This is a genomic window from Methylobacter sp. BlB1 (genome assembly GCF_015476545.1).
Lineage (GTDB): Bacteria > Pseudomonadota > Gammaproteobacteria > Methylococcales > Methylomonadaceae > Methylobacter.
Window position 1 is genome coordinate 115,343 of the sequence record NZ_JADMKV010000002.1, and the last position, 53,921, is coordinate 169,263.

Sequence of the window (53,921 nt, forward strand, 5' to 3'; positions counted from 1 at the left end):
GTGGCCGAAGGCATTAACGTCGAAGAGCAAATGGCCGATTACGGCCATTATCTAAGCACAAAAATGCTATTGGCGAAGCAGGAACAGCAATGGATACCTGATGACAAGACGTTGCTCGATTATTTCCGGAAACATCCGAACATCGGCTACGTACCCGAGCGCAGGCAAATCGGCCAGCTTGTCGCGGCCTCAAAAGAACAGGCCGAAGCATTGCGCCAGCGCATCCTGGCCGGTGAAAGCCTGTTCAAACTGGCGGCCGAGTACAGTATTGATCCCTATGGCCGCGAGCATGCCGGCGATATGGGCTGGTTGCAGGAAGGCAGCGGTTTCGATGCGGTTGAACAGGCCTTGAAAAAACTGCCTGACAATCAGGTCAGCGACGTTATTCAGACGCCCAAAGGCTGGCATCTGGTCATGATCGTGGACCGCAAGCCTGCCGAGCATAAAGAATTTGCCGCCATAAAAGACCGGATCAAACAAGCGCTGATCGCCGAGAAAATGGCAGCTTATCTGGAACAGGTTATGACAAAATATCCGCTGGATTGGCAAATACAAGATCATATTTAAGGCTTGAGCACAGTGGGTTGCTCAAGTAATGGTTTTACGATCGTTTCGAACGCCTCATCATCGAATACGCCGATTTCCTTAAAAACCAATCGGCCTTCACGGTCAATGATAACGGTAAAAGGCAGGACGCCTGACGGGTCGCCCCATTGATTCAACAATGCATAGTGCCGCTCGGGGTCGGCGTGCAACATTGGATAATTGATACCCAGGGTACGGGCATAGTTGCGTAATTTTTGCGCCTCATCAAGGCCGATGCCGATGATCTGCAGCCCCTGCCCGGCATAGTTTTTCTGGTATTTCATGAAATACGGAATTTCAATCTGACACGGCCCGCACCAGGTTGCCCAGAAATTCATCATGATGACTTTGCCGCGCCAGTCATTCAGTTTATGCTCTTTTCCATCGAGGTCATTCAGGATTAAAGACGGCAAAGCCCAGGCTTTGTTCACGGGTTTGCCATTTTCGGCCTGGGCGGCTTTAGCCGGCATGGAAAAACTTATACTGCCTGACAGCACTGCGGCAATGCCCATGCACAATTTAACAGCCAATTTATCTTTTTTAGCGAATTCAATCATAATGTTATGCATTAACAGATGGGTAGTTTGGGACAATGGAAAGCAGAGTTAATAGACTATATTAACTTTTACTAATATACTAAAATGTATCTTAGGCTGATTTTCCAACTGGAAATAACAACAAAAAAACGGCACACACAATGTTTGATCTATCAAAATGCGCTACCGCCGCCGCTACGGCCTTATTATTGAATAGCGTTGGCTATTCCGTCACGGCAGTCGCCGAAAACAATACCTACTATACCCTCGAACAGGCTGTCAATTACGCACTGGACAATAATCCGAGCTTGCAGGTCATGCACGAGCGTATTGCGCAGGCTGAGGCCCAATTAGGCGAAGCACGGGCCAGTTTTTATCCGCAAGTGAAAGCGCGGCTGTCCTATGAGCATTCCGACAACCCTGCCCGCGCGTTCAGCATGATCATCTCGCAGCGGCGGCTGGATTTCGGCGGCACTGACTTCAACCATCCTGGCGGCGTCGACAACTATCATCCGGAAGTGATCGCCACCTATTCCCTTTTTAACGGCGGCCAGGATTATCAAAACAAAATAGCCGCCGAGCTGGGCGTGGATGCGGCAACGCTCGAGGAATCGGCGACTCGCAACCAGTTGATCCAGTCGGTCACTTCGGCGTTTTACGGTGTACTGGCCGCCAAGGAAGCGCATAAAGTCGCCCAGCGCTCCATTGACGCCGTCAAAAGTGAGCTGGAACAAAGCCGCACGCGCTTTGAGGCCGGAACGGTTCTTAAATCCGATGTGCTGTCGCTGGAAGTGCAACTGGCCGAAGCTCAGGATGCCGAAATCCGGGCTGCCAATGCCATAGAACTGGCCCAAAGCGGACTCAAAACCCTGATGGGCATCAATGCCGGAGATCCGTTTGCGATTGCCGAGGCTTCATCCTGGCAACTGCCGCAGCTCGACAAGCCCTTTGCAACGCTGCTAGCTCAGGCTATCGCGCAACGGCCGGAAGCCGAAGCGGCTCAAAAACAGGTTGAAATTGCCGAGCGTAAGCTCAGCGCCGCCAAAGGCGCTCACTTGCCCAAAGCTGATGCTTATCTCAGCTACGGCTCCGACAGCAAGAACCTCGATTATTCGACCAGTCGCGACAATGTCACGGCCGGCGTCCAGGTCGAAGTGGACGTCTTCTCGGGTTTTCGCACCAGCGAGAATGTGAAAAAAGCTGAAAGGCAACTTGCGGAAGCCCAAAAAATCGCCCGAAAAATACAGCTCGACATCGAAAATGACGTTAAAACCGCCTATCTGAAGCTTCAGGAGGCCTTGGACCGGGTCAAAGTCACAACCGTTTCGGTCGCGTCCGCGGAAGAAGCTTTCCGTCTCGTCAGCGAGCAGCGCCAGGCCGATGTCGTCACCATCACACGCTATATTGAAAGCGAAGTCGCGCGCGACGAAGCCAATTCCCGCGTCATCGCCGCCCGTTACGATGCCCTGCAGGCGGAAGCCGAACTCAATAAAGCATTAGGCAATTGGAAATAAAGGACTTTTTATGACAGATCACAATTCGGCCACGAAGCGCAAATGGCTTATCCCGGCCGCCGCCATCATAGGGCTTATCCTGGTCATTCTTTATGCGCTGGGCCTTATCGGCGCCGGTGATAAAGTAGAACCGGGCACGCAGGAGATTGCGGCCCGGCCGGTTCCGCCCAACGCCCGAACACTGACTGTCGGCCAGAGCAAGACCGATGATGTCCAGTTCTGGCCCGGCACGATCCGTTCGCGTACGGTCGCCAAGATAGCACCCAAATACACGGCCCGCATCATCGGCATTGAAGTCAATGCCGGCGACAGCGTCAAAAAAGGCCAGGTACTGGCCAGGCTGGACGAACGTGAAGCAACGGCAAGCCTGAACGAAGCCCAGGCGCGCCTGGCGGCGGCCAGAGCGCAAGCCGCTCAAGCGGTTGCCGACGAAAAGAGAACCCGAGTCCTTTATGAAAAACAGGCCGCCACGCGCGAGAATTACGACGCCGTCATTGCCCGTTCCAGAGCCGCGCAAGCCAATGTCAAACAGGCCGCCAACGCCGTTGAGCAGTTGCGCATCTCCCTAGGCGAAAACAATCTGCGCGCGCCTTTTGACGGCATCATTTCCCAACGGCTGAAAGAACCGGGCGACATGGGGTTGGCGGGCGAGCCTATCGTTATTCTGCAAAAACCCGAGGATTTGCGTCTGGAAGTCGCAATTCCGAATTTCTGCGCCGGCCGCATCCGTACCGGCATGGAAGTCGATGTACGCATCGATGCCCTGGATAAGATTTTAAAAGCAAAAATCGATGAGATCACTCCTCAGATCGATATAGAAACGCGAACCCAGCTGGTCAAAGCCGCGCTACCAAAGACTGAAGGACTGCAACCCGGCCTGCTGGGCTGGCTGCTGCTGAACTGCACCGAGGAACATCACGCCATCCTGATACCGGCATCCGCCGTGCTGCACTATGGCCAGCTCGAAGCGGTCACCATCGTTAAAGACAATCATACCTATACGCGCCATATCCGCACCGGCAAGCAATACGGCGATCAAATCGAAGTCCTGTCCGGCCTGCGCGACGGCGAAACCATACTGATCAATAACGGTTCACCAGAATGAGCGAGCATCAACCCAAGGCGGTCCAACCGGCCGAGCCTGAAAAAAAAGACAGCTTCACGGTCAGTATCGTCAGACTGTTCACGACCTCGCAACTGTCGCTGCTGTTTTTGATCATTTCCCTGCTGGCCGGTGCAGCGGCGCTGGTGCTAACGCCGCGCGAAGAAGACCCTCAGATCATCGTGCCGGTCATGGACGTATTCGTGCAATATCCGGGCGCCAGCAGCGAAGAAGTTGAAAAACTGGTCACAACGCCGGTGGAAGTTCTGCTGCGGCAAATCGACGGCGTGGAATACGTGTATTCGATGTCCAGACCCGGCGAGGCTGTGATCACGGTCCGTTACCTGGTCGGCGAAGACCGCGAAAACAGCCTGATCAAGACGCGTGATAAACTGTTGGCCAATCTGGACATCATACCGGCCGGCGTGACCAACTGGGTTGTAAAGCCTGTGGAAATCGACGACGTACCGATCGTATTGCTGACCCTGTCGCCGCAAAACCAGCTCTACGACGCCATGAGTCTGCGGCGCATTGCCGATGAAGTGATCGAACGGCTGCGTACAGTTGAAAACGTCGGCAAGAGCTGGGTGGTCGGCGCGCCACCGCGGCGCATTTCCGTCTATCCCGATCCGGGCAGACTGGCTTCGCGCAACACTACGCTACTGGAAATCAAACAAGCGCTGATGCAGGCCAACATCAACGTGCAGGCCGGCGTCTTCGAGCATAACAACCGCGAAATCCTGCTGGAAGCCGGCCCTTTCTATCGAACGCCTGAAGAAGTGGCCTCGACGGTCATTAAAAGCATCGATGGCCGCATCGTCTATCTACGCGATGTTGCGCGCATCGAAGACGGCCCGGCCGATGTGCAGCATTACACGCGCATCGGCTTCGGCCCGGCTGCCGAACACATGCGCACGGTCGGCAAGGCGGTAGGCGATCAGCCTCAGGCCGGCGAAGAAAGGCAGATGGTGACGATCGCCATCGCCAAGCGCAAGGGCAGCAATGCCGTCAGCGTCGCCGAGGACGTCATTAAAGCCAGCGAAGCATTGCGTGGCACCATAATTCCTGATGATCTGCTCGTGACTATCACCCGCAATTATGGAGAAACGGCCGACCATAAGGTCAACGAACTGGTCAAGCACTTAGGCATCGCGATCCTGACCATCATCGTGCTGCTGGCGTTAAGTCTGGGATTGAAAGAGTCGTTCATCGTCTCCATCGCCGTGCCGATGACTTTCGCCGTCACGCTGCTGCTGGATTTGATCTTCGGCTATACCATCAACCGCGTTACGCTGTTCGCGCTGATTCTATCGCTGGGCCTTCTGGTTGACGACCCGATCGTCGACGTCGAAAACATTCACCGCCATTACAAGCTGCGCAAGGAGCCGCCGTTGCGCGCACTGCTGACGGCCGTCGACGAAGTCCGGCCGCCGACTATTCTGGCGACTTTTGCCGTTATCCTGTCTTTCATCCCGATGTTTTTTATCACCGGCATGATGGGTCCTTACATGGCGCCGATGGCCTTCAACGTGCCTATCGCGATGCTGATGTCTTTGATCATCGCCTTCACCGTGACGCCGTGGGCCAGCTACCGTCTGCTGAAAGGCGACTACGGCAAGGATCACGGCGAACCGTTCGAGCTGAAAAAAAGCGCCGGTTACCGCATCTATAATAAAATCCTGACTCCACTGGTGGCTTCGCCACGGCGCGCCTGGCTGTTTATCGGCATCATTATTATCGCCTTTATCGCCTCCGCTCTGCTGGCCGTCACTCGTGCCGTGCCGCTCAAGCTGTTGCCGTTCGACAACAAAAATGAGCTGCAACTGGTCATCGACATGCCCAAGGGCTCGACGCTGGAGCAGACCGACGAGGTCGCCCGGGCTTTAGGCCGCTATCTGTCCACCGTTAATGAGGTGACCGATTATGAGTCCTATATCGGTCTTGCTTCGCCGATGGATTTCAACGGCATGGTCCGGCATTACTATCTGCGCCAGGGCAGCTACGTCGGCGAGGTGCGCATCAGCCTGATCGATAAGGAGCACCGCGAGCATCAATCGCATGATATCGCCCTGCGCATACGGCCTGAAATCGAGCGCATCGGCAAAGAGTACGGCGCCAAGCTCAAAATAGTCGAGCTCCCGCCCGGCCCGCCCGTGCTGTCGACCGTGGTCGCCGAAGTTTACGGCCCGCCTGAAGCGAGCTACAAGGACATCATCAATGTTTCCAATCGTATCAAGGGCGCATTGGCCCAAACCGAAGGGGTGGTTGATGTCGACGACATGGTCGATGCCGAGCATGAAAAAATACACTTCCGCCTGAACCGTGAAAAAGCGGCCCTGAACGGCATTACCGCAGCCCAGGTTGCCCAAACCCTGCAGCTGGCAGTGCAAGGTGCGGCGGCTGGATCTGTGCATGTCATGACCGAACGCAAGCAGTTGGAAATCTATCTGCAGCTGCCCCGGGCCATCCGTTCAACCATACCCGACCTGTTGTCGCTGCGCGTTAAATCGGACCAGGGCCATTTAGTACCGTTAGGCGAGATCGGCACGATGACCGTCGAGTCGGGCGACCCGACCATCCACCATAAAAATTTGCAAAGACTGTCTTATGTAACAGCTGAAATGGCCGGCCGCAGTCCGGTTGAGGCGATACTGGATATGTTCGACTACTTCGACGAGAATCCTTTGCCCGAAGGTTACTCGGCCGACATGGCCGGCGAAGGCGAGTGGAAAATCACCGTCGACGTCTTCCGCGACTTGGGGCTGGCCTTTGCCGCGGCCATGGTCATGATCTACGTGCTGCTGGTCGGCCAGACCGGCTCACTGGGCATTCCGTTGGTCATGATGATCGCGATCCCGCTGACCATCATCGGCATCATGCCCGGTTTCTGGCTGCTGAACCTGTTCACGGAACCGGTAGCGGGCTATGCCACGCCGATCTATTTCACGGCCACGGCCATGATCGGCATGATTGCGCTGGCCGGCATCGTGGTCAGAAACTCGATCATCCTGATCGACTTCATCGAGCGCACCTACAACCGCGACGCCGAAACGACGCTGCCGGAAGCCCTGATAGAAGCCGGCGCGATACGCCTGACGCCGATCTTCCTGACCGCCGCCGCGGCCGTATTCGGCTCCGCCATCATCGTGCTGGACCCGATCTTTTCCGGGCTGGCCTGGAGCTTCATCTTCGGCATCGTGGCTTCCACGCTGTTCTCGTTGGTCGTGATTCCGGTGGTTTATTTCCTGATCAAAAGGAATAAGCCTAAAGAGCTGAATATAGAGACGGAACTGTAGAATCAACTTCCGACGCTAGGCAATAGCTTCCAGAGGCACGCAGATCAAGTCAAAAACTTCGTGCCTCTGTAGTATTTTTGGCCTCATAATTGCGAGAATCATACCCATTAAACTGGCGCATAAAAGCAAGGAAATCTGACCAGCTTTAGCGGTGGCAGAAAATAGTTAAACTGATCGCCTCTGTCACTGTCCATAAAACATGGCTGAAATATCCGCAGAGCGATTACGAACGCATGTTTACAAACTTGCCGGTGAGATTGGGCAGCGCAATATATTTCATCCGCAGGCTCTGAGTGCTGCCGCGCAATACATTACCGAAGAATGGCACAAACAAGGCTATGAAGTCCGGCCACTTGTTTATATTGATCGAGGCGTTGAACGCGCCAATCTTGAAATTACCTGTGAAGGCAAAAGCCGGAGCGGCAAATACATTTTGGTAGGCGCTCATTATGATTCAGTCATCGGCAGTCCCGGCGCCAACGATAATGGCAGCGGCATCGCGGCCTTATTAGAGCTGTCGCGTCTGTTCCGAGAGATTCAGCCCGATACCAGCATTCGTTTTGTCGCCTTTGTTAATGAAGAGCCGCCTTTTTTCTACGGCCATGAGATGGGCAGCATGGTTTACGCCAAAGCCGCCAGGCAGCGCCGCGAACCGATACGCTTCATGATCGCGCTGGAAACCATCGCTTGCTACAGGAACAGTCCGGGCAGCCAGACCTACCCGCCTTTGCTCAAGCACTTCTATCCCGATACAGGCAATTTCATCGCCTTTGTTGCCAACCTGAAATCTCGAGGCGTCATGCTCGAAAGCGCCAGGGCCTTTTCCGCATCGACCGATTTTCCCCTGGAAACGATTGCGGCCCCGGAAATAGTGCCGGGCGTCTCCTGGAGCGATCACTCGTCGTTCTGGCGGCACGGTTATAAGGCGTTTATGGTGACTGATACGGCTCTCTATCGGTATCCTTATTACCATGCGCCTGAGGATACGCCTGATAAGCTCGATTATGAGCCATTTGCCAGAATGACTCGGGGGTTGTTTTTGATGTTGGCTTCGCTGACGGGTTAATAACAAGCTGTAGGGTCGAATTCATTTATGCCCTTTGGGTACTTGTGCCCTTTGGGTATTCGACCTGGAACGCTTCGTTGCTGCTAAATTCTGTAGGGTATGCACTGCATACCATTTTCAAAATTTGTTGACTCTGAAAAGGTACGCGATGCGTACCCTACTCATAATTTACAGCAATTACTTGTCTGTCTCTACAGCTTCGGCCTTTTCCCGATAAGCTTTGATCCGGTCGAAGTTCAGATAGCGGTAGGTATCGGCCGCCGTCTCGTCGATCTGACGCGCGAACTGCATGTACTCCTCAACCGTCGGAATTCTGCCCAGTATCGAGCATACGGCCGCCAGTTCCGCCGAGGCCAGATAGACGTTCGCGTTGTTGCCCAGACGGTTCGGGAAGTTGCGCGTGGAGGTCGAAACCACGGTCGCGCCGTCCGCGACCCTGGCCTGGTTGCCCATGCACAGCGAGCATCCCGGCATTTCCATGCGCGCGCCGGACTTGCCGAAAATGCCGTAATAGCCTTCTTCGGTCAATTGCGATTGGTCCATCTTGGTCGGCGGCGACACCCACAGCTGGGTCGGCAGCTGCCCGGCATGCTTGTCGAGCAATTTGCCGGCGGCGCGGAAATGGCCGATATTGGTCATGCACGACCCCAAAAAGACTTCGTCGATCTTGGTGCCGGCCACTTCCGACAACGGTCTGACGTCATCGGGATCGTTCGGGCAGGCCAGCAGCGGCTCCTTGATTTCATTCAGGTCGATTTCGATGACTTCAAAGTATTCGGCATCGGCATCGGGCTCCAGCAATACCGGATTAGCCAGCCATTCCTGCATGGCCTTGATGCGGCGCTCGATCGTGCGCGCATCGCCGTAGCCTTCGGTCAGCATCCATTTCAGCAAGGTAATGTTGGAATTGATGTACTCGCGGATCGGCGTTTCGTTCAGGCGAATCGTGCAGCCGCCGGCCGAACGCTCGGCCGAGGCATCGGACAACTCAAACGCCTGCTCGACTTTCAGATCAGGCAAACCTTCGATTTCCAGGATGCGGCCCGAGAACACGTTCTTCTTGCCTTTCTTCTCGACCGTCAGCAGGCCGCGCTGGATCGCCGCGTACGGAATGGCATTGACCAGATCGCGCAAGGTAATGCCGGGCTGCATTTCGCCTTTGAAGCGCACCAGCACGGACTCAGGCATATCCAGCGGCATAACGCCGGTGGCCGCCGCGAAAGCGACTAGGCCGGAACCGGCCGGGAACGAGATGCCGATCGGGAAGCGCGTGTGCGAATCACCGCCGGTGCCGACGGTGTCAGGCAGCAGCATGCGGTTCAGCCAGGAATGGATGATGCCGTCGCCGGGACGCAGGGACACGCCGCCGCGGTTCATTATGAAATCGGGCAAAGTGTGCTGCATTTCCACGTCAACCGGCTTCGGATAGGCGGCGGTATGGCAGAAAGACTGCATCACCAAATCGGCCGAGAAGCCGAGACAGGCCAGGTCTTTCAGTTCATCGCGGGTCATCGGGCCGGTCGTGTCCTGAGAGCCGACCGTGGTCATGTGCGGCTCGCAATAGGTGTTGGGCCGCACGCCGGCCATGCCGCAGGCTTTGCCGACGATTTTCTGCGCCAGGGTAAAGCCTTTGCCGGTGTCCGCAGGGCTGCCCGGACGGCGGAATACGGTCGATGCCGGCAAGCCCAGCACTTTGCGCGCTCTGTCGGTCAGGCCGCGGCCGATAATCAGCGGAATGCGGCCGCCGGCGCGAACTTCATCGAGCAATACATCGGTCTTGAGCGAAAACTCGGCGATGACTTCATCGCTGCCATGGCGTTTGACGACGCCCTGATACGGATAGATGTCGATCACATCGCCCATGTGCATGTTCGATACGTCGCACTCGAACGGCAGCGCGCCCGAGTCTTCCATCGTGTTGAAGAAGATTGGCGCAATCTTGCCGCCGATGCAGACGCCGCCTGCGCGTTTGTTCGGCACATAAAGAATGTCGTTGCCGGTAAACCATAACACGGAGTTGGTGGCCGATTTGCGCGATGAGCCGGTGCCGACTACATCGCCCACATAGGCAACCGGAAAGCCTTTCTTTTTCAGTTCTTCAATCTGCTGCTCGGCATTGGTGATGCCCTCTCTAGGCATTTTCAGCATAGCTTTGGCGTGCAGGGGAATATCGGGACGCGACCAGGCATCGGGCGCCGGCGACAGATCGTCGGTATTGGTTTCGCCGGTGACTTTGAATACGGTTACGGTCAGTTTTTCAGGTACGTCGGGCTTGCTGGTGAACCACTCGGCCTCGGCCCATGATTTGAGCACCTGTTGGGCGAATTCATTGCCTGCCTCGGCTTTTTCCTGCACGTCATGGAAGGCATCGAATATCAGCAGAGTATGCGAAAGCGCCTTGGCGGCGATAGGCGCTAGGACTTTGTTATCGAGCAATTCGATCAGCGGCGCGATGTTGTAGCCGCCCAGCATCGTGCCCAATAATTCAGTGGCCCTGGCAGCATCGAGTATCGGCGAAGCCACTTCGCCTTTGGCGACGGCAGCCAGAAAACCGGCCTTGACGTAAGCGGCTTCATCAACACCGGGCGGCACGCGATTGGCCAGCAAATCGAGCAGAAACGCCTCCTCGCCTGCCGGCGGCTGCTTGATCAGCTCGACCAAACCGGCAACCTGCTCTGCATTCAACGGTTTCGGAACTATTCCTTCAGCTGCGCGTTCTTCTACATGTTTGCGGTATTGATCTAGCATGATGCTCCTTGTAAATAAATCAAAAAATCGGTAGAAAAGAAGCTTATTTTAACAGATTCTTGAAAGCGAGGCGTCGTGAAGACACTTTATTACAGCCATGCCGATTTCCTGCTTCACGACACTGGCATAAGTCATCCGGAAAGCGCCGACCGGCTCAGAAGCATAGCCAGTGTCCTGGACGCTCCAGAGTTCTCGGGTTTAATCAAAGCATCGCCGCCGCTTGGTACAGAGCAGCAGATCAGACTGATCCATACGCAAGCGCATATCGATAACGTGTTGAATGCCGTGCCCCGGCATGGGCTGCACTATCTGGACTCCGACACGGTGCTTTCGCCCGGTTCGGGCAAAGCCGCCTTGCGGGCTGTGGGGGCCGTTTGCGATGCCGTCGACAAGATCCTGGCTGGCGAAGCCGACAACGCTTTTTGCGCGGTACGCCCTCCCGGCCATCATGCCGAAGCCGAGCGGGCCATGGGCTTCTGCCTATTCAACAATATCGCCATCGCCGCCGAATACACCCGCACGCACCATCAACTCAAGCGCATCGCCATCGTGGATTTTGACGTCCATCACGGCAACGGCACGCAGGCGGCTTTTTATGAGCAACCGGCTGTGCTTTATGCCTCCAGTCATGAAGTACCGCATTATCCCGGCACGGGCTATCCGAATGAAACCGGCGTCGGCAATATCATTAATGTACCGCTGGCAGCCGGTGAGTCAGGATCGGAGTTCAGGCAAAAATACAACCGAATTATTCTGCCGGCGCTGAGAGCCTTCAAACCTGAATTAATCCTTGTATCAGCCGGTTTTGACGCGCACAAGAACGATCCTTTGGCATCAATCAGGCTCGTTGAAGACGATTACCAATGGATTACTCAGGAACTGATGGAGATTGCCGGCATCTATTGCGGAGGCAGAATGATTTCAATACTGGAAGGCGGTTACAACCTGAAAGCCCTGGCCGCCAGTGTTGCCGTTCATATCAAAACATTGTTGGCGCCCGAGGTACAAACCGGCAAATAAACACTCATTTTCACTGTTTTTCAGGGGGCAGGCATGACGACTCGGTATATTTATTCTTTTCACGAAGGTGACGGTAAAAATAAAGTGTTGTTAGGCGGCAAAGGTGCCAATCTTTGCGAAATGACCCAGATCGGCCTGAATGTGCCGCCCGGCTTTGTCATTACCACGGAAGCCTGCCTGGACTACCTGAAAAATCAACAGCTGCCCATCGGCTTGATGGATGAAGTCAAGCTGCAGATGCGCATAGTCGAGCAGACGACAGGCAAAGTATTCGGCGCACCGGTCAGACCGTTGCTGGTCTCGGTACGTTCCGGCTCGGCGCTATCGATGCCGGGCATGATGGATACGATCCTGAATCTGGGCTTGAATCAAATCACGTTGGAAGCGCTAATAGAAGAAACGCAAGACCCGCGCTTCGGCTTTGACGCCTACCGCCGCTTCATTCAGTTGTTCGGCAAAGTCGCCCTGGGCATCGCCGATGAAAAGTTCGACGTGCATTTCGAAAACATCAAACATCAGGCCGGCGTCAAGGCAGACACCGATTTGGGCGCGGATGACCTGAAACAGACCTGCGAGCTGTTCTTACAGGTGGTGCGCAACGAAACCGGCCGGCCGTTTCCCGAAGACGTGTATGAACAGCTGGAACTGTCCATTAAAGCCGTGTTCAATTCCTGGATGGGCAAACGCGCCGTCGATTACCGGCGCGAATTCCGCATCACGCCAGCAATGGCTAACGGCACGGCCGTGAATGTTGTAGCGATGGTGTTCGGCAACATGGGCAATGATAGCGCGACCGGTGTCGGCTTTACGCGCAATCCGGGCACCGGCGCCAATGAAATGTACGGCGAATACCTCGTCAATGCCCAGGGTGAGGATGTCGTGGCCGGCATCCGAACGCCTAAGCCGGTTCAGGAAATGGCTGTGGAAATGCCGGATATGTACCAGCAACTGGTTGAGCTGCGCGATAAGCTCGAGCGCCATTATCAGGAAGTTCAGGATTACGAGTACACGATTGAACGCGGCGTACTCTACTGCCTGCAAACCCGCAATGGCAAAATGAACGCTACAGCCATGGTCAAAACCTCCGTTGACTTGACCAATGAAGGACTGATCGATAAGGAACGGGCGCTGCTGCGCATCGATCCGGAGTTACTGGAACAATTGCTGCACCCGCAACTGGACCCGAATAATAAAATACCGCCATTGACACAGGGGCTGCCGGCCTCGCCGGGCGCCGCCTGCGGCAAATGCGTGTTTGATGCCAATATCGCCGAAATGATGGGACGCGCCGGCGAAAAAGTCATCCTGCTGCGCGAGGAAACCAAGCCTGAGGACATCCACGGCTTTTTTGCCGCCCAGGGCATACTGACCAGCCGGGGCGGTAAAACTTCCCACGCCGCGGTGGTCGCGCGCGGCATGGGCAAGGCCTGTGTAGCCGGCGCCGAAGCTATCAGAATCGATGTCAAATCACGCCAAGCCATCGTCGGCCATGTTCACATACAGGAAGGCGACACCATCACCATCGATGGCGGCTCCGGTTTGATCTATCTGGGCGAAATTCCGACCGTCACGCCGTCTGTGTCCGGCGATCTCCAGACACTGTTGGCTTGGGCCGACCAGTATGCGGAATTGAAGGTGCGCGCCAATGTCGACACACCGGAGAGCGCCCGCCTGGCCATCGATTACGGTGCCGCCGGCATCGGCTTGTGCCGCACGGAGCGCATGTTCAATGCCAAGGACCGCTTGCCGCTGGTCATCGATATGATACTGGCCGACAACCAGAAAAGCCGCGAAGCCGCGTTAAAGAAACTGTTCCCGATACAGCGGGAGGATTTTATCCAGCTGTTTACGGTGATGTCGCCGCTCCCGGTCACGGTGCGTCTGCTGGATCCGCCCATGCATGAATTTCTGCCCGGCGAGCAGCAGTTAAAGGACGAAATACAGGCGCTCAAACAGTATGAAATTATTGCCAAAGGCCAGCGCGTCACGTTGGAAATGCTGGGCGAACATGAAGAACTGCCCGCGCCGTTCAATCTGCTGAACAAAGATGTCATTCGCAAAACCATCGCCAAGAAACAGCTGATGCTGAAAAAAGTCCGCGATCTGTACGAGGTCAATCCGATGCTCGGCCACCGCGGCGTGCGTTTGGGCATGTCGTATCCTGAAATTTACCGGATGCAGATCCGCTCCATCCTCGAGGCCGCTGCCGTCTGTATTCAGCAAGGGCTTGACATTGCGCCGGAAATCATGGTTCCGCAAGTTATTACTGCTCAGGAACTGAGACGGGTCAGAGAATATGTCATCGACATACAGCAGGAAATTGAGGCCTCTTATGGGCTCAAACTGAATTTCAAGTTTGGCACCATGATCGAGACGGTGCGCGCTTGTACGCGTGCCGGGCAGCTGGCGGAAATCGCCGAATTCTTTTCGTTCGGCACCAATGATTTGACGCAGGCGACCTTCTCTTTCTCGCGCGAGGATGCCGAAAACAAGTTCCTGCCGCTTTATAACGAAGTGGGACTGCTTGAAGACAACCCGTTTGAAGTGCTGGATGTCAAAGGCGTGGGTCAACTCATGAAGATGACCGTGGAACTGGGCCGCAAGACCCGGCCCGATATCAAAATCGGCATCTGCGGGGAACAGGCCGGGCATCCGCAATCCATCCGTTTTTGCCACCACATCAAGCTGGACTATGTCTCCTGCTCGGCGCCGCGCATACCGGTGGCAAGGCTCGCCGCCGCACATGCCAAATTATTAGAGAATGACTATAGGGAGAATGAAGAGCCCCATGATTGATCGGCAATTGCTATTTTGAAGTCTTTATTACTTAAATCTATTGGATAAAGGCGACTAAAGTCGCCCCACACTCACTGGAAAAAATGAAACTTTTGGTTCAGGGCGTAAACCAGAGCCAGAATAATTATTTCCACAAAAATGAGCCCCCAGAAATAAAGTCCGAAAAGCACCATTTTTACTTGTAACTGCGGCTGTTCGATGTGCCGTCTGACGAAAAGTACCCCGCCGATGACAGCAATAATCACCATGACCACACCAATAATTGCAATATTCATCGTCAATCCCTGACCGGAGGTGGCGCCAAAACCACTCTCGAGCCGTTGGACTCGGCCGGACTGACAACGCCCGCCGCTTCCATCTCTTCGATCATGGAGGCGGCACGGTTATAGCCGACCTTGAAGCGCCGCTGCACACTGGAGATTGAAGCCTTTCGTGATTCAGTGACAAACTGCACGGCCTCGTCATACAGCGGATCGCCTTCCCCGCCGCCACCGCCACCGCCGCCCATGCTGAAACCGTCGCCGGAATCGGATGATTCGCGCGTAATTTCATCAAGGTAATTTGCCGGGGCCGTTTTCTTCAGAAACTCGACAACCCGATGAACTTCATGGTCATCGACAAACGCGCCATGTGCGCGAACCGGAATGCTGGTGCCGGATGGCAAAAACAACATGTCGCCGTTGCCCAGCAACGCTTCAGCGCCACCCTGATCGAGAATCGTGCGCGAGTCGATCCTTGAAGAAACCTGGAATGAAATCCGCGTCGGCACGTTGGCCTTGATCAGGCCGGTCAGTACGTCGACCGACGGCCGCTGGGTCGCCAGAATCAAATGAATGCCGGCCGCCCTGGCTTTCTGGGCCAGACGTGCGATCAACTCTTCGACCTTCTTGCCGACGATCATCATCATATCGGCCAGCTCGTCGATGACGATGACAATGCTCGGCAATGTCGTCAGAATCGGAAATTCTTCACCTTCTTCAAGCTCCCTGACCAGCTGGAACATCGGGTCCCTGATAGTCTCGCCCCTGGCTTCGGCATCCGTAATCAACTGGTTGAAGCCGGCCAGGTTTCTGACGCCCATCTTGGACATCAGCTTGTAGCGGCGCTCCATTTCGGCGACTGCCCAGCGCAAAGCATTGCTGGCTTCTTTCATATCGGTCACGACCGGCGTCAGCAAATGGGGAATGCCCTCATAGACCGATAATTCCAGCATTTTAGGGTCGATCATGATCATGCGTACCTGCTCCGGCGTCGATTTATAGAGCAAGCTGAGGATCATGGTGTTGATGGCCACCGATTTTCCCGAACCCGTCGTACCGGCCACCAGGGCATGCGGCATTTTGCCCAGGTCGGCGACGACCGGCGCACCGGAAATATCCTTGCCCATAGCCAACGTCAGCTGCGATTTCGATTTCTCAAAATTCTTTGAGGCCAGCAGCTCGCGCAGGCTTACCATTTCGCGTTCGCGATTCGGAATCTCAAGGCCGATAACCGACTTGCCCGGAATCACTTCGACAATACGCACACTGGTCACCGATAAGGCCCGCGCCAGATCCTTGGACAAACCGCTGATGCGGCTAACTTTAACGCCGGCGGCCGGCTGCAGTTCAAAGCGCGTGATCACGGGGCCGGGCAACACACCTACGACTTCCACAACGACATTAAAATCCTCAAGAATGCTCTCGACCAGCCGGGACATTTCTTCCAAGTCACTTTCGGAATACCCTTTAACATGCGTATCACGTTCATCCAGCAGCGTTAAAGGCGGTAATACACCCTCGCCCGCAATTGAAAAATCGGTGTTCTGTTGTTTTTTGGCTTTGCTTATTTTTTCAACTTTTTCAAAGATGGCGATTTCTGCCTTTTCAAGAATAGGCACCGTCTTTCCGACTGCCTTTTCAATAACGGGTACCGCTTCGATTGCAGGCAGCATTTTCGGCTTGGGCTTTTTCTTGACTTCGGATTTCTCGGCGGAAAATTCAGGCGCCTGAACCCGGACAGAAGGCTTGACAGATATCTCAATCCGGTTGAGAGGGCTCATCTGCCAGAGAGTCATGATTTTAGCCCCTAAAAAACGGCAGAGGATGACTGTGGATTTACCGATCAAATCAAGCAACGTAATCCAGGATAGCCCTGTAAACAGCGTAACGCCGGCCAATAACACGACCAATAGAAACAAAGTCGTTCCTGAATTGCCGAATATTATCAACAAGGCGTCTCCGGTTTCCTGGCCTAAAATGCCTCCTGTGCTACCCGGCAATTCAATCCTGACCCTTAACAAATGCAAATAAAATAAGGCCGCTCCAGAGACAATGGTGGCGATGAGACCTGACCAGCGCAGGGCTGTAATAACTTTGCCGTCTGTTGGCCTGCCCTGCCTGTAGATCAGATAACCATACCAGGAGATCATGGCTGGAAACAAGTAGGCCGTTAAACCAAAAATGCTGAGAGTAAAATCAGAAAGCCAGGCCCCGACGACACCGCAGGCGTTGGTAACTGTCTGTGCCGCGCCGCTATGCGACCAGCCGGCATCTTCATTGCTGAAAGTGATCAGCGAAATGAGAAGGAATAATGCGCCAGCTGAAAAACTCAGTAGAGCGACCTCGCGCAAACCCCGAAAAGTTTTTTCTTCCATCACAGCAGCCATGTCATAACTCGTCAGATAATAATTCCAATAAAACATTATTATAGGCGAATGATCACATATTTTACATTAGAAGTATACTCAATAACCGCCCGCCTGCTTTCTCTCTGAATGCTAGAGAATAAAGTTTACGAAATAGTATTTCGCCTTCATAATTTCTTGAAGATTTATCTATATTTGTCCTTTGGAGGATTTTTGATGAGCGACGTCAAACACTGTCGTCTTTTGATTCTTGGCTCCGGCCCTGCCGGATATACGGCTGCCATCTATGCTGCGCGCGCCAACCTGAATCCGGTTATCATCACTGGCATGCAACAAGGCGGTCAGTTAACCACTACCACAGAAGTTGATAACTGGCCCGGCGATGTTGAAGGCCTGCAAGGCCCGGCTCTGATGGAGAGAATGCTTAAGCATGCAGAACGATTCAATACCGAGATTATTTTTGACCATATCCATACGGCCGACTTGTCAGCCCGCCCTTTCAAACTGGCCGGCGATGCCGGCAGATATACCTGCGATGCGCTGATAATCGCTACCGGCGCCTCAGCGCGTTATTTGGGGCTGGAATCGGAAGAAGCCTTTAAAGGCAAAGGCGTTTCGGCCTGCGCGACCTGTGACGGATTCTTCTACAGAAATAAACCGGTCGCGGTTATCGGCGGCGGCAATACTGCCGTTGAAGAGGCGTTGTATTTAGCGAATATCGCTTCGAAAGTCACCGTCATCCACCGCCGCGACAAGTTCCGTTCCGAAAAAATCCTGTCCAGCAAATTGCTTGAAAAAGCCGAAAACGGCAATGTAGCCATCGAGTGGAACCATACGCTGGATGAAGTTTTGGGCGACGATATGGGTGTTACCGGCGTCAGAATCAAAAATACCCACAACGGCTCAACCAAAGAACTGGATGTGCACGGCGTTTTCATCGCGATCGGCCATACGCCCAATACGAGCATTTTCGAGGGTCAACTTGACATGGAGAATGGCTACATTAAAGTGAAAAGCGGCATTCATGGCAATGCCACGGCCACAAGTGTCGAAGGCGTATTTGCGGCGGGTGACGTCATGGATTCCGTTTATAAACAGGCAATCACTTCAGCCGGAACGGGCTGCATGGCCGCTCTCGATGCAGAAAAATTCCTGGATGAACTAGCATAGGAGATATGCAAAAACGCGAAGGCACCAGGCGAAAATTCCCGCCTGGCGCCTTCTGTCCGCATTATGCAACTGACAATTCTAGATCCGAATAATCCGTATGAAGACTTCCCGTCATTGAGCCAGGCACTACGGGATCCCGACGGCTTGCTTGCAGTAGGCGGCTGCCTGTCAAAAACACGACTGCTCAAAGCTTATCGAAACGGAATCTTTCCCTGGTATAACCCTGAAGATCCTATACTCTGGTGGTCGCCAGACCCTCGACTGGTCTTATTCCCAGACAAGCTGATCGTTTCCCGCAGCTTGCGCAAGACTTTGCGGCAAAACAAGTTCTCGGTAACTTTCGACCTGGCTTTTGATAAAGTCATCAATGCCTGCGCGGCGCTCCGGAAAGACAGTTCGGGCACCTGGATAACGGATGAAATAACCGAGGCTTACAGCGAACTGCACCGGCTCGGCTTTGCTCACTCTGTAGAGGCCTGGTTTAATGGCTCGCTGGTTGGCGGATTATATGGCGTCGCCCTGGGCCAGGTTTTTTTTGGCGAATCCATGTTTCATACCATGACTGATGCCTCCAAGATAGCTTTTGTCAGTTTGGTCGAACAGCTTAAATTATGGGATTATCAACTAATAGACTGCCAGGTGCATACCCGCCACCTGGAAAGCCTGGGCGCCCAGGAAATTGACCGAGCTTATTTTGTAGAGTTGCTTAATCAATATTGCGATACTGCCGCCAATAAATCCGCCTGGAAACTTTGATGACAACAATTTCTATCCCGCTATTTCTGACTCAGGAATATGACTGCAGTTATCTGGATGGGGAGCAAGCGCAGTCCGCGTTCGTGCACCCGACATTTCAATTGACTACGCCTATCTATTCATTACTGATAGAGCAAGGCTTTCGCCGTAGCGGCGATCAGGTCTATGTTCCAAAATGCCTTCAATGCTCTGCCTGTATCCCGGCAAGGCTGGCGGTCAACCAATTCAAGGCCAACAGGGCCCAGAAGCGCTGCCTGAAAAAGAACAGCCAGACTCAAGTTACGGTTAAACCGCCTGTTTTTGAACAACAGCATTACGATATGTATATGCACTATCAGAAAATGAGGCACGATGATAGCTCCATGGCGCATTCCAGTCCCGATGAGTACCTCAGTTTTCTGAGCAGTTCGTGGTGCGATACTCGTTTCGTGGAATTTTCGATCAATAACCGGCTGGCTGGTATAGCGGTAGTTGATTACCTTGATAATGCCTTATCGGCTGTTTATACATTTTTTGATCCCGAACTTTCAAGTTACAGCCTCGGCGTTTACGCCGTGTTATGGCAGATCGAGCAGGCCAGACGCCAACAGCGGGAATATTTATACCTGGGCTTCTGGATAAAAGACTGTAAAAAAATGTCTTACAAGAGTGAATATCAGCCTTTACAGTTATTTAGTAAAAATTGTTGGACTGAATTATCCCTTTAGACAAATAAAGCCCCATTTCGATATACACGTTTGTTGTTAAAAACAAGCTTATGTTATCATTGGCGGCTTTATATTACCTGGACCAAAACAGATGGCAAAAGAAGATCAAATCGAAATGGAAGGCAAAGTGATTGACACCCTTCCGAATACCATGTTCCGCGTTGAACTCGAAAACGGTCACATTGTGACAGCGCATATTTCCGGAAAAATGCGCAAACATTACATCCGTATCCTCACCGGAGATAAAGTCAAGGTTGAAATGACGCCTTATGACTTAACCAAAGGCCGCATCACATTCCGCATGCGCTAATCCCATTGTTCATGGGACAGCGCATGCGTCCTGATTTATTAGCTGTTTTCCGGCACGCTTAGCTCTCTGCTTTCTATAGCAAAGGCAAGCTCATTGTTTTCCACGTAAATCCGCACATCGCCTCCGTGCGCCAACTTGCCGAATAGCAAATCATTAGCAAGAGGTTTCTTGATTTTTTCCTGAATCAAGCGCGCCATAGGTCTCGCTCCCATTTTGGGATCACAGCCGTTTTCAGCCAGCCACAACCGGGCATCGGGCTCCAGCGTCAGCGTTACATGCTTTTCTGCAAGCAAGGCTTCGAGTTCAAAGATGAACTTGTCGACCACATGCCCGACAACTGAGATATCCAGCGGTTTAAACTGGATGATGGCGTCCAGACGGTTGCGGAACTCAGGCGAGAAGCCTTTTTCGATCACTTTCAAGCTGTCGCTGGCATGATCCTGCTGGGTGAAGCCGATGGAGGCGCGACTGCCCTCTTCCGCTCCGGCATTCGTGGTCATCACCAGGATGATGTTGCGAAAATCGGCTTTGCGTCCGTTATTATCGGTTAATGAACCGTGATCCATGACTTGCAGCAGCAGATTGAACACGTCCGGATGGGCTTTTTCCAACTCATCAAGCAGCAATACGGCATGCGGATGCTTGGTCACCTGCTCGGTCAGCAAACCGCCCTGATCGAAGCCCACATAACCGGGAGGCGCACCGATCAATCTGGAAACCGTATGACGTTCCATGTACTCGGACATGTCGAAACGGATCAGCTCGACGCCCAACACTTTGGCCAGTTGCCGCGTCACTTCGGTTTTACCTACGCCCGTAGGCCCTGCAAACAGGAAGGCGCCAATGGTTTTTTGCGATTCACGCAAACCTGCGCGAGATAATTTTATCGCCGAAGCCAATGCCGAGATTGCCTCGTCCTGGCCGAAAACCAGCATTTTCAGGTTTTTCTCCAGATTTGCCAGCTTATCTATATCGCTGGAAGAAACGGATTTCGCAGGAACTCTGGCTATTTTTGAAACAATCTCTTCAATTTCAGCGACATCAATAACCTCTTTGCGATCAGTCTCGGTCATCATACGCTGTCTTGCACCCGCTTCATCAATGACATCGATGGCTTTATCGGGCAAATGCCGGTCCGTGATATAGCGATCCGATAATTCCGCAGCCAGACGCAAGGCCTCAGCGGAATATTTCACCTCGTGATGCTCCTCAAAGCGGGATTTAAGTCCCTTTAGAATGAGAATAGTGTCCTCGACGGAAGGCTCGGCAATATCGACTTTCTGAAATCTGCGCGCCAGTGCATGATCTTTTTCAAAAATGCCTCGGTATTCTTGATAAGTGGTAGACCCGATACAGCGCAACTGGCCGGAAGCCAGCACCGGCTTGATCAGATTGGAAGCATCCATGACGCCGCCCGAAGCAGATCCTGCCCCAATAATGGTATGAATCTCATCAATGAACAAAATCGAATCAGGCTCTTTCTTTAACTGACTGACCAAAGCTTTGAGGCGTTTTTCAAAATCGCCCCTGTATTTGGTGCCGGCAACCAGAGCCCCCAAATCCAGCGCGTAAATGGTACTGTTCAGCAGAACTTCAGGGACATTCTCCTCGACAATTCTTTTCGCGAGACCTTCCGCGATGGCCGTTTTACCAACACCCGCCTCGCCTACCAGTAAAGGATTATTTTTACGGCGGCGGCAAAGTATCTGAATGGTTCGTTCAACCTCAAGCTCTCGTCCGATCAGCGGATCTATCCGGCCTCTCAGAGCCTCTTCATTGAGATTGACGGCATATTTGTCCAGCGGACTGCCTGAAGCGTCAGGATCAGAACTGCCAACCTCCGATGTCCGCTCATCGGGAGAATCTTTCTCCTGATCCACTTTTGAAATGCCATGAGCCAGATAATTGACCACATCCAGGCGGGATATGTCCTGTTTGTTCAACAGATAAACCGCATGAGAATCCTGTTCGCTGAACAGGGCTACAAACAAATTGGCTCCGGAAACTTCTTTCTTATCCGATGCCTGCACATGAAAAACCGCGCGCTGCAGGACTCGTTGAAATCCCAAAGTAGGCTGAGTTTCCCGTTGGACGCCTTCCGGAATCAACGACATGGTCTCATCAATGAATTGAGTCAACTGCGCGCGCAGCAACTTGATATCACATCCACATGCTCTCAGAATAGGTTCTGCGGAAGCGTTATCGAGTAGCACCAGCAGCAAATGCTCAACCGTGATAAATTCATGTCGCTTTTCATGCGCAGTTTTAAAAGCATGATTCAATGTAATTTCAAGTTCTTTACTTAACATAATTTATCTCTCCAACCTATGCTTCTTCCATTGAACACAATAATGGATGATGATGTTCACGTGAATATTCGTTGACTATATACACCTTGGTTTCAGCAACATCTTTAGAATACGTGCCACACACACCTACACCCTGCGTATGCACTTGCAACATCACCTGCGTCGCTTTTTCTTCAGACATAGCAAAAAAATCCATTAGAATCTCAATTACAAAGTCCATCGGTGTAAAATCGTCATTTAACAGGATAACTTTGTATAAAGGTGGCCGTTTTAACTTGGGCTTGGCTTCCTGAACAACCAAACCGTCATCGTTATCTTTAGATGGATCAAAATCAGACATATCAACGAAAATAATAAAAGTATTTTAAGAGCTTAACCATAGTGCCAATATCAGTAAATTTCAACTCTAAACATAACAAAATACATCCGTTCTTTCCGACTAGCGAAAAGTTTATTCTCAAGCATTAACCGATATCTCCGGGAAACGCTTGCGACACCCGTTTGACTTATTTCATCAGTAGAGTTCAAAAATCTTTACAAACATAATATAGCCAAATCAAGTAAAATAGCATTTTTTACAGCTGGAATTCATCGATGGTTTGGAAACCACACGTCACAGTTGCTGCCGTGATTGAACAGAACAATCGTTTTTTAATTGTTGAAGAAGAAACCTCCAATGGCATTCAATTCAATCAGCCTGCGGGCCATCTTGAAAAGGGAGAGGATTTGATCACGGCCGTCAAACGTGAAGTTCATGAAGAAACTGCCTGGTTTTTTGAGCCCGAACACATCGTAGCGATTCAACTTTGGCGAAAGAACCCGGAATTTCCAAGTTTCATCAGAATCTGCTTTTCAGGACTATGCCATTCGCACAACCCAAGCCAGAAACTGGATGACGGCATTATTGGCACCCATTGGCTGACCCGCGACGAAATAGCCGCCAGAGAGCATCATTTGCGCAGCCCTTTGGTGCTTATCAGCGTGGATGAATACCTGAGCGGGCAGCGTCACTCCTTATCATTACTACAATCATTTCTCGATCTTGATCATGCGTAAAAACATAATCGTCGGCATGTCCGGCGGTGTCGATTCATCCGTAACAGCGTTACAACTTCTGGAACAAGGCCATCAGGTAACCGGTTTATTCATGAAAAACTGGGAAGAAGATGACGGCACCGAATACTGCACAGCCATGCAGGATCTCGCTGACGCGCAACAGGTCTGCGACAAGCTGGGCATTGAATTAAAAACCATCAATTTTGCCGCCGAATACTGGGATGAAGTGTTTGAAGTCTTTCTGTCCGAATTCCAGGCAGGCCGCACGCCCAACCCGGATATCCTCTGCAACAAACACGTCAAATTTAAAGCTTTCCTGAATTATGCGATCGAGGATCTGGGTGCCGAATACATTGCCACGGGACACTATGCCCGCGTCAGCGAAAAAAACGGCGAATACTTTCTTTTGAAAGGACTCGATCCCGGCAAAGAGCAAAGTTATTTTCTTTATACGCTGGGGCAAAAACAGCTGTCGCGCACCTTGTTTCCGATCGGTCATCTGCACAAAACCGAAATCCGGGCCATGGCCAAAAAGGCCGGTTTCGCCAATCACAAGAAAAAAGACAGCACCGGCATCTGCTTCATTGGCGAACGCAAATTCAAGGAGTTCCTGCAACGGTATCTGCCGACCCAGCCCGGTGAAATGCGCACGCCGGAAGGCCAATATATCGGCCGGCATCAAGGTTTGATGTATTACACCCTCGGGCAACGCCAGGGCCTTGGCATAGGCGGCGTTAAAGACGCGCCGGACGAGCCGTGGTATGTGCTCGAAAAAGACCTTGAAAACAATGTTCTTGTCGTTGGCCAGGGCCACGATCATCCGTTGATGCTGCACAATGTGCTGGAAGCCAGCCAATTGGACTGGTGCAGCAACAAGCCGTTGACCCAGCCGATGCGCTGCAGCGCCAAAACGCGCTACCGGCAGCCGGACCAGTCTTGCCGCCTGGAGCCTATCGGCAACGACCGCTGCAAAGCGGTTTTCGACCAGCCTCAGCGAGCCATTACACCAGGCCAGTCCGTCGTCTTTTATGACGGGGAAATCTGCCTCGGCGGCGGCATTATTGAATCCAAAGCCAATGAATAATATCTAAAGTTTATTCAGTGCGAAGCCATGCTGCCGCCAAGCATCGGCATGGCTTCGTCGTGACAAAATATCAAAAACATCCGGACTAACTCATGACTAATTTTGCTCTTACCGCTATTTCTCCCATTGACGGCCGCTATGCCGATAAAGTGAAAGAATTAAGGCCTATTTTCAGTGAATACGGCCTGATCCGTTTTCGCGTGCAAGTTGAAGTGCGCTGGCTGCAGGCACTGGCTGCTCACCCGCAGATTACTGAAGTCAGCCCGCTAAGCAATTCCGCCAACCAATTATTGAACAGCATCGTTGATAACTTTTCGGAAGCCGATGCGCAGCGCGTCAAAGACATCGAGAAAACCACCAATCATGATGTCAAAGCTGTTGAGTACTTACTGAAAGAAAAAATAGCCGGCCACGCCGAGCTGGAAAAAGTCAGCGAATTCATTCATTTTGCCTGTACTTCGGAAGACATCAACAACCTGTCTTACGCGCTAATGCTGAAAGAAGGCCGTGTAGTCATTGCCAAGCAAATCACCGACTGCATCAATGCGATCAAGACTATCGCCGTGGAAACGGCCGGCCAACCCATGCTGTCGCGCACGCACGGCCAATCCGCCAGCCCGACCACGACCGGCAAGGAATTCGCCAACGTGGCCGCGCGCATGCTGCGCCAGAAAGAGCAACTGGAAGCTGTTGCCTTATTAGGCAAAATCAACGGCGCCGTCGGCAATTACAATGCCCATGCCGTGGCTTACCCTGATGTGGATTGGGCTGAATTTTCCAAGAACTTCGTCGAATCCTTAGGGCTGCAATGGAATCCGTATACGATCCAGATCGAGCCGCACGATTATATTGCCGAATTTTTCCACGCGCTGTCGCGTTTCAATACGATTCTGCTCGACTTCGACCGTGATGTATGGGGTTATATTTCGTTGGGTTATTTCCGCCAAAGAACGATTGCCGGCGAAATCGGCTCCTCAACAATGCCCCACAAAGTCAACCCGATCGATTTTGAGAATTCGGAAGGCAATTTAGGCATTGCCAATGCCCTGTTCTCATTCCTGGCCGAAAAATTGCCGGTTTCCCGCTGGCAGCGCGATTTGACCGACTCAACCGTACTCAGAAATATCGGCGTCGGCATCGCTCACACCAGCATCGCCATACAGGCCAGCCTGAAAGGCATCTCCAAGCTGCAGATCAATGCCGAAGCCATTGAAGCCGATCTGAATGCCAACTGGGAGGTGCTGGCCGAGCCGATTCAAACCGTCATGCGCCGTTACGGCATTGAAAAACCTTATGAAAAATTAAAAGAGCTGACCCGCGGCCAGCGCATTACGCCAGAGCAGCTTCGGACCTTCATTGAAAGCCTGGACATACCGGCTGAAGCCAAGACAGCGTTGCTGGAATTAACGCCCCGCAATTACACCGGCTATGCCGAAAAACTGGCCAGAAACATTTAATGATCAATTTTGTGAGACGGCTCACAGCATGATTCAATAATTTTCGAGATAATCGAACGCGATTGTCATACAGGTTAACTTTCTCCCTTGTTAGGCTAACTCGACAATCAGACTTCCTGGCTGTGTCGCCGCTCCTGGCACAGCCCTCTTTTATTCCCGGCAAGACAACCACGGCTTTCCCGCATTAAAATAGCACGCAGTTATTACTCACACTGTCCTGCCGTGCTCAATATCATCTGGATTTTCTTTTTCGTCGCCGCGTTTTTCACTGCGCTGTTTAAACTGCTCTTCCTGGGAGACCAACAGGTTTTTGCGCAAATCATGACCGCGATGTTCAGCTTGTCGAAATCGGCATTTGAAATTTCAATAGGCCTTACCGGCGTCCTGGCCTTATGGCTGGGCATTATGCGCATCGGCGAACGCAGCGGATTCATCCAGTTAATGACGCAAGGACTGACGCCGCTATTCAGCCGTTTGATGCCCGACATCCCCAAAGACCATCCTGCGCTGGGCGCCATCGTCATGAATATCTCGGCCAATGCGCTGGGACTGGATAACGCCGCTACACCGATGGGCATCAAAGCCATGAAGGAACTGCAAACGCTGAATCCGCATCCCGACACGGCCAGCGATGCGCAAATACTGTTTCTGGTTATCAATACCGCGGGGGTCACGCTGTTTCCGGTCACGATTTTCACTTATCGCGCGCAATTGGGCGCCGTTAATCCGACCGATGTTTTCATCCCGATTTTATTAGCGACTTACATGTCGACGCTGGGCGGCCTACTTGCCGTGGCATTCGTGCAGAAAATCAATCTGCTCGATAAAGTCGTCATGGCTTACCTGGGCGGCTTTACCTTGCTTGTAGCCGGCATCATCAGTTATTTTTCAAGCCTGCCCCAGCAGCAGATGCTCGAGCAATCGGCCTTGATGAGCAATGTCATTCTGTACACGCTGGTTGTCGTATTTATTCTCGGCGCGATCCATAAAGGCATCAATGCTTACGAAGCTTTTATCGACGGCGCCAAAGAAGGCTTTCAGACTGCGATTACCATCATTCCTTACCTGGTTGCCATGCTGGTCGCCATCGGCGTATTCAGGGCCAGCGGCGCTTTGGATTTATTGGCAGACCTGGCGCGCTATCTGACTTCTTTATTCATGATCGACGACCGCTTTATCGATGCGCTGCCCACTGCGCTGATGAAGCCATTCAGCGGCAGCGGCGCCCGGGCCATGATGATCGATACGATGAAAACGATGGGCGCCGATTCGTTTGCCGGCCGTCTGTCATCGATCGTACAAGGCAGCACGGAAACGACCTTTTATGTGCTGGCCATTTATTTCGGCGCAGTCGGCATCAAAAATATCCGTCATGCCGCCGCTTGTGGGATAATAGCGGATTTTGCGGGCATTATGGCCGCCATTTTTATTGCCTATTGGTTCTTTGGCTGATTTTATGAATATCCACCTCAAAACGCTCGGTTGTCGTCTTAACGAAGCGGAACTGGAAACTTGGGCTCAGGCTTTTCAAAAAGCCGGCCATCAGATAACGCGGCAGGCGGAAGCCGCCAATCTGGTCGTCATCAACTCCTGTGCCGTGACGCAGGACGCCGCCAGAAAATCGCGCCAGCTGATTAAACGCATACACCGGGACAATCCAGCAGCCAAGCTGGTCGTCAGCGGCTGCTACGCCACTTTGAACGAAGATGAAGCAGCGCAGTTAATGGGCGTCGATCTGGTCGTCAGCAACAAGGATAAGGATCTGCTGGTCGAAAAAACTCTGACCACGCTCAACATGGACAGCATGCCGGCCATGTCGACCGAACCGGGAGAGATTTCCCTGTTCACACGCGGCCGGCAGCGAGCCTTTGTCAAGGTTCAGGACGGTTGCCGCTACCGCTGCACGTTCTGCATTGTGACTGTCGCACGCGGCGTCGAGCGCAGCCGGCCTGTCGCGGACGTGATCGATGAAATCAACGCGCTGCACAGCCAGAACATCGACGAAGTCATCCTGACTGGCGTGCATCTGGGCGGCTACGGCAGCGATCTGGGCAACAATCTGTCAGAGCTGATAAAAGCCATCCTGGCCGAAACGGCTATCCCTCGCTTGCGATTAGGCTCTCTGGAACCGTGGGAATTGTCGGATGATTTCTATGCGCTGTTCGATAATCCGCGTTTGATGCCGCACTTGCATCTGCCCTTGCAGAGCGGTTCGGATCCGGTGCTCAGACGCATGGCGCGGCGCTGCAAAACCGACGAGTTTTCCGCCATCGTGAACAGGTTGCGCGCGCGAATACCGCACTTCAACATCACGACCGATATCATCGTCGGCTTTCCCGGCGAAACCGAACAGGAATGGCAGGACAGCTTCGATTTCATCAAGCAGACCGGTTTCGGCCATATCCATATCTTCACGTATTCGCCGCGCGAAGGCACGAAAGCTGCTACACTGCCCGATCAACTGTCTAATGAAGTCAAAAAGCAGCGCAGCCAACAGCTTCATGAATTGGCCGACACCATGAAACGGCAGTTTTTCGAAGCCAATGTCGGCCATTCGTTTCCGGTGTTATGGGAAGGCTATAGTGAAGAACTCGACGCCGGCAAAAAACGGGTGTTTGGCTATACGCCCAATTATCTGCGCGTAGGCTGCGTGATCAATCAGGACGAATCGCTTGAGAATCAAATTATTAAAGCCAGATTGACAGCGGTTGCCGAAAATTATCTTGTTGCCCAACTTGCCGAATAATTGCTTGAACAAGCGTGAATACAGCTTGAGCCGCCTTAATCCGGGAGTTTAGCTTTAAGTTAAAATGAGATATCATTTATTTATAGCTCAACATGCAGCGGTATTAGATCCTGCTCTACTGATTTTAGCACCTTGGGGACATCAATGAAGGGAGGCTTTCAATTGCTTCTCAATCCTTTAGCAAAAAAGTTGTTGTGGCTGACTAACAAGACCAGTTTAGACATTAATTATTTAGTGATGGTGGAAAAAACCATCTTTGAGAGGTTTTAATGAGTGGATTGAGCCCAGAAAGTTTGGGATTGAAGAGCGTTGGTACCGTTTATCGTAATCTCAGCTACGCTGATTTGCATGCCCATGAAGTCGATAAAAACGAGGGCAAGGAATCAAGCAATGGGACTATGATGGTCGATACCGGCAAATTTACCGGACGCTCGCCAAAGGACAAGTATTTTGTCCAGCAACTTCCCTCCAGCGAGCATATCGCCTGGGGCAAAATCAATCAGCCTGTTTCGGCCGAGGTTTTTGATGAACTCTATGCGGACGTCATCGATTATCTTTCCGGCAAGGATATTTATGTAACCGACGGTTACAGCGGCGCCAATGAGCACTCGCGCAAATCCGTGCGTTTCATTACCGAATTCGCCTGGCAGTCGCATTTTGTCAAAAACATGTTTATCCGTCCCGACGAATCGGAACTCGAGCATTTCGCGCCCGATTTTTGCGTCTATAACGCCAGCAACATGACTAATGAAAAATGGCAGAAGCATGGCCTCAATTCTGAAGTCTTCTGCATTTTCAACATCGAAAAGAACATTGCCATCATCGGCGGCACCTGGTACGGCGGCGAGATGAAAAAAGGCATCTTCACCATGATGAACTATTGGCTGCCGCTGAACGGCATCCTGTCGATGCATTGCAGCGCCAATGTCGGCAAAAGCGGCGATGTGGCTTTATTCTTCGGTCTGTCGGGCACCGGCAAAACCACTTTATCGACCGATGCTGCACGCAAGCTGATCGGCGACGATGAACACGGCTGGAGCGATGAAGGCATTTTCAACTTCGAAGGCGGCTGCTACGCCAAATGCATCGGCCTGTCTCCGGAAAACGAACCGGAAATTTACGCCGCCATCAAGCCCAAAGCCCTGCTCGAAAACGTCGTGTATGACGAAGACGGCGTGGTTGATTTCTTCGACAGCTCCAAAACGGAAAACACGCGCGTCTCCTACCCTATCGAGCATATCGAAAACCATGAGCCGACGCTCAGGGCGGGCCTGCCGAAAAATATCATTTTCCTGAGCTGCGACGCGTTCGGCGTTCTGCCGCCCGTATCCCGCCTGACCAAAGACCAGGCCATGTACTATTTCCTGTCCGGCTATACGGCCAAGGTTGCAGGCACCGAGCGCGGCATTATCGAACCTCAGGCCACTTTTTCTGCCTGTTTTGGCGAGGCCTTTCTGCCGTTGCACCCGACCGTCTACGCCAAACTGCTCGGCGAAAAAATGGAAAAGCACGGCGTTAACGCCTATCTGGTCAATACCGGCTGGAGCGGCGGCGGTTACGGGATCGGCAAGCGCATGAGCATTAAAGCGACCCGTGCCTGTATCAATGCGATTCTGGACGGCAGCATCAACAATGCCGAGTTTAACAAAATCCCTTACTTCGGCCTGTTCATTCCCAAGGAATTGCCGGGCGTCGATGATGCCCGACTCAACCCACGCGATGCCTGGGCTGATAAAGAGGCTTTCGATGCGACTTCAGCAAAACTGGCTGGCATGTTCATCGAAAACTTCAAAAAATACATCAGCGCCGGTGATGATTTCGACTTCACCAAAGCCGGTCCGCACATCTGATATAGCTGCATTAAACTTTTAAAGCCGGGGCGATCTCATCGCCCCGGCTTTGACGCAAAAACAGCTTAATGGCCGAAATGATTTTTATAATCCTCCATGGCCTTTCTGATCACCTCTTGCGCTTCGTCCCGTCCATAAATATTGACTATCTCGCTGACGCTGTCTTCATCAGGAAGATTTTTGTACGTCAGAAAATAATGCTTCAGGCGATTAATATAAGATTCGGGGCAATCCGATACATCACGCCACTGCCTATAAAACTCATCATCTTCCATAACTGCGATGATCTTGTCGTCGGCTTCGCCTTTATCAAGCAAGCGAAATCCGCCGATAGGAATGGCCGGCACAAGAATGTCGCCATGCGTTATCGTACGCTCACTGAACACGCAAATATCCAATGGATCGCCATCGCCTTTAATGACCGTTTTACCGGATTTTAATCCTGCGAACTCGGCAATTTTTTCGGCACAGAAAGTCTGTGGAATAAAGCCGTATAGCGTCGGCACCGTATTGGAAAACTTCTGCGGCCGGTCGATTTTAAGATAACCGCTGGCCTTGTCGATTTCATACTTGACCATATCGGTCGGCACTATTTCGATAAATGCCGTCACAGTGGTCGGCGCATTATCGCCAGGACTAATGCCATGCCAGGGATGTGCTTTGTATTTGCTGTTCATGATCAACCTCGTGCTTTTAACCCTGTTTGACATCATGAAGATAAATAGTTGCACCAATGACGGCAGCCGGCGCCACGACAATGTTCAATAACGGCAACGTCAATCCTGCCATGGTCAATCCGCCGAAGCTCAAGGCACCCAAACGCATCTCTTTAGCCAGCTGTTTCTGCTCCGAAAACAGAACGCCTTCGTTTTCAAGCGGGTAAGCCATATATTCGAGCGCCATGGCCCAGGCGCCGAACAAGGCCCACAGAAAAGGCGCGATCACATTGATGCCGGGAATAATGGACAACAACAGTAACGGCAAAGCCCGCGCAACAAGATACCCGAATCGTTTAACTTCAGCAGCCATGACTTTGGTCAAAGGCTGTTCTGCGACAGTGCCGTTTTTCCCGGTGACGATAGCCAGCGTTTTTGCCGCCAGTCTGCCATAGAACGGCGCCGCTATCAGATTCGCCAGTATCGTGAAGGTAAAAAAGCCAACGATAAAAAAGCTGATAAAAAACAGCGGCCACAAGATCCAGCTCAGCCACTGCAGCCAACCGGGAATAAACTGCTCGATCAGACTGTCGACGTAAAAATAGCCCAACGTCAACATCACGCTGTACAGCACCAGGTTGATCAGAACCGGAATGATCAGAAAGGCGCGCAATTGAGGACTGGCCAATAATCCCAATCCTCTGAAAAAATAGCCGACCGCCAATGCCGGGTTATTGCCTTTTTTATTGATCTGCATGTTTTAGACTCCCTACCCCATGTTCAGACGGATCCAAAACTACGCCTTTCTCGGTCACAATCGCTGAAATCAATTCAGCCGGCGTCACGTCGAATACCGGATTCCAGGCGCTGACCAGAGAATCCTCCTTGATGTAGCAAGATGCCAGCAATTCATTGGGGTTGCGCTGTTCGATCTCTATGCTGCTGCCGTCTTTGATGCTCCAGTCTATCGTCGAAGTCGGCGCCGCCACCATGAGCTTGACGCCATGCTGCCTGGCCAGCACAGCCAATGAATAAGTGCCGATCTTGTTGGCCGCATCGCCGTTGGCGGCAATACGGTCGGCGCCCACGACTATCCAGTCGATCGAGCCGGATTTCATGAGCCAGGCCGCCGCCGAATCAGCGATTAGCGTTGCCGGTATGCCATCCTGCGCCAGTTCCCAGACGGTCAGGCGCGCGCCCTGCAGCCAGGGCCGGGTCTCGCCGGCATAGACATTGACCGGCTGACGTCGATAGACGCTGCGGATAACGCCCAGCGCTGTGCCATAGCCGCCTGTCGCCAGCGCGCCGGCATTGCAGTGCGTCATGATGCCTTTGGCGCCGGCCAGAATGTCAGCCCCCAATTCGCCCATGGCGTGATTGGCGGCGATATCGTCCGCATGAATTTTCTCGGCACAGGCCAGCGCAGCCGCCAAAGGATCACTTTGTACCTGACTCAATGCCGCCTTCATCTGATCCAGTGCCCAGAACAGATTGACGGCCGTCGGCCTAGAATGCGCCAGCCTGTCGATATCGGCCGCCACTTGTTGCCGCCACTGATCCGATCCAGCCGAATAATGCCGCATGACAGACAGCACGACCCCGTAAGCCGCCGCAATGCCGATCGCCGGCGCACCGCGCACACGCATGGAAGCAATGGCTTCCGTCACGCCGGCGGCATCGCTGTATTCGTCATAAACGATGGTTTCGGGGAGTTGTCGTTGATCCAATACTTTTAAAGCAGCGCCTGTCCATTGCAGGGCTTGTACAGCCAATTTACTCTGTCTTGTCATTATTTATCAAAAATTAAGTTAAAAAAGTTATAATTCCGCGTCTAAATAACAGGAATACCTATGATAGTCGATACAGTGATCCACGCGCGCTGGATTATACCCGTTGAACCGGAATCCGTAACTACGGCTCCCTCCGTATATGAATACCATGCCCTGGTTATCGATGGCGGCCGGATTATCGATCTGTTGCCGTCGGATATAGCCCGGCAAAAGTACCAAGGTACGACAACGGAAAACCTGGAAAGTCACGCTTTGCTGCCCGGTTTCGTCAACAGCCATACGCATGCGGCCATGACATTGCTGCGCGGCATCGCCGACGACCTGCATCTGATGGATTGGCTGCAAAATCATATTTGGCCTCTGGAACAGAAATGGATGAGCGAAGCGTTTGTGCGCGATGGCACCGATCTGGCCATTGCCGAAATGATTCTGGGCGGCACGACCTGCTTCAATGACATGTATTTCTTTCCTGAGATCACAGCACAGCAGGCCCTGCATCATGGCATACGCGCCAGCGTCGGCCTGATCGTGATCGATTTTCCGTCAATCTGGGCCGAAAACAGCGAAGCCTACATCGAAAAAGGCCTGGCCTTGCACGATCAACTCAGCCATCATCCGCTGATCTCGACGCCGTTCGCCCCGCATGCGCCGTATACGGTCTCGGATGAGCCATTGAGCAAAGTCAGAACGTTTGCCGATGAACTGGAACTGCCCGTGCATATGCATGTGCATGAGACCCTGCACGAAGTCGAACAGGCACAGCAGGCAACCGGGCAGCGACCGTTGCAGCGATTGCATGAACTGGGCCTGCTCAGTCCGTCATTCATAGCCGTCCACATGACCCAGCTGACCGATGACGAAATCGAACTGGTTGCCGAAACCGGCGCGCATATCGTGCATTGCCCCGAATCGAACCTGAAGCTGGCCAGCGGCTTCAGTCCGGTCGCCAAATGCCTGGCGGCGGGCATCAATGTTGCCCTGGGCACCGATGGCGCAGCCAGCAACAACGATCTCGACATGCTCGGGGAAATGCGTACCGCTGCGCTGCTCGGCAAGGCCATTGCCGGCGACGCCAGCGCTATCCCGGCCATGACAGCTCTGCGCATGGCCACCATCAACGGTGCCAAAGCGCTGGGCCTGGATCAGGAAATCGGCTCGCTCAGCATCGGCAAATCCGCCGATGTCATTGCTATCGATCTGTCGCAACTGGAAACCCAGCCCCTGTATTGTCCGGTTTCACAGATCGTCTATGCCGCCAGCCGCCAGCAGGTTACCGACGTCTGGGTAGCGGGCAAACGCCTGTTGAAACAGCGCAATCTGACCACGATCGATATAACGGATTTAAAGCAGAAGCTCGACGAATGGCGGCAGCGCCTATCGGCATGAGCAACCAGTAATGACGAATAACCTACTAATATAGTACACTAATAGCCATCCAACACACGGTTCATAAGATGACAGCATCAGACAACGTACATCTGCACGAAATCAACAAATTCGGCTCAATGGCCGAACGCTGGTGGGACCCGCAAGGCGAATTCAAAACCCTGCACGACATTAATCCGCTGCGCCTCCAGTTCATCCAGCAGTATGCGGAAATCGCCGGCAAGCGCATCGTTGACGTCGGCTGCGGCGGCGGCATTTTAACCGAAGGGCTCGCCAGACTTGGCGCCGATGCGCTGGGCATTGACCTCAGCGAAGAACTGATCGATATCGCCGATCTGCATGGGCTGGAATCCGGCGTCAACACGCACTATCAGAAAATCAGCGCCGAAGCGCTGGCGGAGCAGCAGCCTGAAAGCTTCGACCATGTCACCTGCATGGAGATGCTCGAACATGTGCCGGACCCCGGCTCTATCATCAGCGCCTGCGCCCGGCTCGTCAAGCCCGGCGGCATGGTATTCTTCTCGACTCTGAACCGGCAGCCGAAAGCTTATCTGCTGGCCATTGTCGCGGCTGAGCACGTGCTCAGAATGCTGCCTAAAGGCACGCATGATTTCAAAACCTTCATCAAGCCGTCGGAATTGAGCCAGTCCGCCCGCAGCGCAGGCCTTGAACTGCAAGGCATGGTGGGCATCGAATACAACCCGTTCACCAAGCGTTTCAGCCTGGGCAAGGACATCGATGTCAACTACCTCGCCGCATTCAGACGGTCCGAATAGACGCCCAATGTCGACCGACTTCAAATTAGCCTGCGTTTTATTCGACCTGGACGGCACACTGGTCGATACCGCGCCCGATCTGATCGCCAGCCTGAACAAGGCTTTGGCCGAGCATGGCTTTTCAACCGTCGCGCCCGAAGCTATCCGCCCTTTTATCTCCTATGGCGGCGGCGCCATGGTCAGAGAGAGTGTAGGCGCCGATACCGATCAGGAGACTCAGGCTGCTGTCTTGAAGACCATGCTTGATTGTTACCAGACCAATATTGCCGAACATACGGTGTTTTTCTCGGGCATGGTCGAAACACTGGGCATCATCGAAGCGCTGGGATTGAAATGGGGTGTCGTGACCAATAAACGCAAACGCTTTACCGAGCCGCTGATGGAAGCATTGCAATTGACCGCGAGGGCCGCCTGCATCGTCAGCGGCGATACTACGGCCAACAGCAAGCCGCACCCTGAACCGATGCTGGAAGCCTGCCGGCAGGCAGGCGTTCAGCCCCAGGAATGCGTTTTTATCGGCGATGCCGTTCATGATATTGCGGCCGGAAAAAATGCCCGGATGAAAACCCTGGCCGCACTGTACGGTTACCTGAAACCGGGCGACATGCCGGAAACCTGGGGCGCCGATGCGCTGATCGAGTCGCCCGAACAAATTCCAACCTGGATAGAGTCATTCACATGCCGCTAACTCATCACGTCATTCTTATCACCGGTGCAGGCGGCGGCCTGGGAAGCACGGCGGCGCTGGCCTTGGCCAAACAGGGTGCGCATATTATCCTGCTCGATAAAAGCATCCCCAAGCTGGAAAAAACTTACGACGCCATCGTAGCCGCCAACGCGCCGGAACCTATTATTTATCCTTTCGATCTGGCGGGCACCAGTGAAATGGACTATCAGGAACTGGCCGACAGAATCGACGAAAAATACGGTTCGCTGCAGGGCGTTCTGCATTCGGCCGTGGAATTTACCGCATTCTCGCCTATTTCAGTCACTAAAACCAAGGACTGGGGACATACGCTGAACGTCAATCTGAATGCGCCTTTTCTGCTGAGCCGCGTGTTGCTGCCGGTGCTGAATAAAAGCGCGCACGCCTCGATCGTCTTCACCTCCGACTCATCCGCCAGAAACGCGCCGGCTTATTCGAGCGCTTACGGCGTATCGAAAATAGCAATGGAAGGCTTGGCCAATATCCTGGCCGAAGAACTTGAAGCCTTCAACAAAATACGCGTCAATACCTTAGTGCCCGGCCCTGTTGACTCGCCGCTAAGAAAGCGCGCTTATCCGGCGGAAGACAAACACAAGCTGCCCGCCATGGAATCCCTGGCTCCCGTCTATGTCTATTTATTTGGCGCCGAAAGCATTGGCATCACCGGCCAAGTTATAGACGCCCGAACCTTTAATCTATAACTGAACTATTATGGCAGAAAGAGAAACCGTTGTTTTAACCCGCGATGTCAATGTTGTCACTATACCGGACGGCAATACCGGAACTTTGAGCAAAGGCCACCAGGTTACTATTCACCAATCTCTCGGCAACAACTACACCGTCGTAACCGAACACGGCCACATGGTTCGCATTGCAGGCGTCGATGCCGACGCGCTGGGCAAGGATGAGCATCAACTGCACACCCTGGTCAAGGATACCAGCCCGGAAGCGGTTGAAAAAAACTGCTGGGAAGTCATGAAAACGGTTTACGACCCGGAAATCCCGGTCAACATCGTCGACCTGGGCTTGGTTTACTCCTGCCAGGTCACGCCGACTGGCGAAGGACTGAACGACGTGCATGTCATGATGACTTTGACGGCGCCCGGCTGCGGCATGGGGCCTGTCATCCAGAGCGATGTGGAAAAATGCATCCGCGCGCTGCCCGGCGTCGCCAGTGTCAATGTCGAAATCGTGCTCGATCCGCCCTGGTCGCGCGAAATGATGTCGGAAGTCGCTCAGTTGCAGCTAGGCCTGTATTAAGCAAGCCCGAACAGGCTCGACACTAACGTACGCGAACTTGCACAACCAAGGTCTGGACCTGATATTTCCCGGCGGCTGCATGATGGATGCTATATTCCGGCTGCCGCCATCCCTCACCCTTCTTCAGGACTATTAACCGGGAAACGGTTTTCATCCCGGCTACATTGCCGCCGAGGCATTGCGCCCGGAATGTTGTTTTTCCAGCAACTCTCCCTATTCATCAATGTTGTCCTCTGACCCTATTCAATCAGATTATCAGCATTTACTGACATTATTATAATTTTTGCATGATTGTATAAAACTATCGGGTACTGTAAAAATTACTGTTACCATCCATTTATACACATGAACCATGACACTCTTCCCTTGGGACCCGAAATTCACTACCGGTATTGATAAGATTGATACACAGCATAAGCGGCTGTTCAATCTAATCAATCGGCTGAATGAGGTCATTGCCATGGGAGAAGCGCAGCAGGTCCTGATCAGAACATTAGATAAACTGGTCGCCTATATCTATTATCATTTCGATGCCGAAGAAAATTTCATGCGCCAAAATGACTATCCTGAACCGCTCTTTCTGGAGCATCGGGTAAAACATCAGGAATTTGTAAAAAAAATTGCCAAGGAACAGCTCCGGTGTGCGATCAACCCGAAAAGAATCTCGATAGAGCTGCTCAATTTTTTTATGGATTGGCTCACCGACCATATACTCAATGCCGATAAACAGATGGCGTTAACAATGCTTGAAGTCGAGCAAGCTGTCGGCGAAACCAGCGCATGCTACTTCATCAAGGACGCTTCCGGCAGTGCGCCACAGGACAGCGAAAGCCAATTCACAACGTTTGTCGATGATCTGCCCGTCTTTATCTGGCTCAAGGATGAATGCAACCGGCTTATTTACTGTAATAAACACTGGCAGCAAGTCACTGGTTTAACGGCCAGCGACTATTCAACCGACGCATGGCTGAATTACATTCACCCGGATGACCGCAATCGATTACTGGCCGAATATGCCCGAGCTTTTAAAGAACGCTCAATAGTGCAGATTGAATACCGGCTGATTACCCGTGATGAGACCTGCCTTCATGTTTTGGAAACCGCGGCTCCCAGAATGTTTGAAAATAACGAGTTTGCCGGCTTTATCGGCTGGGGCATGAATATTTCGAGACAAAAACAGATTGAAGCGGCACTGGCTTTATCTGTGGCTCAACTTGAAGAAACTTTAAGAAAACGAACACAGGAATTGCAGCAAATCCACGAAAAGTTTAATCGAAAAAAGGAAGCGCAACGGGTTTTACACCAAAAATTGAAAGAAACCCAAGGTCGCCTGATCCAGCCCGGAAAGATGCCGCGGCAGGACCGCTGACTGCAGGCATTATTCATATTATCCAGGATCATCAAAGGACACAAATCAGAGTCTATTTGCCGATTAATTTATTTTGTCCGCCAACTGCCCTCGTTTCGTAAATGCCTGATACCAACGCCTTGTCTCCAGAAAGTGTCTGAAGAAAAACCATTAGAAAACAGTCATTCTGATGGAGAAATTAAGGGTGCAGACAAAGCGCACTTCAGCCATAATCAATAAATTACCGCCAGCTTCGTTTCCGCGCAGATAAACGAAGGAATGACTGGACAAGCAAGTCAAAACTAAATAATTGCAGAGAAGTGGTGATCAATTATGACAACGAGAGAACAAGACCAAAAATTCATGGACATGGCTTTCGAGCAAGCGCAAAAAAGCTACGACGAAGGTGGTTTGCCTATCGGTACAGCAATGGTTGAAAACGGCAAGATTTTAGCCGTAGGCCACAACAAACGCGTTCAGGAAGGAGACCCGATCGCGCATGGCGAAATGGACTGTCTGCGCCAGGCCGGGCGGCGCAGCAGTTACAAGGCCGTTACCCTGTACACGACGCTCAGCCCCTGCATGATGTGCGCCGGCACCATTGTTCAGTTCGGCATTAAACGCGTTGTCGTTGGCGAAAACAAAAATTTTCCCGGCAACATTGAGTTTTTAAAAAGTCATGGCGTCGAAGTAACCTTGCTTGATGATAAACGGTGCATCGAACTGATGGCCCGTTTAATCCGGGAAAAGCCGCAACTTTGGAATGAAGATATTGCTGTGGAATAAGCCGCTGCTTTAAACGCTCAAAAGCTATTCCTGATGTCAAAATCAGCCCGAAAAATGCCGCTCCGCTGATCAGCTGCCAGACGATCCTGATAGCTGATCAGCGGATGTAATTGGCGTTAATGTCGTCTTGGCTTATAGACTTTCGTTGCGGGTTCGGCTGCCGCCGCTCTCTCCTCTTTAGCCATGCCGGCGAATTCAAACAACAGATCCAGTTCTTTATCGGTCAGTTCATAAAAAGCCTGCGTTTTCAAACGCTCCGGCAGCACCACAGGCCCGTAACGCAGACGAATCAGCCGGCTGACAGTGACCTCCTGCGATTCCCACAAACGCCTGACCAGCCTGTTGCGGCCCTCGGTCACAATGACGTGATACCATTTATTGGCCCCTTCGCCGCCGGCAAAATGGATCTCGTCAAACTTGGCCTTGCCGTCTTCCAGTTCCACGCCCTGCTTGAGCTTTTCCATCGTCGCGTCCGATACTTCGCCCAGAATGCGCACGGCATATTCGCGCTCCACGGATGTGGACGGGTGCATCAAGCGATTGGCCAGCTCGCCGTTATTGGTCACCAGCAATAATCCCGAGGTGTTGATATCGAGACGGCCTACCGCAATCCAGCGGCCCACCGCCAGTTCCGGCAACTGCGAGAATATGACGGGCCGGCCTTCCGGATCGCGGCGCGTAACGACTTCACCGGTCGGCTTGTGGTACAGCAGCACGCGCGTAGGCTGTTTGCCGAATTTTTCCCAGTGCACGATCCGGCCGTTGATCTGCAAAAAGTCCCCTGGCTTTAAACGGGTGCCTGGGGTGACGTCCACACCGTTCAGCTTGACCCGTCCTTCTTCTATCCAGCGCTCGATTTCCCTACGGGAACCGACGCCGCCGCGCGCCAGTACTTTTTGGATGCGTTCGCCTTCTGCCGGCTGATCCGCATCGGTCTTTTGGGGCGGCTTGGCCGGCTTGGTTTTGCTGAATGGTTTGTGTGCATCTGAACCGTCGCGCCGCGGCGCTTTTTTATAATGTTCGCCCGCCGCCGGTTTAGCGCGATCGGTCTTTTTCGATGCCTTGCTGTTATTCGGCTGTTTCTGCGAACTGTTCGCTGGTTTCTTGCTCTTCACTCTTTACCTGCATGGGTTGTTGCCCGTTGTCCATCGACAAATCAAGATTTTGAATCTCCTGTAAAGTCGGCAGTTCATCCAACGAGGCAATATTGAAATAATCCAGAAATTGTTTGGTCGTACCGTAAACCGCGGGCCGCCCCGGCGCTTCCTTATAAGCCACTATGCGTATCCACTCGCGTTCTAGGAGTGTCTGCATGATGCTGCTGCTGACACTGACGCCGCGAATGTCTTCGATATCGCCGCGCGTCACCGGTTGACGATAGGCGATAATAGCCAGCGTTTCCAGCAATGCGCGCGAGTATTTGGGCGGTTTTTCTTCAAAAAGCCGTGCCACCCAGCGCGACAGTTCCTGTTTGACCTGAAACCGATAGCCACTGGCCACTTTTTTCAGTTCGACAGGCCTGAACCGGTATTCTTCAACAATGGCGTCGATGGCCGACTGGATTTCCGGCAATTCCGGCTGTTCTATCTCGGGAAATACCTGTTGCACCTGTTTTGCGGTCATCGGTCTGCTGGCAGCGAATAAAATGGCTTCGACTATGCGTTTGATTTCCATGTTGAATTCCGGCTGCTCACTGACGGGTAGCGGTTCGGGTAATTGTATGGGTTGATATTGTCGGCGTCGATTCTTGTGGCTGACGTAGGCTCTAAGTCTGTCTAGATCGACAGGCGGCCCTTCAACAGGCTCGGGAATAATCGAGGTATCTGAATCAGTCGCAAGATTGGGTACCGGTTTGGCTTTTCTGGGCTTTCGCTCTCTCTTTGGCTCAAGCGGCGCTGCCGGCGCTTCTGACTCGAAGCCCGGCAATGGCGTCTGATTCGATGATGTCGATGAGTCGCTCTTTGCTGAGTTCGAGGATGGCCAGAAACGAGACAACGACCCCTTGTCGTCCTTCTTTTCGGATAAATAATTGCGAGAAAAGGAGACTATCTTCTCCTTTAAGTTTTTCCAAAATGGTTGCCATTCGTTCACGGACTGATAACGGTTCTTTGATAATTTGATGGTGACTAAGCTGTTCTACGCGTTTCAGTACATCCTTAAACGCCAGCAACAGTTCTCTTAACTGCACATCGGGCAGGATTTTCTCAACGTTGAGCGTGGAAACATCAACTGGCGTTTCAAACAGATCACGCTCAATCCTGGGCATCAGATCGATTTCCTCGGCCGCATTCTTGATCGCTTCATATTCCTGCAATCTACGGATCAGCGTGGCTCTTGGGTCTTCTTCTTCGTCTTCCGCTTCCGGCTGCCGGGGCAGCAGCATTCTGGACTTGATCTCCGCCAGCAGCGCGGCCATGACCAGATATTCGGCCGCCAGTTCCAGATTCAGCAGTTCCATCATCTGTATGTAAGCGACATACTGATGCGTAATCTGGGCGATGGGTATGTTGAGAATATCGAGATTCTGCCTTCTGATCAGGTACAACAACAAATCCAGCGGCCCCTCGAAGGCCTCCAGAAACACTTCCAGCGCATCGGGCGGAATGTAGAGGTCTTCCGGCAACTCATTAAACGGCGCACCATGAACTATAGCGATGGCTTGCGGCTCCTCCAGAACCTCGGCTGTATTTTGATTCATCTCAAAAAACTACAGTCCGGCAATCGAGAAAAACAGCTGCTGAACAATATACATCGGATAAGCCAGAATCGCGCCCAAAGCGCCTGTTGCCAACAACAGCAACAGGATATAAAAACCGTAAGGCTCCAGCTGGTTATATTTCCAGGCCAGTCGCGAAGGCAGAATGCCGGTCAGAATACGGCTGCCGTCCAGCGGCGGAATCGGCAGCAGGTTGATCAGCGCCAGCACCAGATTAATGGAAATGCCGGCAATGCCCGTATAAATCAGCGGCAATGATAAGACTTCCATGTTCAGCGCGACGCCTATGCGCGCGCATAAGGCCCAGCTGATCGCCATCAGCAGATTGGAAACAGGCCCCGCCAGCGCGACGATCGCCATATCGCGGCGCGGATTTTTGAAGTAGCGCGGATCGACCGGCACCGGCTTGGCCCAGCCGAAAATAAAGCCGGTCCCCGTGATCAATAATATGCCCGGCAAAATAATAGTGCCGACCAGATCAATATGCTTTATTGGATTCAAGGTCAGCCGGCCCAGCATGGAGGCCGTATTGTCGCCGTATTTTTTAGCGACCCAGCCGTGAGCGACTTCATGCACGGTAATCGCGAAAACCACCGGCAATATCCAAACCACTATACGCTGCAGCAGCGTCAATTCATTCATCATAATTTGCTTTCCTGTATCAATCGAGCATGGGGGCAAGTCCCTTGCCCTGTCTGACAATTTCGCAGCCATTGCCGGAACATTCGATCATGGTCGTTTGCTCGGAGGCAATGATGCCGGCGTCGACGACCAGATCCAGCTCATGTTCAAGCCTGTTTCTGATCTCGTAAGGATCGGTAAGCGCCTCGCTGTCGCCCGGCAATATCAGCGTGGAACTCAGCAAAGGCTCGCCCAGTTCCTGGACCAGCAATTGTGTGACAGGGTGATCGGGAATGCGTATGCCGATCGTTTTTTTCCTGGGATGCTGGAGCCTGCGCGGGACTTCGTGCGTAGCGCCGAGAATGAACGTAAACGGACCCGGCGTTAAAGCCCTGATCAACCGGAAGGCGTCATTGCCCATCTTGGTGAAATTCGATACCTGCGCCAGATCCTTGCAGACCAGCGTGAGATTATGCTTCTCGTCCAGCTGCCTGATGCGGCGCACCCTGTCCAACGCCTGTTTATCGTCGATATGGCAGGCAATCGCATAGGATGAATCCGTCGGGTAAGCGATGACGCCGCCTTTACGAATGATGTCCACAGCGCGGTGTATCAAACGCAGTTGCGGATTCTCGGGATGAATTTCGAAATATTGAGCCATTGCCTGACGCGGTAGGTTGCAAACGATGAGCTATTATAGCCTATTATCGCTCCGATTCTTTCTTTGCGACTTTGTCGCGCAGATAAACCGGCATGGCCTGTTCAACATCGACCGCCAGCCCCTGTTCGAAACCGTATGCGCCCAAACGCGCAACGGCGCCGGCACGCGGCAATAAACCGGTCTCGCAGCGTTCGACGAACCCTGCCAACCGAGCCATCAATAGGTTCTGATAGACGCCCCAGCCGGAACCGACGCCAACGCCGGCCAGCGCCGGAAATTCGACCTGTTCGGCCGGTGTCACGGCTTCCTGGCCCAGCAGTTCGGCATAGCCCCGCTCATCGCGCCGGTAAACGCCCCAGAAAATCTCGCCCATGCGCGCATCCATAGCCGTGAAGGAGATATTGTCATCGTGGTGGTCGAAAAAATCCTGCGCAATGGCCGCCAGCGTGGACACAGGCACGACCGGCAAATCGGCGCCGAAGGCGATGCCCTGGATGATGCCCGTGGCAATACGCACGCCGGTAAAACTGCCCGGTCCGCGGCTGAGCGCCAAGGCGTCGAGCTGCTGTGGCCTCAGGCCGGCTTCGGCCATCAAACCATCGATCATCGGCAATATCAGCCGGGTATGTTTTTGGGGCGATATTTCAAACCGCTCGGCCACGGCCCCGTCTATGAATAGCGCCGCCGAACAGGCTTCGGTGGATGTTTCTACCGCTAGTAATTTCATTGTTCAGTCTCTTGTTGAAAGAATGCCCGCACGTCCTCGATATCGCGCGTGCGTTTCATGGGCGGCACGCTGTCCAGAAAAATCTGGCCGTAGGACCGCTTCAACAGGCGCGGATCGCAAACCATCAGCACGCCCCTGTCCTTGACGTCGCGGATCAGGCGGCCTATGCCCTGTCTCAGCGCAATCACGGCGGCAGGCAGTTGGTGTTCGAAAAACGGATTGCGGCCCTGCCGTTCCATGGCGTTCAGTCGCGCTTTCAGCACCGGATCGCCAGGCGATGAGAACGGCAGCTTGTCGATGATCACGCAGGATAAGGCTTCGCCGCGCACATCGACGCCTTCCCAGAAGCTCGAGGTGCCCAGCAGAACAGCGTTGCCGGCCTCTTTGAACTGTTCCAGCAGCAGCCCTTTGGGACGGCTGCCCTGCACCAGCAACGGGTAATCCAGTTTGTCCTTTAGCAGCATTTCGGCCTGTTTCAGCGCGCGGTGACTGGTAAAGAGGAAAAATGCCCGCCCTTTGCTGGCCTGCAGGACCGGCAAGGCAAAATTCATGATGAGCGGGATAAACTCGGGATCATTCGGCTGCGGCAAGCCCTTGGGATGATAAAACAGCGACTGGTTGGCATAATCGAACGGGCTGCCCCAACTGGCGCTGGCCGCATTGGTCAAGCCCAGGTTATTCGAGAAATGATCGAACTTGTTCGCCACGCTCAGCGTCGCCGAGGTAAAGATCCAGACGGCCTGATGCCGCTGCATGAACGAGCGGAACTCGGCCGCGATATCGAGCGGCGTCCGGCTCAGGGTAAAGCTTTTTTTATGGATCTCGTACCAGCGTATCCATTTGCCGCTGTCGTCTTCGATAATGATCTTCAATTGCTGAAGCAGATCTTCGGCGCGCTTGAAGCATGATTCCAGCCCTTTGGTCTTGACCGAAGCCAGCTCAAGCTGATCGGTGAGGCGCTGCAATTGCTCTTTCACGGCGTTCAAGCCGGCGGTTATTTTGGGATTGTTTTCAATTTCGTACCATTCGCCGCGCTTCAGCTCGATCCCGAAAGCCAGGCGCAGATCCCTGACTTCATGATCCAGATCTTCACAAGCCGTGCGCAAGGCCGGTAGGTCGGTGGCATCCTTGAAATACTCGACCAATGCATCACTGGCCAGATCGCTGAGCTGCCTGCCCCCTATATTAATGCCAAGAAAGTTTGAAGCGGTATCAGCCAATTGATGCGCCTCATCGATGATCACGACATCGGCATCCGGCAGCAGCTCGCCGAAACCGCTGTCGCGTATCGACCAGTCGGCGCAGAGCAAGTGATGGTTAATGACCAGAAGTTCTGCTTCCTGCGCTTTCTTGCGGGCCTTGACCATAAAGCACTCGGCATAATCGGGACAATCCTGCCCCAGGCAATTTTCTACCGACGAAGTAGCCTGATACCAGATGGGATCGGCCTCGGCAACCTCCGACATTTCCGAGACATCGCCGATTTTGGTGCGCTGCGCCCAGGACTTGATCTTTGCCAGCGCCGCCGCGTCGTCCTTGCTGAAGCCCAGGGTCGACTCAAACGCGTTCTTCAGCCGATAGCTGCATAAGTAATTGCTGCGGCCTTTCAACAGCGCAGCCATGAAAGGCTTTTTGACGGCCTTGCGGATAACCGGCAAATCCTTGTTGAACAGTTGATCCTGGAGGTTCTTGGTGCCGGTTGAAATAATGACTTTCTTACCCGATAAAATAGCCGGCACCAGATAGGCAAAAGTCTTGCCCGTACCGGTCCCTGCTTCCGCTATCAAATTCCGGCTTTCTTCGACGGCACGCACGATCGCTTCGGCCATCTCAATCTGGGCCGTTCTGGGCTGATAACCTGAAATTATCTTCGATAATGCGCCATCATTGCCAAAGAATGATTCTAATTCTGTCACTTGAGAAATAATAATGCCCGCACGGGCGAACGCGGATGAACCTGTATAAAAGGGAAAATGTACGAAACAGCCTGATTCGCTTGCAGATTATACCGCGATAAATAAAACGCCGGTCGTCTGTTTAATCTAAATCCTGCAATTTTAGGGAATCTTATTGGCGCATGATTTATCAACTTCAAGCAATGCTTGTCTTATTTTTCCGGATTCAGGCGGCGATGCTCATTTAGATAATCCCGCCGGTGCATGGGGCCTATCAGTATCAAGCCAGCTAAAAAGCCGCCGGCATGCGCCCAGAATGCGATATTGGCAGGCCCTTCCGCACCAAATAGACTGCTGAGCAACTGAATGAAAAACCAGAGCCCAAGCATATACACAGCCGGGATTACCGCTGTTGTGAGAAAAAAGCCTATCGGGATCAAAGCGTAAATAGAAGCCCTGGGGTACAACCTGGCGTAGGCGCCCATCACGCCGCCGACGGCGCCGGATGCACCAACCATCGGCGTGATCGCTGCCGGATCGGCTGCGATTTGCGCCACAGCCGCCGCTATGGTGCAGGCCAAATAAAAGACTATAAAACGGACTCCTCCCATTGAATCCTCGACATTATCGCCGAAAATCCACAGGAACCAGAGATTGCTGATGATATGAAACCAACTGCCATGCAGAAAGGCATGCGTGATCAAGGTTGTGAGGCTGCCTTTACCGTCAAGGACGCAACCCACATCTTCAACCAGCGGAACAACAGTACCAGGCGGCACAGTACCAAGCAGATCGCCAGGAATCAGGCTGTAAAGGCAAAATGACTTGATCAGAGGCATAACGCTTCCGCCGCCCTGAATAAAAAGCCATACCGCAATATTAAGCCCTATAATGATGACGGTTGTTACTGGCGGACGTACCCTCGGATTTTCATCTCTGATTGGAAACATAACCTTTTCCTTAACGATTAGCTGTTTATAACCTAATTGTGCGGTAAATAGATAGGCGTGTCACTACCTAAAAATTTGGTAAAGCATTATCCACCGTAAATAACGGTTTCAACCCGCATCAGCACGAATGCACGTTTATATTCGCATACTGGATTCAAAGCTGCCCCGGCTTATAAGGCGAAATGATAGAGTCTTTTATTGGAGGTATCGATCTTATATAGCGCTTTTCTGGCTGCCAATAACAATTCATCGAGCGTCTTGCCGTTTTTGGGATAAATCGATATGCCGATACGGCTTGATAATGAAAGATTCCGGTATTCTATTTGTATAGCTTCTTCAATGCTTTTAAGCAGCCTTTCAGATAATAGGCAAAGCTCTTCCTCCGATTGAAAAAACGGCACGAACAAATACACTTCACTGCTATCCAGCTTTACTGCAAACTCGTCTTTTCTGCTCAAGCTTATGATTCTGTTACAGATATCATTCAACAGAGATTCGCACTCCTGACGCCCCAGCGCGTGATCCATGCTTATGCAATCACCCACGAACACATCAAGAAAGGCTATGCGCATACCATATCTATCGGCTTTCGTTTTAAAGAAAGAGAATATCCTTTCCAGCTCTGCCCTGTTGATTAATGCAGGCGGTGCCGACGGGTCATCCAGAGCCGTCTTTATGGCTTGCTGTTCATCTTTGGCATTGTCAATTTTTTGCTTTTCCACGGCATCAAGTTGAGCTTTTTCAACATCTGTTTCCCTATTTTTGCCGAATAACCAGCCCCAGGCCTTGCCGATGTCATCAAGCCCTCGATGTGATGTCTTTTTTTCCATAACTCTCCTTATTCTTCTAAAAAAACCGCTCTCGGTGCGACCGCATCAGCCTCTCTGCCAATACCGGCAGACAGAAGCCGCCTCAATCAAAAAAACGTCATTCAGACGCGCCTATTCCTGCTAACCATCCGTTATAGTAGAAACAAATCCGGCCATTATCTATCCGTATCATTATCTAAGTGATCCTACGAATACTTTTAATACATTCGATTCGCTATAAATAGCCATAATCCTGTTCAGGTTTTTGCTCACTCGCTAGCTCATGTTGAATAGACTTGATTATCAACGATGCGGATTGAGATAAGCCTGCGGCAATTTAAACCTGCCGGCGGTTAACCGCCGCCGGAAAGATATCAGCAAACATTAACATGCGCCTGCGGAACTTACCGATATGACAAAAATCATTGGCGAAAAACCCAAATCGTCTATTGGCTCCACCAATATAAGCGCCTTTCATCCTGATATTTAGTCATGCTATTGAAGCATCTCGATCATTATACTTAAGGCATAGAACAAATGGCTGATCGCATTAATAGACCACAAGTCGGAGCGCCTGATCCAGAATTAAACACCTCGCCGATCCTTGAAGAGTATCCGTTGGAAGCCCAGGATTTCAAACTTCAGCAACCCGGCGCCAAGAGCTGCCTGTTCAATAATAGGCGATATGATCATGACGCCTATGTCTGCAGTGGCGACAATTTATTGCATTGCGATTACGGTGTCTGGATAAAAGCCGGTTCCTGTGATCCCGACAACATTTAACAACCCAAACCATGCCGTTATTGATCAATGAATTTCAATACCGGGCATATCATCACCTCTAAAGGTTTCTAATCATGCATAAATTATCTGAATTCCAGGTCAACAATTTCAAAAGGCAGTTAAAAAGCCGCTATATGGAGCTGCGCAATGAAATACGCGAAGAACTGCTGTCTTATGACAATCAACAATACAGGGAGCTGGCCGGGGCGGTTCATGACTCAGGGGATGAATCGGTAGCGGACCTTCTTGTTGATATCAACCTCGCCAGCATAGACCGGCACGTGCATGAAATAAACGATATCGACGCCGCGCTGATGCGCATCGCCGAGGGCCACTACGGCATCTGTATCGAGTGCGATTCGCCCATAGCGTTCAAGCGTCTGCTGGTCTACCCTGCCGCAAAACGCTGCATCGTCTGCCAGACGCTTTATGAAAGAACCTATGCCGCCAGAATAACGCCTGACCTGGAAGTCAACCTGTAAAACACGCCTCTATAGCGCAGGGATTGTTTGAGTCCGATTTATGACTCATTGATCCGCAATCCTTGCCGCACCGGGCAGCCGGTTATCCTCGATTATCTTATCAATCAGGGCATCGGCTCCTTCGAGCTGGGCATCATAAACATCGGTCATATACGTTCCCGGCGGCGTCGTAGTCAAAGGCTCCAGCACTGAGCGCCCCGGCTTGCGGGTATCGATGCGCGCGATTGCCGAAAGTCCGGGACGCAACGGATGCGCGCGCAGTTCCTCCGGATTCAGGCTAATCCTCACGGGCACGCGCTCGCTGATATGGATATAGTTGCCGGTGGCGTTTTCCGGCGGCAGCAGACCGAATACGCTGCCGGTGCCTGCGCCCAAACCGAGCACCTCGCCGTGATAGACCACATTCGCCCCGTACAGATCGACGGTGATTTCGACCGGCTGTCCCGGCTGCACGAAAGTCAATTCACTTTCCAGAAAGTTGGCCTCTATCCATAAATAATCCAACGGCACGATAGCCAGCAGCGGCGTATCCGGCCGCACCTGTTCACCGGGCTGAATGCTGCGTTTGGCGACGAATCCCGACACCGGCGCCACGATGTCCTGCCTGACCCGGTCCAGATAGGCCCGTTTGAGGGCCGCGGCGGCCTGCTGGACCTTGGGATTGTCAGCCAGTCCGGCGCCATGCACCAGGGCCTCGGCCCCGCTCAGTTCGGCGCGAATCTGCCTGATGGCGGCTTCGAGTTCGAGAACGACGAACTGCGTATCCTCGATCTGCTGCGCCGAAACGGCGCCGTCTTCGGCCACGCTGCGGTAACGCGCGAGGTCGCGGCGGCTTCGATTGAGCGCGGCTTCCTTTTCGGCAAGCCGCTGGCGCAGCGTCTCAACCTTGCTGAACAGGATTTCAACCTGACGCACGGCTTCGGCCAGATCGGCCTGCGCCCGCTCCAGTGCAACCTGGGCATCCAGGCCATCGAGACGCATCAGTACGTCACCCTCGTGCACGTATTGCGTATTGTCGACGCGCACATCCACGATCGTGCCACTGGTCTGCGTCTTCAGCGAGGCCAGATTGCCGGTGACGTAGGCATCATTGGTAACCACGAAATGCCGGTTATGGAACTGCCAGTAGCTCAAATAAACAAGCCCGGCCAGGCCGGCTACCGAGGCGACCAGCGTCAACCGGCGCGCCCGCAGATCCCGCCACCGTCGCCGGCGTTTGCCCGCCACTCTCGGCGTCATTTTAAGCGGACTGATTTTGCTGTCTTGCGTTTTATTCATACTGTGTTGCCTTGCTTTCGTAACCGCCACCCAGAGCTTCGATCAGCCCGACCGCCGCCTGAAGATGTTCGGCTTGTAAATCGCTGAGCTTCAGTTGCTGTTCGATCATCTGCATATCAGCCTCGATCTCGCTGTCGCGCGTATTGAGGCCGGCCCGAAAACGTTTTTCGTCCAGCGCGGCTTCCGCTTCGGCGGCGTGCAGCGCTCGCTCCTGGGCCTCGTCATGTTCCCGGCTTTTACGCCAGTGCGCCAGCGCATCGGCCACTTGCTGCACTGCGCTCAGCAAGGCCTCGTTATAGCTTTCCACGGCAGCGTCGTAACCGGCCTGCTCGTTCTTCAGGGAAGCTTCCAGGCGTCCGCCTTCAAAGATCGGCAACGTCACGGTCGGCCCGATCGAATAAGCCACGCTGGCGCCGTTGGAAAGGAACAGATCCTTCAGATTCAAGCTGTGCAAGCCTGCGAATCCCACCAGGTTGACGTCGGGGTAAAATTCGGTTTCGGCGACTTTCACCAGCTTGGCGGCCGCCTTGACCCGCCAAAGCGCCGCGGCGACGTCCGGCCGATGAGTCAACAGGCCTATCGACAATGACTCGGGCAACGGGAACGGTCCGTGAAAGGCACTCTCTGGGGTTGTGATGGCCTTGCCCCAATCCGGCCCCTGCCCCGACAGCGCGGCCAGCCGGTTGCGCAGCACCCGGGCTTCTGCGCGCAAGCTGGCTTCTCGCTGATGCGCTGCCGCCAGCTTCTGCTCGGCGGCGTGGACGGGGTCCTGCTTGTCAATGCCCTTATCCCGGCGCAGCCTGGCAAGGCGCAGCATTTCTTCGGCATCGGCAATCAATGCCTGAGCCAGCTTGATCTCGTCCTCGGCAGAGCATAAGCGGAAATAGCTGCGTGCGATGGAGGTGCTTAAAATCAGTTTCGCCACGGCCAGTTCTGACGCCTGCGCCTGCTCCCGGCCCAGCGCCGCTTCCAGAGCCGCCCTGTCCTTGCCCCAAAGATCGAGGTGATAACGAAACACCAGCGGGTCAATGTAAGCTCCAAAAGTGGTTGTCCCGCCGGTGGGGCCATAGAAGTCGGTCTCGGAGAAATGGCGCAGATGAACGTCGGCGCTGGCTCCCACGCTGGGCAGCATCTCGGCGGCCTGATAATCGGCCACGGCCTGCGCCTGGCCCAGTCTGGCCCGGACAATCCGCAGCGCCGGGCTTCCGCTCAACGCCGTTTCCACCAGCCGCTCCAGTTCCGGATTGTGAAAGTCGCGCCACCATTGAGCTCTCGGCCATTCCCTGATGCGCTTTTCGACGGCCGGATCGGCATTCGCGGTTTGCTCCAGGCTCGGCATATCCAGCAATTTCGCCCTGTTGCCGGCCTCCGGCAGCAGGGCGCAGCCATTGCCCAGCAACATCAGGCCGGTCAGCAACCCTGTTATTGTTCGACGTTTACCAGTCTGTCTGCGCATCGGTTAGGGCTCCTCAACCAGCGCTTCCAGGGCCGTTTCGCGCAAGGCCCACTTGGGCGAGGGCCGGCGCGTAGGACCAGTCGGGTGAGCAAACCAGACCAGGGCCGCGAGCCCCAGAAATATCCAGGCCGCCAGGCGGAACGTGTCGTTGAGACCCAGAATAGCGGCATGCCCGCCTGCCAAGCCGGCCAGCTTGGCCGTGGCAATCTGGCCATGCATGCCGGCCGCATTCAGGCTGGCGATGGTCTCTCTGCCCAAGGTATCGTAAGACGTAAACGTTTCGATCAATCGGCTCTGATGAAATGCGGCGCGACGCTCCCAGATCACGCCGAGCAGCGGCGATGCGATGCTGCCGCCCAGCACGCGCAACATGCCGCCCAGCTCCACAGCCTGATTTTGACGCCGCGGCGTCAGACCGGACAGGAATAGCGTCGTGAGCGGCACAAACAGTCCGCCCAGACAAAAACCTTCCAATACCTGAGATCCGAGCGATTCGCTGAACAAACTGTTGCGCCGGAAAAAATCGTAATCGCTGGTCCAGAAACAAAACACGGCGAAACTCGCCAGATTCAAGCTGGCCAGCCAGCGTGCGTCGAAGTAATGGATGATCCGATGAAAAAAGGCAGCCATGGGCTTGGCCAGAAATATCAGAGGCAGCAGTACGGAACCGACCATGAATGAGGTATAACCGGCCACTGATTGCAGGCGCACCAGCAGAATCGACAGCAGGCCGTACATGAGCAGGAAGCTCACGCTCAGGATGAAAGATCCGATAACAAAATTGCGGCGCGCGAACAGACGCAAGTCCAATAGCGGATGGCGTTCGGCCAGTTCCCAAATGACGAAACAGGCCAATGCCAGCATGCCGATGAGCACCAGCGATACGATCAGGCCGGAATTGTACCAGTCTGCATCCTGTCCCTGATTCAGTACCGTCTGCAAACAGCCCAGCGCTACTGCCAACAACAGAAAGCCGATACGGTCAAAGGGCAGTTTCGCAGGTTGATTCATCCGGTCGAACAGCAAGGCCCAGACCAGTCCCGCCGAAACAAGCGGCAGCGGCACATTGAGATAGAACAGCCAGCGCCAGCCCAGCGTATCGGCGATCCAGCCGCCTGCCGCCGGCCCCAATGTGAACGGACTCAGCGCGGCCATGCTCCAGAGCGCAACGGCGAAACCTTTCCTGGATTCGGAATATTCATTCAGCAACAAGGTCTGCGACAAAGGTATCGTCAAGCCTCCGAAAAACCCTTGAAGAACCCGGCCCAGCAGAAACCAGATCAAGTCATCTGTGACAGAACAAAGCAGCGATCCCGAAGCCATCAGTATCATGGCCGCAATAAACAGGCGTACTCTGCCGAAGCGCACTGACATCCATGAACTGACAGGCAAGGCTATCGCCATGCTGATGAAATAATACGACTGCATCCAGCTTGCGTGGCTCGGGCTGACCCCCAGCCCGCCGGTGGCATGCAAACTGATGGATGCAAATGCGCCGGTATTGAAAAGCACCAGCATGTTTCCGAGCAGCAATGCGAAGTTGAGCAGGATAAAATGCGTCCCGTTCAAGCTGCCTTGGCTCGCCTTGACCGCTTGCAGGCTGTCGGGCTTCGTTGGTGGCAGGACATGCCGCGCTTTTTTGCTGACGATAGTCATGATGGAAACCTCTCATTAGAATATTATGATATCCAATAAGAGCAATTTCCCTGCCAAAGTAAAAAAATTAAAAAATATCCAATGAGATCAAAAAATTATTATCAACTTTCGGCAGAGGATCAGCGATAAGACGTTACGAATAATTACTTAATATCGTTAAATAACGAAATATCGTAATTATTGCTGCTTTCGGTGACGGATTGATTAATTCTGTACGAGTACCTGAGCAGGAGATAACTAGAAAACGGCTCCATGCGTTTCCACATTCGCCGTATTTTCCTGAGGCTTGACAATGCTGGAACAATAAAAAAACCGCCTTCGGCTACCCGAAAGGCGGTCCTTGTTGAGCAATCGTGAGTGGTATTTTATGCCGCTAACGACTGAGAACGTTTGCGATTGAAGCCCAACAATCCCAATACGCCGGAACCGAACAGCCAGACAGCGG

General features: G+C 53.0%; 47 protein-coding genes (1 of these 47 cut by a window edge). 26 read left to right on the plus strand and 21 right to left on the minus strand.

Annotation, left to right across the window (positions count from 1 at the left end):
• On the plus strand, positions 1 to 567 hold the 3' portion of the coding sequence (locus IT781_RS01745) for a peptidylprolyl isomerase (RefSeq protein ID WP_194968408.1). The gene continues 681 nt to the left of window position 1, outside the view; only the last 567 of its 1,248 coding nucleotides appear in the window; its start codon lies beyond the left edge, outside the window; the stop codon is at positions 565 to 567.
• Here the strand turns inward: IT781_RS01745 and IT781_RS01750 are convergent.
• A complete protein-coding gene (locus tag IT781_RS01750; protein ID WP_194968409.1) occupies positions 564 to 1,142 on the minus strand; it encodes a TlpA disulfide reductase family protein in 579 nt (192 codons plus the stop codon). The genes IT781_RS01745 and IT781_RS01750 overlap by 4 nt on opposite strands.
• Positions 1,143 to 1,282: 140 nt before the next feature.
• Here IT781_RS01750 and IT781_RS01755 point away from each other — a divergent pair, with 140 nt between their 5' ends.
• From IT781_RS01755 to IT781_RS01770, 4 genes are all read left to right on the plus strand, one after another.
• A complete protein-coding gene (locus tag IT781_RS01755; protein WP_194968410.1) occupies positions 1,283 to 2,635 on the plus strand; it encodes a TolC family protein in 1,353 nt (450 codons plus the stop codon).
• 10 nt (positions 2,636 to 2,645) lie between these two features.
• Positions 2,646 to 3,740 carry an efflux RND transporter periplasmic adaptor subunit gene (locus IT781_RS01760; RefSeq protein ID WP_194968411.1) on the plus strand — a complete coding sequence of 365 codons (1,095 nt, stop codon included), beginning with the start codon at positions 2,646 to 2,648 and terminating at the stop codon, positions 3,738 to 3,740.
• On the plus strand, positions 3,737 to 7,033 hold the full coding sequence (locus tag IT781_RS01765; protein ID WP_194968412.1) for an efflux RND transporter permease subunit: 3,297 nt from the start codon (positions 3,737 to 3,739) through the stop codon (positions 7,031 to 7,033). The genes IT781_RS01760 and IT781_RS01765 overlap by 4 nt, the downstream gene beginning before the upstream one ends.
• A gap of 199 nt (positions 7,034 to 7,232) precedes the next feature.
• Positions 7,233 to 8,099, plus strand: a complete 867-nt coding sequence (locus tag IT781_RS01770) for a M28 family peptidase (RefSeq protein ID WP_194968413.1) — start codon at positions 7,233 to 7,235, stop codon at positions 8,097 to 8,099.
• Positions 8,100 to 8,276: 177 nt separating this feature from the next.
• Here the strand turns inward: IT781_RS01770 and acnB are convergent, their stop codons facing one another.
• Complete coding sequence (acnB, locus tag IT781_RS01775; RefSeq protein WP_194968414.1) at positions 8,277 to 10,847, minus strand: bifunctional aconitate hydratase 2/2-methylisocitrate dehydratase; 2,571 nt, start codon at positions 10,845 to 10,847, stop codon at positions 8,277 to 8,279.
• Positions 10,848 to 10,922: 75 nt separating this feature from the next.
• Between acnB and IT781_RS01780 the strand changes: the two genes are divergently transcribed.
• Both IT781_RS01780 and ppdK read left to right on the plus strand, forming a co-directional pair.
• On the plus strand, positions 10,923 to 11,867 hold the full coding sequence (locus tag IT781_RS01780) for a histone deacetylase family protein (RefSeq protein ID WP_194968415.1): 945 nt from the start codon (positions 10,923 to 10,925) through the stop codon (positions 11,865 to 11,867).
• Between the two features lie 33 nt (positions 11,868 to 11,900).
• Positions 11,901 to 14,663 (plus strand): pyruvate, phosphate dikinase, encoded by a 2,763-nt coding sequence (gene ppdK, locus IT781_RS01785; RefSeq protein WP_194968416.1) that lies wholly within the window; start codon positions 11,901 to 11,903, stop codon positions 14,661 to 14,663.
• A gap of 71 nt (positions 14,664 to 14,734) precedes the next feature.
• Here the strand turns inward: ppdK and IT781_RS01790 are convergent, their stop codons facing one another.
• Positions 14,735 to 14,938, minus strand: a complete 204-nt coding sequence (locus IT781_RS01790) for a hypothetical protein (protein WP_194968417.1) — start codon at positions 14,936 to 14,938, stop codon at positions 14,735 to 14,737.
• Between the two features lie 2 nt (positions 14,939 to 14,940).
• Positions 14,941 to 17,310: a DNA translocase FtsK gene (locus IT781_RS01795; RefSeq protein WP_228778849.1), complete on the minus strand. Its 2,370-nt coding sequence runs from the start codon at positions 17,308 to 17,310 to the stop codon at positions 14,941 to 14,943.
• 195 nt (positions 17,311 to 17,505) lie between these two features.
• Between IT781_RS01795 and trxB the strand changes: the two genes are divergently transcribed.
• From trxB to infA, 4 genes are all read left to right on the plus strand, one after another.
• The gene (gene trxB / locus IT781_RS01800) at positions 17,506 to 18,459 is read left to right on the plus strand and encodes a thioredoxin-disulfide reductase (protein WP_194968418.1); all 954 of its coding nucleotides are present in this window, start codon (positions 17,506 to 17,508) and stop codon (positions 18,457 to 18,459) included.
• Between the two features lie 63 nt (positions 18,460 to 18,522).
• The gene (gene aat / locus IT781_RS01805; RefSeq protein ID WP_194968419.1) at positions 18,523 to 19,215 is read left to right on the plus strand and encodes a leucyl/phenylalanyl-tRNA--protein transferase; all 693 of its coding nucleotides are present in this window, start codon (positions 18,523 to 18,525) and stop codon (positions 19,213 to 19,215) included.
• The gene (locus IT781_RS01810) at positions 19,215 to 19,922 is read left to right on the plus strand and encodes an arginyltransferase (protein WP_194968420.1); all 708 of its coding nucleotides are present in this window, start codon (positions 19,215 to 19,217) and stop codon (positions 19,920 to 19,922) included. The genes aat and IT781_RS01810 overlap by 1 nt, the downstream gene beginning before the upstream one ends.
• A 91-nt stretch (positions 19,923 to 20,013) precedes the next feature.
• Positions 20,014 to 20,232 (plus strand): translation initiation factor IF-1, encoded by a 219-nt coding sequence (gene infA / locus IT781_RS01815; protein ID WP_020157601.1) that lies wholly within the window; start codon positions 20,014 to 20,016, stop codon positions 20,230 to 20,232.
• 38 nt (positions 20,233 to 20,270) lie between these two features.
• On the opposite strand, the gene clpA is transcribed toward infA, so the two are convergent.
• Both clpA and clpS read right to left on the minus strand, forming a co-directional pair.
• Positions 20,271 to 22,541, minus strand: a complete 2,271-nt coding sequence (clpA, locus tag IT781_RS01820) for an ATP-dependent Clp protease ATP-binding subunit ClpA (RefSeq protein ID WP_194968421.1) — start codon at positions 22,539 to 22,541, stop codon at positions 20,271 to 20,273.
• 16 nt (positions 22,542 to 22,557) lie between these two features.
• Positions 22,558 to 22,881: an ATP-dependent Clp protease adapter ClpS gene (gene clpS, locus IT781_RS01825; RefSeq protein ID WP_027157262.1), complete on the minus strand. Its 324-nt coding sequence runs from the start codon at positions 22,879 to 22,881 to the stop codon at positions 22,558 to 22,560.
• A gap of 254 nt (positions 22,882 to 23,135) precedes the next feature.
• On the opposite strand from clpS, the gene IT781_RS01830 reads away from it, so the two are divergent.
• The 6 genes from IT781_RS01830 to pckA all read left to right on the plus strand — a co-directional run bounded on the left by IT781_RS01830 (position 23,136) and on the right by pckA (position 30,734).
• Positions 23,136 to 23,597: an NUDIX hydrolase gene (locus IT781_RS01830; RefSeq protein ID WP_194968422.1), complete on the plus strand. Its 462-nt coding sequence runs from the start codon at positions 23,136 to 23,138 to the stop codon at positions 23,595 to 23,597.
• Positions 23,590 to 24,681: a tRNA 2-thiouridine(34) synthase MnmA gene (mnmA, locus tag IT781_RS01835; protein WP_194968423.1), complete on the plus strand. Its 1,092-nt coding sequence runs from the start codon at positions 23,590 to 23,592 to the stop codon at positions 24,679 to 24,681. The genes IT781_RS01830 and mnmA overlap by 8 nt, the downstream gene beginning before the upstream one ends.
• A 92-nt stretch (positions 24,682 to 24,773) precedes the next feature.
• Positions 24,774 to 26,138 carry an adenylosuccinate lyase gene (gene purB / locus IT781_RS01840; RefSeq protein ID WP_194968424.1) on the plus strand — a complete coding sequence of 455 codons (1,365 nt, stop codon included), beginning with the start codon at positions 24,774 to 24,776 and terminating at the stop codon, positions 26,136 to 26,138.
• Between the two features lie 222 nt (positions 26,139 to 26,360).
• Positions 26,361 to 27,590, plus strand: coding sequence for a spore maturation protein (locus tag IT781_RS01845; protein ID WP_194968425.1), 1,230 nt, complete (start codon positions 26,361 to 26,363; stop codon positions 27,588 to 27,590).
• A gap of 4 nt (positions 27,591 to 27,594) precedes the next feature.
• Positions 27,595 to 28,884: a tRNA (N(6)-L-threonylcarbamoyladenosine(37)-C(2))-methylthiotransferase MtaB gene (gene mtaB / locus IT781_RS01850; protein ID WP_194968426.1), complete on the plus strand. Its 1,290-nt coding sequence runs from the start codon at positions 27,595 to 27,597 to the stop codon at positions 28,882 to 28,884.
• A gap of 269 nt (positions 28,885 to 29,153) precedes the next feature.
• A complete protein-coding gene (pckA, locus tag IT781_RS01855; RefSeq protein WP_194968427.1) occupies positions 29,154 to 30,734 on the plus strand; it encodes a phosphoenolpyruvate carboxykinase (ATP) in 1,581 nt (526 codons plus the stop codon).
• A gap of 65 nt (positions 30,735 to 30,799) precedes the next feature.
• Here the strand turns inward: pckA and IT781_RS01860 are convergent, their stop codons facing one another.
• From IT781_RS01860 to mtnA, 3 genes are read right to left on the minus strand one after another with little or no spacing between them, the layout of a single operon-like run.
• Positions 30,800 to 31,411: an inorganic pyrophosphatase gene (locus IT781_RS01860; protein ID WP_194968428.1), complete on the minus strand. Its 612-nt coding sequence runs from the start codon at positions 31,409 to 31,411 to the stop codon at positions 30,800 to 30,802.
• Positions 31,412 to 31,427: 16 nt separating this feature from the next.
• On the minus strand, positions 31,428 to 32,147 hold the full coding sequence (gene cysZ / locus IT781_RS01865; RefSeq protein WP_194968429.1) for a sulfate transporter CysZ: 720 nt from the start codon (positions 32,145 to 32,147) through the stop codon (positions 31,428 to 31,430).
• A complete protein-coding gene (mtnA, locus tag IT781_RS01870) occupies positions 32,134 to 33,180 on the minus strand; it encodes an S-methyl-5-thioribose-1-phosphate isomerase (protein WP_194968430.1) in 1,047 nt (348 codons plus the stop codon). Before mtnA ends, cysZ begins: the two co-directional genes overlap by 14 nt.
• A 60-nt stretch (positions 33,181 to 33,240) precedes the next feature.
• Here mtnA and IT781_RS01875 point away from each other — a divergent pair, with 60 nt between their 5' ends.
• From IT781_RS01875 to IT781_RS01905, 7 genes are all read left to right on the plus strand, one after another.
• Positions 33,241 to 34,566: a TRZ/ATZ family hydrolase gene (locus IT781_RS01875; protein ID WP_194968431.1), complete on the plus strand. Its 1,326-nt coding sequence runs from the start codon at positions 33,241 to 33,243 to the stop codon at positions 34,564 to 34,566.
• Positions 34,567 to 34,634: 68 nt separating this feature from the next.
• The gene (gene ubiG / locus IT781_RS01880) at positions 34,635 to 35,342 is read left to right on the plus strand and encodes a bifunctional 2-polyprenyl-6-hydroxyphenol methylase/3-demethylubiquinol 3-O-methyltransferase UbiG (protein WP_194968432.1); all 708 of its coding nucleotides are present in this window, start codon (positions 34,635 to 34,637) and stop codon (positions 35,340 to 35,342) included.
• Positions 35,343 to 35,349: 7 nt separating this feature from the next.
• Positions 35,350 to 36,030, plus strand: a complete 681-nt coding sequence (locus IT781_RS01885; protein WP_194968433.1) for an HAD family hydrolase — start codon at positions 35,350 to 35,352, stop codon at positions 36,028 to 36,030.
• A complete protein-coding gene (locus tag IT781_RS01890) occupies positions 36,021 to 36,749 on the plus strand; it encodes an SDR family NAD(P)-dependent oxidoreductase (RefSeq protein ID WP_194968434.1) in 729 nt (242 codons plus the stop codon). Before IT781_RS01885 ends, IT781_RS01890 begins: the two co-directional genes overlap by 10 nt.
• 10 nt (positions 36,750 to 36,759) lie before the next feature.
• Positions 36,760 to 37,308 (plus strand): putative Fe-S cluster assembly protein SufT, encoded by a 549-nt coding sequence (gene sufT, locus IT781_RS01895; RefSeq protein WP_194968435.1) that lies wholly within the window; start codon positions 36,760 to 36,762, stop codon positions 37,306 to 37,308.
• Between the two features lie 352 nt (positions 37,309 to 37,660).
• Positions 37,661 to 38,677 carry a bacteriohemerythrin gene (locus IT781_RS01900; protein ID WP_194968436.1) on the plus strand — a complete coding sequence of 339 codons (1,017 nt, stop codon included), beginning with the start codon at positions 37,661 to 37,663 and terminating at the stop codon, positions 38,675 to 38,677.
• 312 nt (positions 38,678 to 38,989) lie between these two features.
• Positions 38,990 to 39,442 (plus strand): nucleoside deaminase, encoded by a 453-nt coding sequence (locus tag IT781_RS01905; RefSeq protein ID WP_194968437.1) that lies wholly within the window; start codon positions 38,990 to 38,992, stop codon positions 39,440 to 39,442.
• 116 nt (positions 39,443 to 39,558) lie between these two features.
• Here IT781_RS01905 and rluB read toward each other — a convergent pair whose 3' ends face one another.
• From rluB to IT781_RS01950, 9 genes are all read right to left on the minus strand, one after another.
• A complete protein-coding gene (rluB, locus tag IT781_RS01910; protein ID WP_370526879.1) occupies positions 39,559 to 40,557 on the minus strand; it encodes a 23S rRNA pseudouridine(2605) synthase RluB in 999 nt (332 codons plus the stop codon).
• The gene (scpB, locus tag IT781_RS01915) at positions 40,511 to 41,368 is read right to left on the minus strand and encodes an SMC-Scp complex subunit ScpB (RefSeq protein ID WP_228778850.1); all 858 of its coding nucleotides are present in this window, start codon (positions 41,366 to 41,368) and stop codon (positions 40,511 to 40,513) included. Before scpB ends, rluB begins: the two co-directional genes overlap by 47 nt.
• Positions 41,328 to 42,140, minus strand: a complete 813-nt coding sequence (locus IT781_RS01920; protein ID WP_194968438.1) for a ScpA family protein — start codon at positions 42,138 to 42,140, stop codon at positions 41,328 to 41,330. Before IT781_RS01920 ends, scpB begins: the two co-directional genes overlap by 41 nt.
• A gap of 9 nt (positions 42,141 to 42,149) precedes the next feature.
• Entirely contained in the window at positions 42,150 to 42,803 is a 654-nt protein-coding gene (locus IT781_RS01925) for a site-2 protease family protein (RefSeq protein ID WP_194968439.1), read from the minus strand.
• 16 nt (positions 42,804 to 42,819) lie between these two features.
• The gene (locus IT781_RS01930) at positions 42,820 to 43,440 is read right to left on the minus strand and encodes an L-threonylcarbamoyladenylate synthase (protein WP_194968440.1); all 621 of its coding nucleotides are present in this window, start codon (positions 43,438 to 43,440) and stop codon (positions 42,820 to 42,822) included.
• 43 nt (positions 43,441 to 43,483) lie between these two features.
• Positions 43,484 to 44,167 (minus strand): tRNA (adenosine(37)-N6)-threonylcarbamoyltransferase complex dimerization subunit type 1 TsaB, encoded by a 684-nt coding sequence (gene tsaB / locus IT781_RS01935; protein ID WP_194968441.1) that lies wholly within the window; start codon positions 44,165 to 44,167, stop codon positions 43,484 to 43,486.
• Positions 44,164 to 46,083: an ATP-dependent DNA helicase gene (locus tag IT781_RS01940; protein ID WP_194968442.1), complete on the minus strand. Its 1,920-nt coding sequence runs from the start codon at positions 46,081 to 46,083 to the stop codon at positions 44,164 to 44,166. The genes tsaB and IT781_RS01940 overlap by 4 nt, the downstream gene beginning before the upstream one ends.
• A gap of 191 nt (positions 46,084 to 46,274) precedes the next feature.
• Complete coding sequence (locus tag IT781_RS01945) at positions 46,275 to 47,012, minus strand: rhomboid family intramembrane serine protease (protein WP_194968443.1); 738 nt, start codon at positions 47,010 to 47,012, stop codon at positions 46,275 to 46,277.
• A gap of 170 nt (positions 47,013 to 47,182) precedes the next feature.
• Positions 47,183 to 47,842, minus strand: a complete 660-nt coding sequence (locus IT781_RS01950) for a diguanylate cyclase domain-containing protein (protein WP_194968444.1) — start codon at positions 47,840 to 47,842, stop codon at positions 47,183 to 47,185.
• Between the two features lie 516 nt (positions 47,843 to 48,358).
• On the opposite strand from IT781_RS01950, the gene IT781_RS01955 reads away from it, so the two are divergent.
• Positions 48,359 to 48,604: a hypothetical protein gene (locus IT781_RS01955; RefSeq protein ID WP_194968445.1), complete on the plus strand. Its 246-nt coding sequence runs from the start codon at positions 48,359 to 48,361 to the stop codon at positions 48,602 to 48,604.
• Between the two features lie 74 nt (positions 48,605 to 48,678).
• On the plus strand, positions 48,679 to 49,086 hold the full coding sequence (locus IT781_RS01960) for a TraR/DksA family transcriptional regulator (protein WP_194968446.1): 408 nt from the start codon (positions 48,679 to 48,681) through the stop codon (positions 49,084 to 49,086).
• Positions 49,087 to 49,131: 45 nt separating this feature from the next.
• On the opposite strand, the gene IT781_RS01965 is transcribed toward IT781_RS01960, so the two are convergent.
• The 3 genes from IT781_RS01965 to IT781_RS01975 are packed head-to-tail and all read right to left on the minus strand — an operon-like array spanning position 49,132 to position 53,476.
• Positions 49,132 to 50,364, minus strand: coding sequence for an HlyD family efflux transporter periplasmic adaptor subunit (locus IT781_RS01965; protein WP_194968447.1), 1,233 nt, complete (start codon positions 50,362 to 50,364; stop codon positions 49,132 to 49,134).
• Positions 50,357 to 51,820 carry an efflux transporter outer membrane subunit gene (locus IT781_RS01970; RefSeq protein WP_194968448.1) on the minus strand — a complete coding sequence of 488 codons (1,464 nt, stop codon included), beginning with the start codon at positions 51,818 to 51,820 and terminating at the stop codon, positions 50,357 to 50,359. Before IT781_RS01970 ends, IT781_RS01965 begins: the two co-directional genes overlap by 8 nt.
• A gap of 3 nt (positions 51,821 to 51,823) precedes the next feature.
• Positions 51,824 to 53,476, minus strand: coding sequence for a DHA2 family efflux MFS transporter permease subunit (locus IT781_RS01975; RefSeq protein ID WP_194968449.1), 1,653 nt, complete (start codon positions 53,474 to 53,476; stop codon positions 51,824 to 51,826).
• Positions 53,477 to 53,921 lie beyond the last annotated feature (445 nt).

Coding starts and splice junctions, on each gene's coding strand:
- IT781_RS01750 (WP_194968409.1), bottom strand. CDS start 1,142: ATGATTGAATTCGCTAAAAAAGATAAATTGGCTGTTAAATTGTGCATG.
- IT781_RS01755 (WP_194968410.1), top strand. CDS start 1,283: ATGTTTGATCTATCAAAATGCGCTACCGCCGCCGCTACGGCCTTATTA.
- IT781_RS01760 (WP_194968411.1), top strand. CDS start 2,646: ATGACAGATCACAATTCGGCCACGAAGCGCAAATGGCTTATCCCGGCC.
- IT781_RS01765 (WP_194968412.1), top strand. CDS start 3,737: ATGAGCGAGCATCAACCCAAGGCGGTCCAACCGGCCGAGCCTGAAAAA.
- IT781_RS01770 (WP_194968413.1), top strand. CDS start 7,233: ATGGCTGAAATATCCGCAGAGCGATTACGAACGCATGTTTACAAACTT.
- acnB (WP_194968414.1), bottom strand. CDS start 10,847: ATGCTAGATCAATACCGCAAACATGTAGAAGAACGCGCAGCTGAAGGA.
- ppdK (WP_194968416.1), top strand. CDS start 11,901: ATGACGACTCGGTATATTTATTCTTTTCACGAAGGTGACGGTAAAAAT.
- IT781_RS01790 (WP_194968417.1), bottom strand. CDS start 14,938: ATGAATATTGCAATTATTGGTGTGGTCATGGTGATTATTGCTGTCATC.
- IT781_RS01795 (WP_228778849.1), bottom strand. CDS start 17,310: ATGGCTGCTGTGATGGAAGAAAAAACTTTTCGGGGTTTGCGCGAGGTC.
- trxB (WP_194968418.1), top strand. CDS start 17,506: ATGAGCGACGTCAAACACTGTCGTCTTTTGATTCTTGGCTCCGGCCCT.
- aat (WP_194968419.1), top strand. CDS start 18,523: ATGCAACTGACAATTCTAGATCCGAATAATCCGTATGAAGACTTCCCG.
- IT781_RS01810 (WP_194968420.1), top strand. CDS start 19,215: ATGACAACAATTTCTATCCCGCTATTTCTGACTCAGGAATATGACTGC.
- infA (WP_020157601.1), top strand. CDS start 20,014: ATGGCAAAAGAAGATCAAATCGAAATGGAAGGCAAAGTGATTGACACC.
- clpA (WP_194968421.1), bottom strand. CDS start 22,541: ATGTTAAGTAAAGAACTTGAAATTACATTGAATCATGCTTTTAAAACT.
- clpS (WP_027157262.1), bottom strand. CDS start 22,881: ATGTCTGATTTTGATCCATCTAAAGATAACGATGACGGTTTGGTTGTT.
- IT781_RS01830 (WP_194968422.1), top strand. CDS start 23,136: ATGGTTTGGAAACCACACGTCACAGTTGCTGCCGTGATTGAACAGAAC.
- mnmA (WP_194968423.1), top strand. CDS start 23,590: ATGCGTAAAAACATAATCGTCGGCATGTCCGGCGGTGTCGATTCATCC.
- purB (WP_194968424.1), top strand. CDS start 24,774: ATGACTAATTTTGCTCTTACCGCTATTTCTCCCATTGACGGCCGCTAT.
- mtaB (WP_194968426.1), top strand. CDS start 27,595: ATGAATATCCACCTCAAAACGCTCGGTTGTCGTCTTAACGAAGCGGAA.
- pckA (WP_194968427.1), top strand. CDS start 29,154: ATGAGTGGATTGAGCCCAGAAAGTTTGGGATTGAAGAGCGTTGGTACC.
- IT781_RS01860 (WP_194968428.1), bottom strand. CDS start 31,411: ATGAACAGCAAATACAAAGCACATCCCTGGCATGGCATTAGTCCTGGC.
- cysZ (WP_194968429.1), bottom strand. CDS start 32,147: ATGCAGATCAATAAAAAAGGCAATAACCCGGCATTGGCGGTCGGCTAT.
- mtnA (WP_194968430.1), bottom strand. CDS start 33,180: ATGACAAGACAGAGTAAATTGGCTGTACAAGCCCTGCAATGGACAGGC.
- IT781_RS01875 (WP_194968431.1), top strand. CDS start 33,241: ATGATAGTCGATACAGTGATCCACGCGCGCTGGATTATACCCGTTGAA.
- ubiG (WP_194968432.1), top strand. CDS start 34,635: ATGACAGCATCAGACAACGTACATCTGCACGAAATCAACAAATTCGGC.
- IT781_RS01885 (WP_194968433.1), top strand. CDS start 35,350: ATGTCGACCGACTTCAAATTAGCCTGCGTTTTATTCGACCTGGACGGC.
- IT781_RS01890 (WP_194968434.1), top strand. CDS start 36,021: ATGCCGCTAACTCATCACGTCATTCTTATCACCGGTGCAGGCGGCGGC.
- sufT (WP_194968435.1), top strand. CDS start 36,760: ATGGCAGAAAGAGAAACCGTTGTTTTAACCCGCGATGTCAATGTTGTC.
- IT781_RS01900 (WP_194968436.1), top strand. CDS start 37,661: ATGACACTCTTCCCTTGGGACCCGAAATTCACTACCGGTATTGATAAG.
- IT781_RS01905 (WP_194968437.1), top strand. CDS start 38,990: ATGACAACGAGAGAACAAGACCAAAAATTCATGGACATGGCTTTCGAG.
- IT781_RS01920 (WP_194968438.1), bottom strand. CDS start 42,140: ATGAATCAAAATACAGCCGAGGTTCTGGAGGAGCCGCAAGCCATCGCT.
- IT781_RS01925 (WP_194968439.1), bottom strand. CDS start 42,803: ATGATGAATGAATTGACGCTGCTGCAGCGTATAGTGGTTTGGATATTG.
- IT781_RS01930 (WP_194968440.1), bottom strand. CDS start 43,440: ATGGCTCAATATTTCGAAATTCATCCCGAGAATCCGCAACTGCGTTTG.
- tsaB (WP_194968441.1), bottom strand. CDS start 44,167: ATGAAATTACTAGCGGTAGAAACATCCACCGAAGCCTGTTCGGCGGCG.
- IT781_RS01945 (WP_194968443.1), bottom strand. CDS start 47,012: ATGTTTCCAATCAGAGATGAAAATCCGAGGGTACGTCCGCCAGTAACA.
- IT781_RS01950 (WP_194968444.1), bottom strand. CDS start 47,842: ATGGAAAAAAAGACATCACATCGAGGGCTTGATGACATCGGCAAGGCC.
- IT781_RS01955 (WP_194968445.1), top strand. CDS start 48,359: ATGGCTGATCGCATTAATAGACCACAAGTCGGAGCGCCTGATCCAGAA.
- IT781_RS01960 (WP_194968446.1), top strand. CDS start 48,679: ATGCATAAATTATCTGAATTCCAGGTCAACAATTTCAAAAGGCAGTTA.
- IT781_RS01965 (WP_194968447.1), bottom strand. CDS start 50,364: ATGAATAAAACGCAAGACAGCAAAATCAGTCCGCTTAAAATGACGCCG.
- IT781_RS01970 (WP_194968448.1), bottom strand. CDS start 51,820: ATGCGCAGACAGACTGGTAAACGTCGAACAATAACAGGGTTGCTGACC.
- IT781_RS01975 (WP_194968449.1), bottom strand. CDS start 53,476: ATGACTATCGTCAGCAAAAAAGCGCGGCATGTCCTGCCACCAACGAAG.